At 72.7% G+C, this 53,451-nt stretch carries 57 protein-coding genes and 1 pseudogene (2 of these 58 running past the window's edge); 17 read left to right on the top strand and 41 right to left on the bottom strand.

Going from position 1 to position 53,451, the window contains the following annotated elements:
* Together ACFYX3_RS34760 and ACFYX3_RS34755 are read right to left on the bottom strand one after the other, a co-directional pair.
* Positions 1 to 530 carry the 5' portion of an undecaprenyl-diphosphate phosphatase gene (locus ACFYX3_RS34760; RefSeq protein WP_116158098.1) on the bottom strand. The gene continues 307 nt to the left of window position 1, outside the view, so the window shows 530 of its 837 coding nt (coding positions 1-530); its start codon is at positions 528 to 530; its stop codon lies beyond the left edge, outside the window.
* Between the two features lie 50 nt (positions 531 to 580).
* The gene (locus tag ACFYX3_RS34755) at positions 581 to 1,216 is read right to left on the bottom strand and encodes a DedA family protein (RefSeq protein WP_389022285.1); all 636 of its coding nucleotides are present in this window, start codon (positions 1,214 to 1,216) and stop codon (positions 581 to 583) included.
* A gap of 140 nt (positions 1,217 to 1,356) precedes the next feature.
* On the opposite strand from ACFYX3_RS34755, the gene ACFYX3_RS34750 reads away from it, so the two are divergent.
* A complete protein-coding gene (locus ACFYX3_RS34750) occupies positions 1,357 to 1,773 on the top strand; it encodes a BlaI/MecI/CopY family transcriptional regulator (RefSeq protein WP_389022282.1) in 417 nt (138 codons plus the stop codon).
* Between the two features lie 14 nt (positions 1,774 to 1,787).
* A complete protein-coding gene (locus ACFYX3_RS34745) occupies positions 1,788 to 2,714 on the top strand; it encodes a M56 family metallopeptidase (protein WP_389022279.1) in 927 nt (308 codons plus the stop codon).
* Here ACFYX3_RS34745 and ACFYX3_RS34740 read toward each other — a convergent pair.
* The 7 genes from ACFYX3_RS34740 to ACFYX3_RS34710 form a co-directional block, all read right to left on the bottom strand.
* Positions 2,688 to 3,554 carry a YhjD/YihY/BrkB family envelope integrity protein gene (locus tag ACFYX3_RS34740; RefSeq protein WP_389022276.1) on the bottom strand — a complete coding sequence of 289 codons (867 nt, stop codon included), beginning with the start codon at positions 3,552 to 3,554 and terminating at the stop codon, positions 2,688 to 2,690. The genes ACFYX3_RS34745 and ACFYX3_RS34740 overlap by 27 nt on opposite strands.
* 97 nt (positions 3,555 to 3,651) lie before the next feature.
* Positions 3,652 to 4,236 (bottom strand): hypothetical protein, encoded by a 585-nt coding sequence (locus ACFYX3_RS34735; protein WP_376587771.1) that lies wholly within the window; start codon positions 4,234 to 4,236, stop codon positions 3,652 to 3,654.
* On the bottom strand, positions 4,233 to 5,408 hold the full coding sequence (locus ACFYX3_RS34730) for an ROK family glucokinase (RefSeq protein WP_352027418.1): 1,176 nt from the start codon (positions 5,406 to 5,408) through the stop codon (positions 4,233 to 4,235). The genes ACFYX3_RS34735 and ACFYX3_RS34730 overlap by 4 nt, the downstream gene beginning before the upstream one ends.
* Before the next feature lie 37 nt (positions 5,409 to 5,445).
* A complete protein-coding gene (locus tag ACFYX3_RS34725; protein ID WP_389022271.1) occupies positions 5,446 to 6,240 on the bottom strand; it encodes an ATP-binding cassette domain-containing protein in 795 nt (264 codons plus the stop codon).
* A complete protein-coding gene (locus ACFYX3_RS34720; protein ID WP_389022268.1) occupies positions 6,237 to 7,292 on the bottom strand; it encodes an ABC transporter permease in 1,056 nt (351 codons plus the stop codon). Before ACFYX3_RS34720 ends, ACFYX3_RS34725 begins: the two co-directional genes overlap by 4 nt.
* The gene (locus ACFYX3_RS34715; protein WP_389022263.1) at positions 7,289 to 8,308 is read right to left on the bottom strand and encodes a sugar ABC transporter substrate-binding protein; all 1,020 of its coding nucleotides are present in this window, start codon (positions 8,306 to 8,308) and stop codon (positions 7,289 to 7,291) included. Before ACFYX3_RS34715 ends, ACFYX3_RS34720 begins: the two co-directional genes overlap by 4 nt.
* 88 nt (positions 8,309 to 8,396) lie before the next feature.
* Positions 8,397 to 9,116, bottom strand: coding sequence for a GntR family transcriptional regulator (locus ACFYX3_RS34710; protein WP_389022343.1), 720 nt, complete (start codon positions 9,114 to 9,116; stop codon positions 8,397 to 8,399).
* A 166-nt stretch (positions 9,117 to 9,282) separates the two neighbouring features.
* Between ACFYX3_RS34710 and ACFYX3_RS34705 the strand changes: the two genes are divergently transcribed.
* The gene (locus ACFYX3_RS34705) at positions 9,283 to 10,317 is read left to right on the top strand and encodes a Gfo/Idh/MocA family oxidoreductase (RefSeq protein ID WP_389022260.1); all 1,035 of its coding nucleotides are present in this window, start codon (positions 9,283 to 9,285) and stop codon (positions 10,315 to 10,317) included.
* On the opposite strand, the gene ACFYX3_RS34700 is transcribed toward ACFYX3_RS34705, so the two are convergent.
* From ACFYX3_RS34700 to ACFYX3_RS34685, 4 genes are read right to left on the bottom strand one after another with little or no spacing between them, the layout of a single operon-like run.
* On the bottom strand, positions 10,306 to 10,731 hold the full coding sequence (locus ACFYX3_RS34700; protein ID WP_382651983.1) for a PaaI family thioesterase: 426 nt from the start codon (positions 10,729 to 10,731) through the stop codon (positions 10,306 to 10,308). The genes ACFYX3_RS34705 and ACFYX3_RS34700 overlap by 12 nt on opposite strands.
* A 4-nt stretch (positions 10,732 to 10,735) precedes the next feature.
* A complete protein-coding gene (locus ACFYX3_RS34695) occupies positions 10,736 to 11,914 on the bottom strand; it encodes a cytochrome P450 (RefSeq protein WP_389022256.1) in 1,179 nt (392 codons plus the stop codon).
* Positions 11,915 to 11,931: 17 nt separating this feature from the next.
* Positions 11,932 to 12,606 carry a response regulator gene (locus ACFYX3_RS34690; RefSeq protein ID WP_389022253.1) on the bottom strand — a complete coding sequence of 225 codons (675 nt, stop codon included), beginning with the start codon at positions 12,604 to 12,606 and terminating at the stop codon, positions 11,932 to 11,934.
* Positions 12,603 to 13,814 (bottom strand): sensor histidine kinase, encoded by a 1,212-nt coding sequence (locus ACFYX3_RS34685; protein WP_389022250.1) that lies wholly within the window; start codon positions 13,812 to 13,814, stop codon positions 12,603 to 12,605. The genes ACFYX3_RS34690 and ACFYX3_RS34685 overlap by 4 nt, the downstream gene beginning before the upstream one ends.
* Before the next feature lie 146 nt (positions 13,815 to 13,960).
* Between ACFYX3_RS34685 and ACFYX3_RS34680 the strand changes: the two genes are divergently transcribed.
* Positions 13,961 to 14,182 (top strand): hypothetical protein, encoded by a 222-nt coding sequence (locus ACFYX3_RS34680; protein ID WP_389022247.1) that lies wholly within the window; start codon positions 13,961 to 13,963, stop codon positions 14,180 to 14,182.
* Between the two features lie 19 nt (positions 14,183 to 14,201).
* Here ACFYX3_RS34680 and ACFYX3_RS34675 read toward each other — a convergent pair whose 3' ends face one another.
* From ACFYX3_RS34675 to ACFYX3_RS34665, 3 genes are all read right to left on the bottom strand, one after another.
* Entirely contained in the window at positions 14,202 to 14,561 is a 360-nt protein-coding gene (locus tag ACFYX3_RS34675; protein ID WP_376587795.1) for a hypothetical protein, read from the bottom strand.
* A gap of 11 nt (positions 14,562 to 14,572) precedes the next feature.
* Positions 14,573 to 15,508: a DMT family transporter gene (locus ACFYX3_RS34670; protein WP_389022242.1), complete on the bottom strand. Its 936-nt coding sequence runs from the start codon at positions 15,506 to 15,508 to the stop codon at positions 14,573 to 14,575.
* A gap of 114 nt (positions 15,509 to 15,622) precedes the next feature.
* Positions 15,623 to 16,231: a dihydrofolate reductase family protein gene (locus ACFYX3_RS34665; protein WP_376587800.1), complete on the bottom strand. Its 609-nt coding sequence runs from the start codon at positions 16,229 to 16,231 to the stop codon at positions 15,623 to 15,625.
* Between the two features lie 167 nt (positions 16,232 to 16,398).
* On the opposite strand from ACFYX3_RS34665, the gene ACFYX3_RS34660 reads away from it, so the two are divergent.
* The gene (locus tag ACFYX3_RS34660; protein ID WP_389022237.1) at positions 16,399 to 17,139 is read left to right on the top strand and encodes an SDR family NAD(P)-dependent oxidoreductase; all 741 of its coding nucleotides are present in this window, start codon (positions 16,399 to 16,401) and stop codon (positions 17,137 to 17,139) included.
* Positions 17,140 to 17,382: 243 nt separating this feature from the next.
* On the opposite strand, the gene alc is transcribed toward ACFYX3_RS34660, so the two are convergent.
* Positions 17,383 to 18,498 (bottom strand): allantoicase, encoded by a 1,116-nt coding sequence (alc, locus tag ACFYX3_RS34655; protein ID WP_389022234.1) that lies wholly within the window; start codon positions 18,496 to 18,498, stop codon positions 17,383 to 17,385.
* A gap of 1 nt (position 18,499) precedes the next feature.
* Positions 18,500 to 19,834, bottom strand: a complete 1,335-nt coding sequence (allB, locus tag ACFYX3_RS34650) for an allantoinase AllB (RefSeq protein ID WP_389022231.1) — start codon at positions 19,832 to 19,834, stop codon at positions 18,500 to 18,502.
* Positions 19,835 to 20,170: 336 nt separating this feature from the next.
* On the opposite strand from allB, the gene ACFYX3_RS34645 reads away from it, so the two are divergent.
* A complete protein-coding gene (locus ACFYX3_RS34645; protein ID WP_093873352.1) occupies positions 20,171 to 20,977 on the top strand; it encodes an IclR family transcriptional regulator in 807 nt (268 codons plus the stop codon).
* A gap of 7 nt (positions 20,978 to 20,984) precedes the next feature.
* Positions 20,985 to 21,578 (top strand): hypothetical protein, encoded by a 594-nt coding sequence (locus ACFYX3_RS34640; protein ID WP_382651957.1) that lies wholly within the window; start codon positions 20,985 to 20,987, stop codon positions 21,576 to 21,578.
* 9 nt (positions 21,579 to 21,587) lie between these two features.
* Here the strand turns inward: ACFYX3_RS34640 and ACFYX3_RS34635 are convergent.
* Positions 21,588 to 21,812: pseudogene (locus ACFYX3_RS34635) on the bottom strand (response regulator transcription factor); the annotation flags it as partial.
* Positions 21,813 to 21,917: 105 nt separating this feature from the next.
* On the opposite strand from ACFYX3_RS34635, the gene ACFYX3_RS34630 reads away from it, so the two are divergent.
* Positions 21,918 to 22,346: a DUF6223 family protein gene (locus tag ACFYX3_RS34630; RefSeq protein WP_389022226.1), complete on the top strand. Its 429-nt coding sequence runs from the start codon at positions 21,918 to 21,920 to the stop codon at positions 22,344 to 22,346.
* Positions 22,347 to 22,356: 10 nt separating this feature from the next.
* Here the strand turns inward: ACFYX3_RS34630 and ACFYX3_RS34625 are convergent, their stop codons facing one another.
* Complete coding sequence (locus ACFYX3_RS34625; protein ID WP_376587816.1) at positions 22,357 to 23,037, bottom strand: ABC transporter ATP-binding protein; 681 nt, start codon at positions 23,035 to 23,037, stop codon at positions 22,357 to 22,359.
* Positions 23,034 to 24,110: an ABC transporter permease gene (locus ACFYX3_RS34620; RefSeq protein WP_389022222.1), complete on the bottom strand. Its 1,077-nt coding sequence runs from the start codon at positions 24,108 to 24,110 to the stop codon at positions 23,034 to 23,036. The genes ACFYX3_RS34625 and ACFYX3_RS34620 overlap by 4 nt, the downstream gene beginning before the upstream one ends.
* A 112-nt stretch (positions 24,111 to 24,222) precedes the next feature.
* On the opposite strand from ACFYX3_RS34620, the gene ACFYX3_RS34615 reads away from it, so the two are divergent.
* Together ACFYX3_RS34615 and ACFYX3_RS34610 are read left to right on the top strand one after the other, a co-directional pair.
* On the top strand, positions 24,223 to 25,407 hold the full coding sequence (locus tag ACFYX3_RS34615; protein WP_389022219.1) for a histidine kinase: 1,185 nt from the start codon (positions 24,223 to 24,225) through the stop codon (positions 25,405 to 25,407).
* Entirely contained in the window at positions 25,404 to 26,030 is a 627-nt protein-coding gene (locus ACFYX3_RS34610; protein WP_389022216.1) for a response regulator, read from the top strand. The genes ACFYX3_RS34615 and ACFYX3_RS34610 overlap by 4 nt, the downstream gene beginning before the upstream one ends.
* Here ACFYX3_RS34610 and ACFYX3_RS34605 read toward each other — a convergent pair.
* The 8 genes from ACFYX3_RS34605 to ACFYX3_RS34570 form a co-directional block, all read right to left on the bottom strand.
* Complete coding sequence (locus tag ACFYX3_RS34605; protein WP_116158123.1) at positions 26,020 to 26,244, bottom strand: hypothetical protein; 225 nt, start codon at positions 26,242 to 26,244, stop codon at positions 26,020 to 26,022. The genes ACFYX3_RS34610 and ACFYX3_RS34605 overlap by 11 nt on opposite strands.
* Positions 26,245 to 26,370: 126 nt before the next feature.
* Positions 26,371 to 26,766: an amphi-Trp domain-containing protein gene (locus ACFYX3_RS34600; protein WP_389022212.1), complete on the bottom strand. Its 396-nt coding sequence runs from the start codon at positions 26,764 to 26,766 to the stop codon at positions 26,371 to 26,373.
* A complete protein-coding gene (locus ACFYX3_RS34595; RefSeq protein WP_389022209.1) occupies positions 26,763 to 27,194 on the bottom strand; it encodes a hypothetical protein in 432 nt (143 codons plus the stop codon). The genes ACFYX3_RS34600 and ACFYX3_RS34595 overlap by 4 nt, the downstream gene beginning before the upstream one ends.
* 28 nt (positions 27,195 to 27,222) lie before the next feature.
* Positions 27,223 to 27,684: an SHOCT domain-containing protein gene (locus ACFYX3_RS34590; protein ID WP_389022206.1), complete on the bottom strand. Its 462-nt coding sequence runs from the start codon at positions 27,682 to 27,684 to the stop codon at positions 27,223 to 27,225.
* A gap of 58 nt (positions 27,685 to 27,742) precedes the next feature.
* Complete coding sequence (locus tag ACFYX3_RS34585) at positions 27,743 to 27,949, bottom strand: hypothetical protein (protein ID WP_352027394.1); 207 nt, start codon at positions 27,947 to 27,949, stop codon at positions 27,743 to 27,745.
* 98 nt (positions 27,950 to 28,047) lie between these two features.
* On the bottom strand, positions 28,048 to 29,697 hold the full coding sequence (locus tag ACFYX3_RS34580; protein ID WP_389022202.1) for an MFS transporter: 1,650 nt from the start codon (positions 29,695 to 29,697) through the stop codon (positions 28,048 to 28,050).
* 139 nt (positions 29,698 to 29,836) lie between these two features.
* Positions 29,837 to 32,527, bottom strand: coding sequence for a LuxR C-terminal-related transcriptional regulator (locus ACFYX3_RS34575; protein WP_389022340.1), 2,691 nt, complete (start codon positions 32,525 to 32,527; stop codon positions 29,837 to 29,839).
* Between the two features lie 227 nt (positions 32,528 to 32,754).
* A complete protein-coding gene (locus ACFYX3_RS34570; RefSeq protein ID WP_359517354.1) occupies positions 32,755 to 33,072 on the bottom strand; it encodes a DUF5955 family protein in 318 nt (105 codons plus the stop codon).
* 186 nt (positions 33,073 to 33,258) lie between these two features.
* Between ACFYX3_RS34570 and ACFYX3_RS34565 the strand changes: the two genes are divergently transcribed.
* The 3 genes from ACFYX3_RS34565 (at position 33,259) to ACFYX3_RS34555 (ending at position 37,110) form a co-directional block, all read left to right on the top strand.
* On the top strand, positions 33,259 to 33,873 hold the full coding sequence (locus tag ACFYX3_RS34565; protein ID WP_389022197.1) for an NTP transferase domain-containing protein: 615 nt from the start codon (positions 33,259 to 33,261) through the stop codon (positions 33,871 to 33,873).
* 226 nt (positions 33,874 to 34,099) lie between these two features.
* The gene (gene aceB / locus ACFYX3_RS34560; protein ID WP_389022194.1) at positions 34,100 to 35,722 is read left to right on the top strand and encodes a malate synthase A; all 1,623 of its coding nucleotides are present in this window, start codon (positions 34,100 to 34,102) and stop codon (positions 35,720 to 35,722) included.
* Between the two features lie 242 nt (positions 35,723 to 35,964).
* Positions 35,965 to 37,110, top strand: a complete 1,146-nt coding sequence (locus ACFYX3_RS34555) for a GDSL-type esterase/lipase family protein (protein ID WP_389022191.1) — start codon at positions 35,965 to 35,967, stop codon at positions 37,108 to 37,110.
* A 9-nt stretch (positions 37,111 to 37,119) separates the two neighbouring features.
* Here ACFYX3_RS34555 and ACFYX3_RS34550 read toward each other — a convergent pair whose 3' ends face one another.
* From ACFYX3_RS34550 to ACFYX3_RS34540, 3 genes are all read right to left on the bottom strand, one after another.
* Positions 37,120 to 38,907, bottom strand: a complete 1,788-nt coding sequence (locus ACFYX3_RS34550; RefSeq protein ID WP_389022188.1) for a hypothetical protein — start codon at positions 38,905 to 38,907, stop codon at positions 37,120 to 37,122.
* A gap of 51 nt (positions 38,908 to 38,958) precedes the next feature.
* Entirely contained in the window at positions 38,959 to 40,035 is a 1,077-nt protein-coding gene (locus ACFYX3_RS34545) for a hypothetical protein (RefSeq protein ID WP_389022185.1), read from the bottom strand.
* A 123-nt stretch (positions 40,036 to 40,158) separates the two neighbouring features.
* Complete coding sequence (locus ACFYX3_RS34540) at positions 40,159 to 41,130, bottom strand: fibronectin type III domain-containing protein (RefSeq protein ID WP_389022182.1); 972 nt, start codon at positions 41,128 to 41,130, stop codon at positions 40,159 to 40,161.
* A 142-nt stretch (positions 41,131 to 41,272) separates the two neighbouring features.
* Here ACFYX3_RS34540 and ACFYX3_RS34535 point away from each other — a divergent pair, with 142 nt between their 5' ends.
* Entirely contained in the window at positions 41,273 to 41,863 is a 591-nt protein-coding gene (locus ACFYX3_RS34535; protein WP_389022178.1) for a hypothetical protein, read from the top strand.
* A gap of 130 nt (positions 41,864 to 41,993) precedes the next feature.
* Here the strand turns inward: ACFYX3_RS34535 and ACFYX3_RS34530 are convergent, their stop codons facing one another.
* The 9 genes from ACFYX3_RS34530 to ACFYX3_RS34490 form a co-directional block, all read right to left on the bottom strand.
* The gene (locus ACFYX3_RS34530) at positions 41,994 to 42,680 is read right to left on the bottom strand and encodes an aspartate/glutamate racemase family protein (protein ID WP_389022175.1); all 687 of its coding nucleotides are present in this window, start codon (positions 42,678 to 42,680) and stop codon (positions 41,994 to 41,996) included.
* A 62-nt stretch (positions 42,681 to 42,742) separates the two neighbouring features.
* Positions 42,743 to 44,092: a nucleobase:cation symporter-2 family protein gene (locus ACFYX3_RS34525; RefSeq protein WP_389022172.1), complete on the bottom strand. Its 1,350-nt coding sequence runs from the start codon at positions 44,090 to 44,092 to the stop codon at positions 42,743 to 42,745.
* 373 nt (positions 44,093 to 44,465) lie between these two features.
* Positions 44,466 to 45,854 carry an 8-oxoguanine deaminase gene (locus ACFYX3_RS34520; protein WP_389022169.1) on the bottom strand — a complete coding sequence of 463 codons (1,389 nt, stop codon included), beginning with the start codon at positions 45,852 to 45,854 and terminating at the stop codon, positions 44,466 to 44,468.
* 48 nt (positions 45,855 to 45,902) lie between these two features.
* On the bottom strand, positions 45,903 to 47,318 hold the full coding sequence (locus ACFYX3_RS34515) for a nucleobase:cation symporter-2 family protein (RefSeq protein ID WP_376587858.1): 1,416 nt from the start codon (positions 47,316 to 47,318) through the stop codon (positions 45,903 to 45,905).
* 73 nt (positions 47,319 to 47,391) lie between these two features.
* Complete coding sequence (gene pucL, locus ACFYX3_RS34510; RefSeq protein ID WP_389022165.1) at positions 47,392 to 48,315, bottom strand: factor-independent urate hydroxylase; 924 nt, start codon at positions 48,313 to 48,315, stop codon at positions 47,392 to 47,394.
* A 5-nt stretch (positions 48,316 to 48,320) separates the two neighbouring features.
* Entirely contained in the window at positions 48,321 to 48,710 is a 390-nt protein-coding gene (uraH, locus tag ACFYX3_RS34505; RefSeq protein ID WP_376587863.1) for a hydroxyisourate hydrolase, read from the bottom strand.
* 2 nt (positions 48,711 to 48,712) lie between these two features.
* Positions 48,713 to 49,231 carry a 2-oxo-4-hydroxy-4-carboxy-5-ureidoimidazoline decarboxylase gene (gene uraD / locus ACFYX3_RS34500; protein ID WP_389022161.1) on the bottom strand — a complete coding sequence of 173 codons (519 nt, stop codon included), beginning with the start codon at positions 49,229 to 49,231 and terminating at the stop codon, positions 48,713 to 48,715.
* 155 nt (positions 49,232 to 49,386) lie between these two features.
* Positions 49,387 to 49,725, bottom strand: coding sequence for a helix-turn-helix domain-containing protein (locus tag ACFYX3_RS34495; protein ID WP_389022337.1), 339 nt, complete (start codon positions 49,723 to 49,725; stop codon positions 49,387 to 49,389).
* Positions 49,726 to 49,769: 44 nt separating this feature from the next.
* Positions 49,770 to 50,024, bottom strand: coding sequence for a hypothetical protein (locus ACFYX3_RS34490; protein ID WP_116158143.1), 255 nt, complete (start codon positions 50,022 to 50,024; stop codon positions 49,770 to 49,772).
* A 137-nt stretch (positions 50,025 to 50,161) separates the two neighbouring features.
* Between ACFYX3_RS34490 and ACFYX3_RS34485 the strand changes: the two genes are divergently transcribed.
* From ACFYX3_RS34485 to ACFYX3_RS34475, 3 genes are all read left to right on the top strand, one after another.
* On the top strand, positions 50,162 to 50,995 hold the full coding sequence (locus tag ACFYX3_RS34485) for a TIM barrel protein (RefSeq protein ID WP_389022158.1): 834 nt from the start codon (positions 50,162 to 50,164) through the stop codon (positions 50,993 to 50,995).
* A gap of 44 nt (positions 50,996 to 51,039) precedes the next feature.
* Entirely contained in the window at positions 51,040 to 51,930 is an 891-nt protein-coding gene (locus ACFYX3_RS34480; RefSeq protein ID WP_389022155.1) for a 2-hydroxy-3-oxopropionate reductase, read from the top strand.
* A 187-nt stretch (positions 51,931 to 52,117) separates the two neighbouring features.
* Positions 52,118 to 53,451 carry the 5' portion of a catalase gene (locus ACFYX3_RS34475; RefSeq protein ID WP_382651902.1) on the top strand. 124 nt of this gene lie beyond the right edge of the window, so only the first 1,334 of its 1,458 coding nucleotides appear in the window; the start codon lies at positions 52,118 to 52,120; its stop codon lies beyond the right edge, outside the window.

Raw genomic sequence — 53,451 nt, 5'->3', positions numbered from 1 at the left:
CCGGAGCGGGAGAAGCCGGGGAAGAGCAGCGCGAGGATCTGCGAGCAGCCGACGAGCATGGCGTCCTTGAAGCCGGTGTCGTCCTCGCCGCGCTTGTGGCGGCCCATCTGGTCGGCCGCCCACATGACGCCGCTGCCGGCGATCAGCGAACCGGCGACCACCCACAGGGAGGCGAGCGGTCCGTCGATGAGGGGCTTGGCGGCGAGGCCGACCACCACGATCGGGATCGTGGCGAAGATGACCCACCAGGCGAACTGGTAGTCGTGGTGGTAGCGCTCCTCCTTGTCCACCAGGCCGCGGCCCCACGCGGTGACGATGCGGACGATGTCCTTGAAGAAGTAGACGAGGACGGCGGCGATCGCGCCGACCTGGATGACGGCGGAGAAGCCGACCACGGAGGGGTCGTCGACGGGGATGCCCATCAGGCCCTCGGTGATCTTGAGGTGGCCGGTGGAGGAGATGGGGAGGAATTCGGTGATGCCCTCGACGATGCCGAGGACGGTGGCCTGACCGAGGCTGATGACGCTCATCGGGGTCCTGTCTGGGTGGGAGGGGCAGGGGTACGGGAAGGGGCCGGGTGTCAGTGGCCGGCGCCGCCGGACGACCGGCGGGCCCGCAGGACCTCGAAGGCGAGCGGGAGCAGGGAGACCGCGACGATCGCCGCGATCAGGGGGAGCAGGTAGCGGTCGACGTCGGGGATGCTCGAACCCAGCGCGTAGCCGCCGAGGACGAGGCCCGCGGTCCACAGCAGGCCGCCGGCGACCTGCCAGAGGGCGAAGGTGCGGGCGGGCATGCCGACCATGCCCGCCAGGGGGTTGAGCACGGTGCGGACCACGGGGAGGAAGCGGGCCAGGACGACGGCCTTGCCGTGGCCGTACCGCGCGAGGAGCTTCTCGGCCCGGGCGGCGCCCTCGCGCAGGTGGCGGCTGCGGGTGCGCTCCAGGAGGGCGCGGCCGGCGCGGGCTCCGATGAGGTAGCCGGTCTGGGCGCCGAGGAGGGCTCCGGCCGCGGCGGCGATCAGCACGCCGGGCAGGGAGAGGTGGACGCCGCCGGTGCCGGTGGTGCACAGCAGGCCGGCGGTGAACAGCAGGGAGTCGCCGGGCAGGAAGAAGCCGATCAGGAGGCCCGTCTCGGCGTACAGGACGAGGAACACGCCGAGCGCGCCGAACGCGGTCAGCAGGGAGGTGGCGTCCAGCGGGTTCAGGGCCTGGGGCACCTGGGTTCCTTTCCGCCGTGCGCGACCGGGGGTCCGGCTGTCCCGGGGCAGGGGCGCATGGCACACTCGTGGAACAGCATTTACGCGTGCGTAGAACTTCTACGCGACTGTAGAAGAAAGCCGGGAGAACGACAAACCCCATGGACGGCAACACGCGCGGCCAGACCCCCAGACAGCCCAACGGCGCCCGCGAGACCCAGATCCTCACTCTGCTCCAGCACGCCGGGGGCGCACTCACGCCCGGCGAGGTGGTCGAGCGCCTCCAGGCCGAGCTCACGTACAGCACCGTCGTGACGATCCTGACCCGGATGCACGGCAAGGGAATGCTCCACCGGTCCCCCCGCGGCCGGGCCTACGCCTACGCTCCCGTCACCGACGACGCCGGCTTCGCCGCCCGCCGCATGCGCTCCGTACTCGACGACCGGCCCGACCGCGAGGCCGTCCTCGCCCGCTTCGCCGACGAACTCTCCGACGCGGACGCCGACCTGCTGCGCCAGATGCTCGGGGACACCGACGGCGGCGGCACGGACGGCGCCGACCACGGCACCGACCGGTAAGGGAACCCGCCGCCATGCGCCTCGCCGTCTACCTGCCGCTCCTGCTGCCGCTGCTCACCCCGCTCGGCGTCCGTCTCCTCGCCGAGCGGTGCGAACCGCGCCTGGGCACCTGGCTGCTCAGCCTCTGCGCGCTGGTGCTCGGTGCCGCGAGCACGCTCAGCCTCGGCCTGCTCGCCCTCGCCGGCCTGGTCCGCGTCCCCCGGCTGGCCGCCCTCGGCCACTGGGCGCCGCTGACGGCCCGCGACGACCCCGCCGCCGTGCCCGTCTCCCTCGCGGCGGGGCTGCTGCTCGGCGGCGCCACCCTGATGGCCGTACGGTTCCTCCTCCGGCGCGCGCGTACGCTCGCCGCCGCCGCGCTCGACGCGGCCTGCATGCCCACCCACGACGGCCTGGTCGTCGTCGACGACGAGGCCCCCGACGCCTTCGCCCTGCCCGGGCTGCCCGGCCGCGTCGTCGTCTCCACCGGCATGCTGCACACCCTGGAACCCGCCGAGCACCGCATCCTCCTGGCCCACGAGCGGGCCCACCTGACCTCCCACCACTACGCCTTCGTGGCCGCCGCCCAGCTCGGCGCCGCCGCCAACCCGCTCCTGCGCCCGCTGGCCCGCGCCGTCACGTACACCATCGAGCGCTGGGCCGACGAGAGCGCCGCGGCCGCCACCGGCGACCGGCGCCAGGTGGCCAGGGCCGTCGGCAAGGCCGCACTCGCCGCCCGCCACGCCGACCGGACCCCGCGCGGCGCGCTCGGTTTCCTCGGCCGGGGAGGCAAGGGCACCCCGGGCCCCGTGCCGCGCCGCGTCGCCGCGCTCCTCGCACCGCCCCGGGGCCCCCGCCCCCTGCTCACCGCGGTCACCCTCGCCGTGCCCGCAGCCGCGCTGCTCGCGGCGGGCGAGGCCGCCCTCGACCTCCACCGGCTACTGGAGAGCCTCGGCATCCGCTGACTCCCCCTCGCCCCGGTCCGTCCCCAGGTACCGGTCGAGCGGCGGCTCCTGGGCCAGGACGGCGCCGATGGTGAGGGAGAAGGTGATCGCTGCGCACACCACGATCAGCCAGGACAGCATCGTCAGGACCAGGCCCAGCGAGCCGTACTCGCCGAGGGCGCGGTTGAGGGCGGCCGGCATGTAGAGCCGTGCCGTGATGCCGAGGACGGTCGTGGCGACGCCGCCCAGGACGGCGCCGGGCAGGAGCGGCAGCCAGGGGACCCGCTTCGCTAGCAGGAGGTGCTGGGTCCACAGCCACACCCCCGTGCTGACCAGGAAGTACAGCGGCAGGCCGAGCCAGGTGCCGGCCCCGAAGCCGTCGCGGAGGGGGGCCTGGAGGAGCACCACGACGACCAGCGCGAGCAGCCACACCAGCCACCGCCAGGCCGCGATCCGGGTCCCGGCCTTGGGGAGCCCCCAGGCCCGCTCGCACACCCTGGCCATGGCGCGGCTGAAGCTCGTGGCCGACACCAGCGCCACGATCGCGCCCACGATGCCGGTGGTCTCCCGCACTCCGTCGGTGGTGGCCTGGTCGAGGACCTGCTGGAGATCCTGGTCGGCCGGGCCGGTCAGCCCGAACATGACGCGGAGCGACTCGCGCAGCTGGTCGCGCACGGCGAGCGGGGCGAAGGCCGCGAGGGCGAAGAGCAGGGGCACGGCGGCCAGGAAGGCCTGGGCGGCGAGCCGGGTGCCGGCGTCCAGGAGGTTCCCGCTGACCAGCCGGCCGGTGAGTTCCGTGAGCACGGGAAAGCGGCTCTCCGCCCCCGTCCGGATGCTGCGCAACCGGGTCGCCCACGACATCCCGCCTCCCGACCCCTGCCCGGCCCGTGCCGCCATTGGACGCGAGCCCGCGCGCCCGTGCGAGCCGGGGCCGACCGTCCGGGGGAATCCCGGGGCGTCAGGGGCTCGTGGTCGACACCGCGTACACGCGGGGGAAGGCCGGCTCGGTGAGATCGACCGTGACGTCCAGGCGCGGGCGGGGTTCCTCGCGGGTGACGACGCCGCCCGCCCAGGTCATGCCGTCGGCGAAGGTCCAGCCGGCGATGTCCGCGTCGCGCTCGCCGACGGTGATCCGGCCCTGGGTCAGTGCCGAGCGGGAGGTCCCGGCCTCGGCGAGGAAGGCGTCGAGGCCGCCGGCGGTCGTCGAGAACTGCACGTACAGCCGGCTGGTCTTCCAGTTGCTGGTCTCGTAGTAGGCGACGTCCCAGGCCCCGGGAGGGATCGGGACCTCGAAGACCCGGCGCTTCATCAGCGAGGGCCAGTTGTCCTGGAGACCGGCCGCCGAGGACTCGCGCTCCTTGTCGCGGCCGCTGTCACGGCTCTGGTTCGCGGAGACGACGAGGTAGCCGGCCGGGATGCCGACGAGCAGCACGATGATGACGGCCGTCAGCCAGCGGCGGCGGATCATGTGCCCCCGGTCCTCGGGCAGCTTCTCCCGAGGGGGGCGGGGCGGGGCGGACTGGTGGGGCAGGGTGGTCGTCATGAAGAGGGGTCCTCGGGGGTACGTGCGGCCCGGCCCGAGGTCCCGTTGCGCAGGGCCTGGGCGTAGCGCTCGTACCGTTCGTACCGCTCGACGCGGCGCCGGTTGGCGCGGCGGAAGCGGCGGGCGACGAGCCGGGCGAGGTCGGCGGCGCCGACCATGCCGGCCTCGGGGCCGAGCTGGGCGCGGGTGATGCGGGCCTCGGGACGGTAGCCGCGGCCGGTGAGGTGGCGGCGGAAGGCGTCCCTCGCGGGGCCGATGAGCAGGTCGTCGGCGGCGGAGACGCCTCCGCCGATGACGAAGCAGGAGGGGTCGAGGGCGGCGGCGAGGTTGGCGATGCCGACGCCGAGCCACTGCCCGATGTCCTGGAGCAGCTCGACGCACATGGCGTCGCCCTCGCGGGCGAGCTCGGTGATGAGGGGGCCGGTGATGTCGGGGACGTTCCCCTTGACCCGTTCGATGATCTCGTACGCGACCGGGGAGTCGGCGGCGGCCAGCTCGCGGGCCTCGCGGACCAGCGCGTTCCCGGAGCTGTACTGCTCCCAGCAGCCGCGGTTGCCGCAGGGGCAGCGGTGCCCGCCGGGGACGACCTGCATGTGGCCGAACTCTCCGGCGACCCCGTACTTGCCCCGCTTGACCTGGCCGTCCTCCAGGATGGCGCCGCCGATGCCGGTGCCGAGGGTGATCATGACGAGGTGGTCCTCGCCGCGTCCGGCACCGAAGCGCCACTCGGCCCAGGCGGCGGTGTTGGCGTCGTTGTCGACCATGACGGGGACGGCGAGGCGGCCCTGGAGGGCGTCGCGGAGGGGTTCGTTGCGCCAGGCGAGGTGCGGGGCGAAGAGGACCCGGGCACGGTCGGCGTCGACCCATCCGGCCGCGCCGATGCCGACGGCGTGCACGTCGTGCCGGTCGGAGAGGTCCAGGACCAGTTCGACGATGGTGTCCTCGACGACCTTGGGGCTCTTGGACTTGTCCGGCGTCTCCGTGCGGAGCTTCTCCAGGATGTTGCCGTCGGCGTCGACGACGCCGGCCATCACCTTCGTACCGCCGATGTCGATGCCGACGGTCGGCACCCGGGGCGCCGTCAGGTGGGAGCGCCGCTCCCGGGTCCCGACGGTGCGCAGCACGGTCCCGCGGGCGGCTCCCCGGTGGGCGAGGTCACGGTAGGTACTCATCGGCTCCGATTCTGCCAGGTGCGGTGTGAAGGGGCCGTTACGTGGCGGTCGGCCGCTCCAGCTCGTGGCGCAGGTCCTCCAGCTCGCTGCCGCCCGCCATCTGCCGGGTCAACTCGTCGAGCGTGACGGAGCCCTTGGTGTGGCTCGCCGCCATCGCGCCCCGCTTGAGAAGGACGAAACGGTCGCCGACGAGGTAGGCGTGGTGCGGGTTGTGCGTGATGAGGACCACGCCGAGGCCCTGGTCACGGGCGGCCGCCACGTACTTCAGGACGACCCCGGACTGCTTGACGCCGAGCGCGGCGGTCGGCTCGTCGAGGACGAGGACCTTGGCGCCGAAGTGGACGGCGCGGGCGATGGCCACGCACTGGCGCTCGCCGCCGGAGAGGGTGCCGATCGGCTGGTCGACGTCCCGGAGGTCGATGCCCATGCGGAGCAGCGCCTCGCGGGTGGTCGTCCGCATCTGCTCGACGTCGAGGCGCTTGAAGGGGCCCTTGCCCTTCGTGGGCTCGGAGCCGAGGAAGAAGTTCCGCCAGACCGGCATGAGCGGGACGACGGCGAGGTCCTGGTAGACGGTGGCGATGCCCCGGTCGAGGGCGTCGCGCGGGTTGGCGAGGGTGACCTCCTCGCCCTCGATGCGGAAGGTGCCGGCGTCGTGCCGGTGGAGGCCGGCGACGATCTTGATGAGGGTGGACTTGCCGGCGCCGTTGTCGCCGAGGACGCAGGAGATCTCGCCCGCGCGGACCTCCAGGGAGACCCCTTCGAGGGCGCGGATGTTGCCGTAGTACTTGCTGACGTCGGTCAGCTCGACGAGCGGGGTCGGCTCCGTGGTCATTTGGTCGCCTCCACGCGCTTGCGGATCCAGGCGTTCAGCAGGGTCGCCAGGAGGAGCATCGCCCCCAGGAAGAACTTGAACCAGTCGGGGTTCCACTCGGCGTACACGATGCCCTTGCTGGTCATGCCGAAGATCAGGGCGCCGACCGCCGAGCCGATGGCCGAGCCGTATCCGCCGGTGATCAGGCAGCCGCCGATGACGGCCGCGATGATGTAGATCAGCTCGTTGCCGACGCCTTCGCCCGACTGGACGACGTCGAAGGAGAAGAGCAGGTGCTGGCCGGAGATCCAGGCGCAGAAGGCCACGCCCATGTAGAGGCCGATCTTCGTGCGGTAGACGGGGACGCCGACCGCGCGGGCGGCGTCGGCGCCGCCGCCGACGGCGAAGATCCAGTTGCCGAAGCGGGTCCGGAGCAGGATCCAGGTGGCGAGCGCGACGAGGCCGAGCCACCACAGGATGGTGACCTTGAACTCGACGCCGCCGATCGTCACCTCGGAGGCGAAGAGCTTCCGCGCGGAGGGGAAGCCCTCCATGTCGGCGATGCTCTTGGTGGAGACGGTGCCGCTGATCAGCTTGGTGAGGCCCAGGTTCAGGCCGGTCAGCATGAGGAAGGTGCCGAGCGTGATGATGAAGCTGGGCAGCTTGGTGCGGGTCAGCATGAAGCCGTTGAAGACGCCGATCGCCAGGGTGACGAGCAGCGAGACGCCGACGCCGACCCAGACGTTCGCCGTCATCTGGTAGCTGAACATCGACGAGACGAGCGCGGAGCTGGTGACCAGGACACCGGCGGACAGGTCGAACTCGCCGCCGATCATCAGGAGGGCGACCGGGACGGCCATGATGCCGATGGTGGAGGCCGCGTAGAGGACGGTGCCGAGGCTGGAGGGCTTGAGGAAGCTGTCGGCGACCACCGCGAAGAAGACGAAGACGGCGATCGCGCCGACGACCGAGCCGAGCTCGGGGCGGGCGAGCAGCTTCTTCAGGGGGGTGGTGCGGATCAGCCGTTCGTCGACGTGGTCGACACCGTCCGACGGCGGGGCGGTGGAGCTCATCGGGTGCCCCGATCCGCGTACTGCTTCAGCGCGGCGGCCTGGTCCTTGGTGATGATCTGCGGGCCGGTCAGGACGGGCTTGCCGCCGCCGAGGACGTCGGCGTTGTAGCGGTACAGCCAGAGCAGGTCGACGGCCTCGTAGCCCTGGAGGTAGGGCTGCTGGTCGACGGCGAAGCCGAGGGTGCCGGCCTCCAGGGCGGTCGCGACCTTGGCGTTGAGGTCGAAGGTGTCGACCTCGGCCTTGCTGCCGGCGCTCTTCGCGGCCTGGACGGCGGTGTCGGCGAAGGGGGCGCCGAGGGTGACGACGGCGTCGACGTCCTTGTCGGACTGGAGCTTGGCCTCGATGGAGGCCTTCACGTCGGGCATGTTGGTGCCGTCGACGTACAGGTTCACGAGCTCGCCGTCGAAGGTCTTCCTCACGCCCGCGCAGCGCTGCTCGTGGCCGACGTTGCCCTGCTCGTGCAGGACGCAGAGGGCCTTCTTCTTGCCGCGCTTGTCGAGCTCCTCGCCGACGGCCTCGCCGGCGACGGTCTCGTCCTGGCCGATGTGGGTGAGCGCCCCGTAGGCCTTGGACTGCTCGGCGCCCGAGTTCACGGTGATCACCGGGATGCCGGCCTTGACGGCCTTCTCGACGGCGGCCTTCATGGCGTCCGGCTTGGCGAGGGTGACGATCAGCCCGTCGACGCCCTTGGCGACGTACGAGTCGATCAGCTGCGCCTGCTGCTGCGCCTCGTCGTTGTGCGCGTAGAGGAAGTTGATGTTGTCCTTGACGGCGGCCTGCTTGGCGCCCTTCTGGACGATGTCCCAGAAGGTGTCGCCGTCGCCCGAGTGGGTCACCATGGCGAAGGTCCACCGGGGGGTGTCGACGGCCGCCCTGCCCTGGGCCTCGGCTGCCTTGCGGGCGTCCTCCGCCCGCTTTCCGCCGGTGCTGCTGCACCCGGCGAGCGCCGCGGTGAGTGCGAGGGCGAGCACGGCGCCGACTGCGGCGCGTACCCCTCCTGTCCGAAGCCTGGTCACGAGGCCGTGCCCTCCTTTGTGTCCTTCTGCGTGCATTGCAGTATCGGTCATGCGGGTCCTGGCACTGGTCAGGGGCCCCCTCGAGTGGCTACGGACGGGCCATCAGCCGGAACTCGAAGGAGTAGCGGGTGGCCCGGTAGAGGTGGGAGCCGTACTCGACGGCCCGTCCCGTGTCGTCGAAGGTGACGCGCTCCATGGTCAGCAGCGGGGCGCCCTCCGGCTCGTCGAGGAGCGCGGCCTCGTCGGGGGTCGCGGCGCGGGCGCCGACGGCCTGGCGGGCGCTGTGCAGGGTGAGGGCGGCGGAGCGGAGCATGCGGTAGAGGCCGGTGGTCTCCAGGCGTCCGGTGTCGGGGTCGAGGAGCCCGGCGGGCAGGTGGTTGCAGAGGTACGCCATGGGCTCGCCGTGCGCGGTGCGGAGCCGCTCCAGGTAGTGGACCTCCGTGCCCTCGGGTACGCCGAGGGCGGCCGCGACCGGTCCCGCGGCGGGTTCGAGACGGTTGACCAGGACGCGGGTGGCGGGGCGCTGGCCGGCGGCGGCGAGGTCGTCGTAGAGGCTGCTGAGCTCCATCGGGCGGCGGACCCTGCTGGGCAGGACCTGGGTGCCGACGCCCCTGCGGCGGACCAGGAGGCCCTTGTCGACGAGGGTCTGGATGGCCTGGCGGACGGTGGGCCGGGAGAGGCCCAGGCGGGTGGCGAGGTCGATCTCGTTGCCGAGGAGGGTGCCCGGGGACAGCGTCCCGTTCTCCACGGCGCTCTCCAGCTGCTGGGCGAGCTGGAAGTAGAGCGGAACCGGACTCGTGCGGTCCACGGAGAGCGGGGGCAGGGGGGAGCCGGACTGCTTGGACACGCAGGGAGCGTAGCCCGGGGCGCCGAGGACAGGAAGGCGGTGCGGGACGCCGATGACGGGAGGTCGTGACGTCCGGATGTCCTGACAAATCCTTGACACCCGGGCGGCCCGGCTCCACGGTGGGGCCATGCGCATCGGACTGATCGGTACGGGACGGATCGGGAGTTTCCACGCGGGTGTGCTGGCCCGGCATCCGGAGGTCGAGTCGCTGGTCGTGGCGGACGCGGACCCGGTCCGGGCGGCCGGGGTGGCGGGGGCGCTCGGCGCGGAGGCGGCGCCGGACGTGGACGCGCTCCTCGGGCACGCCCTGGACGCCGTGGTGATCGCCTCGGCGACGGCCGCGCACGCGGAGCTGATCGCCCGCGCCGCCGGGGCGGGCCTGCCGGCCTTCTGCGAGAAGCCGATCGCCCTGGACGTGCCGGGGACCCTGCGCGCGCTCGACGCGGTGGCGGAGGCGGGCACGGTGCTCCAGCTGGGGTTCATGCGCCGCTTCGACGCGGGGTACCGGGCCGCGCGGGAGGCGGTGCGGTCGGGGCGGCTCGGCCGGCTGCACACCGTACGGGCGGTGACCTCCGACCCGGAGCCGCCGCCCGCCGCGTATCTGCCGCTCTCCGGCGGTCTCTTCCGGGACTGTCTCGTGCACGACTTCGACATCGTCCGCTGGGTGACCGGGCGGGAGGTCGTCGAGGTGTACGCGACGGGCTCGGACGCCGGCCCCGCGATGTTCCGGGAGGCGGGCGACGTGGACACCGCCGCGGCCGTGCTCACCCTGGACGACGGCACGCTGGCGACGGCGACCGCGACCCGGTGCAACGGCGCCGGGTACGACGTCCGCATGGAACTGGCGGGCGAGCGGGACCAGATCGTCGTGGGCCTCGACGACCGGACCCCGCTCGCCTCGGTGGAGCCGCAGGGCCCTCCCGCCCCGGGCAAGCCCTGGCCCGGCTTCCTGGAGCGCTTCGCCCCCGCGTACGAGGCGGAACTGGACGCCTTCGTACGGCTGGTGCGCGGCGAGGCGCCCAACCCCTGCGACGGCCGGGAGGCGCTGGCGGCCCTGCGGATCGCCGACGCGTGCGAGCGCTCGCGGCGGGAGCGGGCACCGGTCCGGGTCGCCGGGGTGGACGAGCCGGCCGGGGGCGGCGGGGCCGGTTCAGCCGGCTGACAGCACCGTGCCCTGGGCCACCGCGCACAGCGTCTCGGCGCCCTGCTCGTCGACGGTCGACAGGTCGCAGCGCACCACCGCCTGCCGCCGCCCGGCGTGGACCACCTCCGCCCGGGCCCGCAGCACGCCGCCCGTCGCGGGCCGGACGTACTGGATGGAGAACCCGGCCGTCAGCACGGCCGCGCCGAGCTCGGCGCCCGCGGCGAAGGTGATCGCGTTGTCGGCCGCGTACGAGACGACCCCGCCGTGCAGGAAGCCGTTCTGCTGTCTCAGGTCGTCGCGGTGGTCCAGCTCCAGGACCGCTCGGCCCGCGCCGAACTCGGTGAGGCGGGCGCCGACGAGCCGGCTGAAGGGCTGCGCGTCGAGGACCTTCCGGGCGAGGTCGAGGTCGAGGGCGGGGGTCTGATCGCTCAAGGGTTCACCACCGGACGGGGAGTCGACGGGTCCCGCGCATGAGCATGCCGGGCAGCCAGTCCAACGAAGCGGGTTCCTGGTCGAGTTCCAGCAGGGGGAAGCGGTCCAGGAGGGTCCGGAGGGCGATCCGGCCCTCCAGGCGGGCGAGCGGGGCGCCCAGGCAGTAGTGGATGCCGTGCCCGAAGGCGAGGTGGCCCCGGGTGTCGCGCCGGATGTCGAAGCGGTCGGGCTCGGGGAAGCGCGCCGGGTCCCGGTCGGACGCGCCGATCCCCACGATGACGCTCTGCCCCGCCGGGATCACGGTGTCGCCGATGGTGACGGGCTCCCGGGTGACGCGGAAGGTGGCGGTCTCCACCGGACCGTCGTACCGCAGGGACTCCTCGATCGTCCCGTCGAGGAGGTCCGGGTCCGCGCGCAGGGCGGCGAGCTGCTCGGGGTGGGTGAGCAGGTTGCGGACGGTGTTGGAGATCAGGTTGACGGTCGTCTCGTGGCCGGCGATGAGCAGCAGATAGGCCATGGCGCGGAGTTCGGGCCCGGAGAGCCGGTCGCCGTCCTCCGCGCGGGCGGCGATCAGGCCGGAGAGCAGGTCGTCTGCGGGGCCGGCGGCCCGCTTGTCCTCGATGAGTCCGTCGAGGTAGCCGCCGAAGCCCTCCAGGGCGTCGAGGATGCCCCGCTCTCCGGTGGGGGTGACGAGCTCGTTCGACCAGCCGCGGAAGGTGTCGCGGTCCTCGGCGGGGACGCCGAGGAGCTCGCAGATGACGGTGATCGGCAGCGGGAACGCGTAGGCGTCGACGAGGTCGGCGCGGCCGGCCGGTTCCATGGCGTCGGCGAGCTCGTGGGTGAGCCGCTCGATGCGGGGGCGCAGGCTCTCGACCCGGCGACCGGTGAACTCGGCCGTGACCAGGCGGCGCAGCCGGGTGTGGTCGGGGGCGTCCGCCGAGAGGAGGTGGACGCCGATGACGTCCTCCTCCGGCGGCCGTACGCCGATGACGGACGGGGACTTGGCGAGTCGCTGATCGGCGAGCGCCGCTCGCGCCTCGTCGTGGCCGACGATCAGCCAGAACTGGAAGCCGTCGGGCATCCGCACCTCGTGGACGGGACCTGCTTCACGGAGCTTCGCGTAGTAGGGGTACGGGTTCGCGGTGAAGTCCGCGCCGTACTCCCCCAGTTCGATGACGGACATCGGATCAGACTATCCGACTAGCCGCTCTCGCCCTCGTCGCCGAGGCCCGCGTCGTGGACGAGGAGCGCGATCTGGACACGGTTGTTGAGGCCGAGCTTGGCGAGGATCCGGGAGACGTGGGCCTTGACCGTGGGGACGCCCATGTACAGCTCGGCGGCGATCTCGGCGTTGGACCGGCCGCGCCCGACGGCGAGGGCCACCTCCCGTTCGCGGTCGGCGAGTTCGGCGAGCCGCCCGGCGGCCGTGGCGCGCCTCGGCTGCTGTTCGGGCCGCTCCACGACGTGGGCCATCAGCTGGCGGGTGACGGCCGGCGAGAGGGCGGGGTCGCCCGCGGCGACCCGGCGGACGGCGGCGACGATCTCGGCGGGCTTGGTGTCCTTGAGGACGAATCCGGCGGCGCCGGCCCGCAGGGCGCGCAGCACCTGCTCGTCGGCGTGGAAGGTGGTGAGGACGACGACCTCGGGGGCGCCGGGGAGGGCGCGGAGGCGCTCGGTGGCGGTGAGGCCGTCCACGTGGGGCATGCGGATGTCCATGAGGACGACGTCCGGGGCGTGCAGGGCGACGAGTTCGGGGACCTCACGGCCGTCGGCGCCCTCGCCGACGATCTCGAGGTCGTCGGCGCCGCCGAGCATGAGGGTGAGGCCCGCACGGACCAGGGGGTCGTCGTCGACGATGAGCAGCCGGATGGTCATGAGGGCCACGGTAGCCAGGCGTGCAGGGCGAATCCGCCGTCGGGGGCCGGGCCGTGCTCCATCCGGCCGCCGGCGAGGGCGGCGCGTTCGGTGAGGCCGATGAGGCCCTGGCCCGAGCCGGGGACGTGCGGGACCGGGCCCGTGGGGGCCGGGTTGCGGATGTCGACGGTGAGGCCCTCGCCGGGCCGGCCGCGGACGGTGACGGTGACCGTGGTGCCGGGGGCGTGCTTGCGGGCGTTGGTGAGGGCCTCCTGCGCGATGCGGTAGACGGTGCGGCCGGTGGCGGCGGGCACCGCGGCCGGGTCGTCGACGGTGGTGTCGAGGACGACGTCCGCGCCGGCCTCGCGGGACTCGTCGACCAGCGCGTCGAGGGTGGCGAGGGTGGGCTGGGGCCTGGCGCCGTCGCCGTTCTCGCCGGGGGCGCGCAGGACTCCGATGATCTCGCGGAGGTCCTGGAGGGCTTCGTGGGCGCTGTCGCGGATGACTCCGGCGGCGCGGGCGATCTGCTCGGGCGGGGCGTCCGGCCGGAACTCCAGGGCCCCGGCGTGGACGCTGAGCAGGGTGAGCCGGTGGGCGAGCACGTCGTGCATCTCGCGGGCGATGGCCTCCCGGGCGAGCCGCTGGGCCTGGGCGGCGCGCAGCTCGGCCTCGGACTCGGCGCGGCGGGCCCGTTCCCTGAGGGCTTCGAAGAGCTGGCGGCGGGCGCGGACGAGCATGCCCCAGGCGGTGACGAGGAGGACGAGGATGAAGCCGAGGGCGACGGAGAGGCCCGCGTTGGTGGTGGGGTCGGGGCGGACGAAGACCTGGACGACGGAGGTGGCGACGGCGAGCGCGCCGATCCAGGCGATCTCGCGGAACGGGCGGCGTACGGCGACGCTGAACAGGCTCGCGAGGAGGGCTCCGGCGGCGACCGGCGCCACGGCGTTGACCAGGGCGAGGGCGACGGCGAGCCCGACGGGCCACCGTCGGCGCAGCCAGAGGGCGCAGCAGGCGGCGGCGCCGGCGAGCTGGTCGAGGAGGGTGACGGTCGCGCTGGTGTACTCCGCGCTCGCGTCGGCGGCGAGGAGGCCGACGAACGCGGCGAGGAGGAAGAGCGTGGTGTCCACGACCCAGTCACGGGCGGTACGGCGGGGCCGGGGCGCTCCGCTCCCGCCCGGTTCGACCAGGTGGGAGGGGAGCAGCCGGTGCTGCCGGTCCGTACGCGTCATGTCCGTAAATGTACGCAGGTCAGGCGCGGTCCACCGGTCGTGCGGGCCGTCCTGCTACGGGAGTCGCGCAGGTCGATACTTTGGTATCGGCCGCCGTGGACGAACGGCGGACGCGGCCGCTCGGCCGTCCTCGCCATGATCGACTCATGAAGAGGTTTCTTGAGGGTCTCGGCGGACTGCTGCTCGTGGCCGGGGTCGCCGGAGTGATCCGCGAGCTGACGGACGGCTGGTTCCATTTCATGGGTCTGACCCGGTTCCTCACGGAGAACGTGTGGTTCCTGGAGGGCCGGGAGCTGTTCGCGAACATCGTCGTCGCGGTCCTCGGCCTCGTCCTCGCGATCGCGGGCGGCCGTACGGCCAAGGCCTGAACGGGCGACTTCCGGACGGTCAGGCGCTCGCCTCGTTGAGGCGGGTGACCTCGGCGAGGTGCTCGGCCATGCGGTGGGACACGGAGCCGCTGGTGTAGAGGACGCCGCCGATGACGGCCACGGGCACGGACGCGCCGAGCACGGCGAGGAGTTCGGGCCAGTCGCGCTCGTTGACGCAGCGGCTGTCGCTGTTGTGGAGGTTCTCGCTGGTGAACCGGGAGGTGCACTCTCTGCCGTACGTATCGGTCTCGTAGGGCGTGAAGAGGAGCACCGCGAGCCAGATCCACAGGAGCACGGCCACGGCGAGGAGACCGAGTCCCCATGCCCGGGTGCGGCGGGCCCGGGCGCGGAAGTCCATGTCGTACGGCAGTGAACGCATGGCGCAAGAACCTACCGGGCGTCCTCGTCCGCGGTGCGGCGGCCCCAGCTCGTGCCCGCGAGGACGAGTACGGCGCCGGCGAGGCCGAGGACGCCGGGGCGGTCGCCCGCGAGGGCGATGCCCGCGGCGGCGGCCCAGAGGGGCTCCGTGCCGAGGAGGAGGCTGACCCGGGAGGGCGAGGTGCGGCGGACGGCCCACATCTGCACGAAGAAGGCGAAGAGCGTGCAGAAGACGGAGAGGAAGAGGAGCCCGGCCCATTCGCGCGGGCCGAAGTCGAGGGCGACGGCCCGGGGTGAGGCGCCGGTGCCGGGGAAGGCGGCGATGACGGCGAACACGGCGACGGCGGAGCCGAGCTGGACGGTGGTGAGGGAGAGCGAGTCGGCCGACCGGACCGCCTTGATCCGGGACATGGCCAGGACGTGGACGGTACGGGCGAGGGCGGCGAGCAGCATGAGCAGATCGCCGGGGGAGGGGGCGGTGAAGCCTCCGCCCTGGGTCAGCAGGACGACACCGGCGACGGAGAGCGCGGCGGCGGCGAGGAAGGAGCGGGACGGCAGGGCCCGGGTGACGGCCGACTCGGCGAGCGGGGTGAAGATCATGGTGAGGCTGATGATCAGGCCCGCGTTGGTGGCGGAGGTGTGGACGACTCCGTACGTCTCCAGGAGGAAGATCCCGCTGAGGATCAGACCGAGGATCGCGGCGCCGCGCCACTGGGCCGCGCTGAGGGCCCGGAGCCTGCTCCACCCGGCGGCGACGAGGACGGGCAGCACCACCGCGAACCGCAGCACGAGGACCGCGATGACGGTGTGGCCGGTGGTGATGCCCTTGGCCGCGAGATAGCTGGCGCCCCAGACGACGGCGACGAGCAGGACGGGGAGGTCGGTGAGCCAGGCGCGGCGCGGCGCGCCGAGGGGTACGGGTGCGGCGATCGACGACGAAGCTGACATCGCGGGCCGGTTCTCCAACTCTTCGGGCGGGGTGGAGACTTCGACGGCTCGCACTCGGAGCGATCACCGTACCCGGACGGGCCCGTGGCGGCTACACCTTTCCTTCGGCCCTGATCAGAAGCTGCCGTACGTGGGGCGGCCGGCCAGTTCGTACGTGTGGAGAGTGACGCCCGTGCTGGTGGTGCGCGCGTCGGTGAGACGGAAGGCGGTGGGGCGGACCCCGTCGCTGAAGAGGCGGCGGCCGGTGCCGAGGACCACGGGGAAGACCTGCAGGTGAAGGGTGTCGATGAGGTCGTGGTCGAGGAGGGTCCGGGCGAGGCCGGCGCTGCCGTGCATCTGGATCTCGCCGTCGGTGCGCTCCTTGAGGGCGGTGACCTCCTTGACGATGTCGCCGCGGAGCAGGGTGGTGTTCTCCCAGTCGGCGGAGGTGAGGGTGGTCGTGGCGACGTACTTGGGGAGGGCGTTGAGCTTGGAGGCGACGGGGTCGGCGGGGTCGGTGTGCTTGGGCCAGTAGCCGGCGAAGATCTCGTACGTGCGTCGCCCGAGCAGGAAGGCGGTCGGCCGGGCGAAGATCTCGGTGACGCGCCGCCCGAAGTCCTCGTCGTCGTACGGCGCGGACCAGCCGCCGTGCTCGAAGCCGCCGCTGGGGTCCTCCTCCGGGCCTCCGGGGGCCTGGATGACGCCGTCGAGGGTGAGGAACTGGGTGAGGCTGAGGGTGGCCATGGTGGGTGCCCTTTCTGTTCTCCGGACCATCGTGTCCCACCCCTTCCGACTCCACCGCCCGGCGGAAGTCATCGGTGGGTCGGGGTCCGATTCCCGCCAGCGTCCGGGCGCCCCGCCGACTTTCATTGAACCCGCAACCAGTTGGCGTTACTCACGGAGGTTTCGGGATGTCCACGATGAACGGCACGGCGGTCCTGGTGACGGGTGGCAGCCGGGGGATCGGCGCGGCGACGGCGGTGCGGCTGGCCCAGGAGGGCGCCGACGTGGCCTTCACCTACGTCCAGGACGAGGCGCGGGCCGAGGAGGTCGCCGCGCGGATCGAGGCGGCCGGCCGCAAGGCGCTGCCGCTGCGGGCGGACGCGGCCGACGCCGGGGACGCGGCGGGCGCGGTGGAGTGGGCGGCGGACGCCCTCGGCCGCCTCGACGTCCTGGTGAACAACGTCGGCGCGGGCGTCCTCGGGCCGCTGGAGTCGCTCTCCCTCGCGGACGTGGACCGGGTCCTGGCGGTGAACGTCCGGGCGGCCTTCCTCGCCTCGCAGGCGGCGGCCGCGCGGCTGCCCGAGGGCGGCAGGATCGTCACGATCGGCACCTGCATGACCCAGCGGGTGCCGGGCCCCGGCGGGAGCCTCTACACGATGAGCAAGGCCGCGCTGATCGGCCTGACGAAGGCGCTCGCGCGGGAGCTGGGCGGGCGCGGCATCACGGCGAACATCGTCCACCCCGGTCCCGTCGACACCGACATGAACCCGGCGGACGGGCCGTACGCGGAGGGGCAGGCGGCCATGACGGCGCTCGGCCGCTTCGGCACCCCGGACGAGGTGGCGGCGATGGTCGCCTTCCTGGCGGGCCCGGGCGGTCGGTACGTGACGGGCGCCGAGTTCTCGGTGGACGGCGGGCACGCCGCGTAACGCCTCGTCCGAGGGACCTGGCGAGCGAGCCGAAGGGCGCCGCCGGGGAACGGTCCCGAGCGCGCGGAGCCTCCCGAGGAACGAGGGAGGCGAGCACGGTCGGGGCCGTGAGCCCGGCTCCAGGCGCCCGGAGGCGAGCCGAGCCCGGAAAAGGGGGCGCGAGGGCGCACCGGTGCTGTCGGGCCGGTGCGCCCTCGCGGGCCGGGCGGGGTGTCGTGCCCGCCCAGTCGGTGGAGGAGCCGGTCAGCCGCCGAGCTCCTGGTGGCGGGCGGTCAGCCGCGCCGTACCGGCGTCCGTGAGGGAGCCGAAGAGACGGAGGCGGGAGATGCCGCCGTCCGGGTAGATGTCGATGCGGACGCGGGCGCCGACGGCCGGGGTGTCGAGCACGAACCGGTGGTTGGTGTCGGGCTGGAGGCGGGTCCGGGGCAGGATCTCGGTCCATTCCTCCGAGCCCTCGGCGGCGACGGAGAGGGCGGCCCAGCCCGCGCTGTTGCCCTTGAGGTAGGCGGTGTCGATCTCGACGGCGCGGATCTCGGACTCGGCGACCAGGCCGTAGCGGATCCAGTCGTTGCCCTTGTCGCGGCGGCGGCGGGTCTCCCAGCCGTCGTCCATCTTGCGGGAGCGGCCCGGCTGGATGGTGTTGGTGGCCGGGGAGTAGAAGCGGTCCGAGGCGTCCTCGACCCGGCCGCCGTTCTCCAGGGCGGCGAGGTCGAAGGTGCCGAGGACGCCGAGCCACGCCGGGTCGGGGGCGACCTCGCCGTGGACGCGGAGGCGGGCGATGCCGCCGTCCGGGTGCTGGTTGACGCGCAGGTGCGTGAAGCGCTGCTCGACGTCGACGGCGAAGCCGTTGGCGGCGTGGCCGCCGACCGCGGTGCGCGGGACCAGTGTCGTCCACTTCACGTCGTCGGCGAGGAGCTCCTCGGGCGAGGGCGAGCCGGCCACGGAGGTGGCCTCGACGGAGACGGCCTGCGGGTAGTTGCCGCGGAAGTGGGCGGTGTCGACGACGATGCCGCGGACGACGCCGGGGGCGCCGAGGCGTACGAGGGCCCAGTCGTGGTCGTCCTCGGTGGGGTGCGGCTGCCGGGCCGAGACACCGCGGCGGCGACGGGTCTCCCAGCCGTCCATGATCTTGCCCTTGTGGCCGAAGTGCTCGGGGTCGAACTCGGCGGCCTCGGGCTTGAGGAGGTTCTCGCGCTCGGCGAAGAACTCGTCGTTGGCGGCGATGACCCCCGCGCCCAGACGCCGGTCCGCGAGGTCCGCGTACCGGGTGAAGGGGAAGTCGGCCGTCCGGTAGTCGGCGTACGGGTCGCCGCCGCCGTAGGGGCTGGCGTCACCGGTGAAGCTGGGTATGGACGACACGTCAGTTGTTCCTTTCGAGGAGGCGGCCGGAGGGCTCGGCGAGGGTGCCCCGGTCGGCGATCCGCTCTCCGCGCAGCCAGGTGGAGGTGACGACGCCGCTGAGGGTCCTGCCCGCGTAGGCGGTGATCCGGTTGCGGTGCTGGAGGTCGGCCGGGTCGACGGTGAAGGTGGCGTCGGGGGCGAGGACGGCGAAGTCGGCGTCGCGGCCGGCCTCGATGGCGCCCTTGCGGGTGAGTCCGGCGAGCCGCGCCGGGCCCTCGGACATCCAGCGGACGACGTCCTCCAGGGAGTGGCCGCGGCGGCGGGCCTCGGTCCAGATGGCGGGCAGGCCGAGCTGGAGGGAGGAGATGCCGCCCCAGGCGGAGGCGAAGTCCGGGGTCTTCAGGTCGGCGGTGGACGGCGAGTGGTCGGAGACGATGCAGTCGATCGTGCCGTCGGCGAGCCCCTGCCACAGGGCGTCCTGGTTCGAGGCCTCGCGGATGGGCGGGCAGCACTTGAACTCGGTGGCGCCGTCCGGGATCTCCTCGGCGGTGAGCGTGAGGAAGTGCGGGCAGGACTCGACGGTGATCTTCACGCCCTCGGCCTTGGCGGCGGCGATGGCCGGCAGCGCGTCCGAGGAGGAGAGGTGCAGGACGTGGACGCGGGCGTTGAGCCGGCGGGCCTGGTCGATCAGGTTCTCGATGGCCGTGTTCTCGGCGTCCCGGGGGCGGGAGGCGAGGAAGTCGGCGTACGCGCCGCCCGACCGCTGGGGCGCGGCGGCGAGGTGGTGCGGGTCCTCGGCGTGCACGATCATCAGGCCGTCGAAGCCGGAGATCTCGGCGAGCGAGTTCGCCAGCTGGTCCTGGTCGAGCTCGGGGAACTCCTCGACGCCGGAGGGCGAGAGGAAGCACTTGAAGCCGAAGACGCCGGCGTCGTGGAGGGGGCGCAGGTCCTTGACGTTGTCGGGCAGGGCGCCGCCCCAGAAGCCGACGTCGATGTGGGCCTTGCTGCGGGCGACCTCCTGCTTGACCCGGAGGTGCTCCACGGTGGTGGTCGGGGGCAGCGAGTTCAGCGGCATGTCGAGCAGGGTGGTGATGCCGCCGGCGGCGGCCGCGCGGGTGGCGGTCCAGAAGCCCTCCCACTCGGTGCGGCCGGGGTCGTTCACGTGCACGTGGGTGTCGACGAGTCCGGGCAGGACGACGTCGTCGCCGACGTCCTCGAGCCGGGCGCCGGCGGGCACCTCGGCGTCGTACGGCAGCACGGCCGCGATCGTCCCTCCGGAGACGGCGATCGACGCCGGGCGCGTCCCCTCGGGGGTGATGACGCGTGTCGAGCGCAGGACCAGGTTGACGTCCACCCGTACCCCTCTCTTCAAGTGACTCGCAGAAAACCGAGAAATTCAACGAACTGTTGAAAAGGAGTCTTCACTTCCGGGCGAGGGGCCGTCAAGGGCACACTTCCAGCATCGGCCGTCGGCGAACCCGACTTGGATGTTTCCACAAAGTGGAATCAGAATTCCGTACAGTAGAACGTAGCTCCGCACATGCGAGCCGGACCCGGATCACCCCGGGCCGTCACCGACACCGGACAAACACCCCCTGACCGGCGCTGACGCCGGTACCGGGACCGTGTGCCCCGGCCGGCGGCCCGGTAGGCTGCTGCCTTGCCCGCCTGCCCCGAAAGGACCGTTGACGTGCCGACGTCCAGCGCCAGCACCACCGACGCCGCCAAGCCCGCCGCGAGCGGGGGCGTCCAGTCCCTCGAGCGCGCCTTCGACCTCCTGGAGCGGATGGCCGACGCCGGGGGCGAGGTCGGGCTGAGCGAGCTCTCCGCCAGCAGCGGACTCCCGCTCCCCACCATCCACCGCCTCATGCGCACCCTCGTCGCCTGCGGCTACGTGCGCCAGCAGCCCAACCGCCGGTACGCCCTCGGCCCCCGGCTCATCCGGCTCGGCGAGTCCGCCTCCCGCCTTCTCGGCACCTGGGCCCGCCCCTACCTGGCGCGGCTCGTCGAGGAGACCGGCGAGACCGCGAACATGGCGCTGCTCGACGGCGACGAGATCGTGTACGTCGCGCAGGTGCCGTCCAAGCACTCGATGCGCATGTTCACCGAGGTCGGCCGCCGGGTCCTGCCGCACTCGACCGGCGTCGGCAAGGCGCTCCTCGCGCACACGCCGGCCGAGGAGGTCCGGGCGCTGCTCGCCCGCACCGGCATGCCCGCCGCGACCGAGAAGACCATCACCACGCCGGACGGCTTCCTCGACGCGCTCGTGGCGGTCCGTGAGACGGGCTACGCGGTCGACGACAACGAGCAGGAGATAGGGGTCCGCTGCCTCGCGGTCTCCGTCCCCGACTCCCCCACCGCCGCGGCCATCTCCATCTCGGGACCGGCGGGCCGGGTCACCGAGGCCGCCACCGAGAAGATCGTCCCGATCCTCCAGGAGGTCGCCCGCGAACTCTCGGCTGCCCTGGCGAACACCTCGGGCAACGGCCAGGGCTGACGCCGCCGTGGGGGCGGACATCGACGGGGTGATCGAGGTCCGCGGACCCGGTGGCCGCTGGGCGCTCGCGCACGATCTCCTGGCCTTCGGGCTCGGGCGCGAGCGGGACACCTGGGAGTGTCTCTTCGGCTTCGGCGGCGGCCTGGGTGTCGATCGGGCCCTGTTCGACCGTCGAGGCCGCCCCGACGACGCCTCGGAACCGGTCCCGGACGCGTACGACGAACTGCACCACAGCCACTCGTACGCCACCTGGGCCGAGGTCGCGGCCGTGGACTGGGACGGCCCCCTCTGCGACGGCGTCGACGGGAACCGCGTCGGCGTCTGGCGACCGGGCCCCGACGGCGCACTCGTCCTGGACGAGGTGCCCTGGACGCCGGTCGAGGTCCTCGACCGGGCGGAGGAGGTCTTCGGCGAGGACCTGATGCCCCCGGAGTGGCCCGCCGAGGTCCACTGGAGGGGCGCCGTCTACCGCCCGGTGACCTTCACCGCCCGCATGTTCGCCCCGCCGGACGGCAGCTGGGCCCCGGTGTGGGCGGCCATGCGCGGCCTCGCGGCCACCCACGGGGACGAGAACGTCCGCCTGGTCGTCCGGTTCGGCTGACGCCGTACGTCAGGACCCGGCCGTACGCGGTGACACCAGGCCCGACTCGTGGGCGAGGACGACCAGTTGGGCCCGGTCCCGGGCGCCGAGCTTGGTCATGGCCCGGTTGACGTGGGTCTTCGCGGTCAGCGGCGTGATCACCATGCTGCCGGCGATCTCGTCGTTGGGAAGGCCCCGGGCCACCGGCGTCACGGCCTCGCGTTCACGGTTGGTCAGGTCCTCCAGAGCGGCGGCAGCGCGAAGTGACCACGCCCGCCGGACGACGCGCGGCCGGCCCGGTGGCCATCCTCGGGTGGTCCCGTTCCCCGTACGGGGAACGCCGAGGAGAAGGAGCACCCCATGTCCGTCCGTACCGTGCTCGCCCTGACCGGAGCCGTCGTGATCGGCGGTCTCGCGTTCGCCGTGCCGGCGGCCGCGGACCCCGCCGTCCAGCCGGTCGCCACGGGCGTCCACACCCTGAGCTTCGGCCGCGTCGCGGCCGCGTCGGCCGCGCTGGTCGGCCTCCTCGGAGTGGTCGACGGCGGTCTGGCGCTCGCCCGTACGACCGGCCGGGGCCACGTCCGCACCTGGGCCCGCCGGCACGGGGCCGTCACGGCCCTCGTCGCCGGTCCGGTCGCCGTGGCCGTCGGCGCGGCGGTCGCCGCCACCGCGGACGGCGGCCTCGGCACCGGCAACGGCCTCGGCGGCGCGTACGTCGCCGTCCTCGTGGGCCTGGCCGCGGTCGCCCTCGGATGGCGGGCCCGCGCCCGGGCCCACCGGACGGGATGAGAAGCCGGCCTCAGGCCCGTACGGACTCCGTCAGGCGGCCGTCCTGGACCGTCACCGTGTGGTCCGTGCGGGCCAGGTGCGTGCGGTCGTGGGTGACCAGGACCGTCGCCGTCCCCCGCTCGGCCGTCAGCGTGGCCAGCAGGTCCATGACGGCCGCGCCCCGCTCGTGGTCGAGGGCGCTCGTCGGCTCGTCGACCAGGAGCACGGACGGCTCGTTCATCAGCGCCCGCGCGATGTTCACGCGCTGCCGCTGACCGCCCGACAGCTGGTGGGGCCGCCGGTGGGCCTGGTCCGCGAGGCCCACCGCGTCGAGGAGGTCCATCGCCCGGCCCCGTACCGCCTTGGGCGAACGCTTCGACAGATGGGCCATCACCTGGAGCTGCTCCACCGCGCTCAGCGAGGGCAGCAGGTTCGGCTGCTGGAAGACGATGCCGATGTGCTCCCGGCGCAGCTCCGCCTTGGCGGCGGCGGTCAGCGGCCCCGTGTCCGTACCGGCGACGACGACCCGCCCCGTGTCCGGGGTCACCAGGGTGGCGGCCACCGCGAGGAGGCTGGACTTGCCGGAGCCGGACGGTCCGACGACGGCCGTGAGCGTGCCGGCGGGGACGGTCAGGGAGACGGCGTCGAGGGCGGTGAGCCGGCCGTCGCCGTCGGGGTAGGTGAGGGTGACGGCGTCGAGGACGAGGCTCATCGGGCGCTCCCGAGGGCGGTGAGGGGGTCGACGGCGGTGATCCGCCGGATGGACAGGGCTGCGCCGAGGACACCGAGGACGACGATCACGGCGGCCGGGCCGAGGACGGTGAGCGGTTCGAGGACGAAGGGCACGTTCCCGCCGCTGACCAGGGCGCCGATGCCGACCGCGAGCGCGGTGCCGAGCAGGGTTCCGGCGGTGAGCATGAGCACGGCCTGCCCGAGGGCGTCCTTGAGGAGGTACGGGGTGGAGGCGCCGAGCGCCTTGAGGACGGCGACGTCACCGCTGCGCTGGATGGTCCAGACCGTGAAGAACGCTCCTATGACCAGCGCGGAGATGGCGAAGAGGAACCCGCGCATCAGCTGCAGCGAGCCGTTCTCGGACTGGTAGGACCCTATGGCGGTCAGGGCCCCGTCGAGGGTGCGGGCCTCGGTGCCGGCGGCCTTGTCGCCGGCCGCCCAGTCGACGTCGTCGCCGCTCAGCGCGATGACGGTGGCCTCGTCCTGCGAGGTGGTGCCGTTGTGGCCGACCTTCTGCCAGTCGTCGAGCGAGGTCCACACCACGGGGGTGTGGCTGTACGAGGCGTCGCCGGAGACCGCCGTGACCGTGACCTCCAGCGAGCCGAGGCGGACGGTGTCGCCGGCGCTCACGGCCAGCTCCTCCGCGGCCGACTCGGACAGGACGGCCTTCCCCGCGCCGACCTTCCCGGGAGCGAGACCCGCGTCCGGCTCCGTGCCGAAGGCGGAGACCGCGGCGGTGTGCTCCCCGGCGACGGCGTTGAGGGTACGGATGCCGAGCGGGTCGGCCTCCGTCACACCGGGCTGCTTCGCCCACCCGCTCCACTGCTTCTCCGTCACCGTCGAATTGGTGAAGGAGGCCGACTGCCCCGACGGCGGAGCCGCGAAGGCCAGCCGGTCGGCGGGCAGACCGGTGATCGCGGAGATGTTCTCTCGCGCGAGTCCGGCGGTCAGCCCGGACAGCAACCCCACGAGCAGCGTGATCAGCACGATCACGGTGCCCATGAGGGTGAAACGCCCCTTGGCGAATCTCAGGTCTCTCCATGCCACGAACATGCTGACCAGAGTGGTCCGCGGGGTGCCCCACCGGCATCGCGCCACGGATGGCTCCGTAATCAAACTTTCGGTTGAGTCCGGATTGTCTCCCGTTCCCTACGCTGGAGGAATCATGGATCCGCGCTCTCTGACCCCTGCCCTCCGCGCCCTGCGTCTCTGCCTGCACCTCCTCATGGCGGGCCTGCTCGTCCTGGCGGCGGTACGGGCGGACTCGGCCTCCGGGACGGTCGCGGCGGTGGTCATGGGCGCGGTGTACGCGGCCGGCTCGTACCTGCCGTCCGTCCGGAGCTCGCAGCGCGCCGCCGCCGTATGGCTGGGGGTCCTCGGAGCGTCCTGGCTCGGGCTGCTCTGGCTCACCCCGGAAGCGCTCTGGCTGGCCTTCCCCCTGTACTTCCTCCAGCTGCACCTGCTGCCCACCCGCTGGTCGCTGCCGGTCGTGGCCCTCACGGCGGGCGCGGCGATCCTCTCGTACGTGGGACACGGCGCCCCGATCAATCCGGGGGTCTTCATCGGGCCGCTGCTCGGCGCGGCGGTCGCGGTGGCGACGGTCCTCGGCTACCAGGCGCTGTACCGGGAGAGCGAGCGGCGCCGCCGGCTCATCGAGGAGCTCATCGAGACGCGGGCGGAGCTGGCGGCGGCCGAACGGCACGCGGGGACGCTCGCCGAGCGGGAGCGGCTCGCGCGGGAGATCCACGACACGCTCGCGCAGGGACTGTCCTCGATCCAGCTGCTGCTGCGGGCGGCCGAGCGGCTCCTCCCGCCGGACTCCCCCGCCGCGGGCCACATCGGCCGGGCCCGCGAGGCCGCGCAGGACAACCTGGCGGAGGCGCGGCGCTTCGTCCGGGCGCTGTCGCCGCCGGACCTGGAGCACGGCTCGCTGGCCGCGGCCCTCGAGCGGCTGTGCGAGCCGGTCGAGGCCGGTCCGTACGGGCCGGGGAACGGGCCCCGGGTCCGCTTCTCGGTGAGCGGCACGCCGGCGGAGCTGCCGACGCCATACGAGGTGGCGCTGCTGCGGATCGCGCAGTCGGCGCTCGCGAACACCGTGCGGCACGCCTCGGCGTCCCGTGCCGAGATCACCTTGTCGTTCATGGACGCGTCGGTGACCCTGGACGTGGTCGACGACGGCCGGGGCTTCGACCCCGCGTCCGTACGCCCCTCGTCGGACGGCGGTTTCGGCCTTCCGGCGATGCGCTCGCGGGCCGAGTCGCTCGGCGGCTCGTTCGCCGTCGAGTCGGCGCCCGGCCAGGGCACCGCCGTCGCCGTCTCCCTCCCCCTCCCCGCTGGAGCCTCCGCATGACCATCCGACTCCTCCTCGCCGACGACCACCCGGTGGTACGGGCGGGCCTGCGCGCGGTCCTCGACACCGAGCCGGACTTCGCGGTGGTCGCCGAGGCGGCCACCGCCGAGCGCGCGGTGGAGCTGGCCGCCGCCGGGGGCGTGGACGTGGTCCTGATGGACCTGCAGTTCGGCCCCGGGATGCACGGCTCGGAGGCGACGGCGGCGATCACGGCGGCGCCGGGCGGGCCGAAGGTGCTGGTCCTGACGACGTACGACACGGACGCGGACATCCTGGCGGCGGTGGAGGCGGGAGCCTCCGGCTACCTCCTGAAGGACGCGCCGCCGGAGGAGCTGGCGGCGGCGGTCCGGACGGCGGCCGCCGGGCAGTCGGCGCTCGCGCCGGCGGTCGCGCACCGGCTGATGGACCGGATGCGGACGCCGGCGGAGGCGCTGACGAAACGCGAGCTGGAGGTGCTCCAGCTGGTGGGCGAGGGCCTGTCGAACCAGCAGATCAGCAAGGCGCTGTTCCTGAGCCAGGCGACGGTCAAGTCCCACCTCGTCCACATCTTCGCGAAGCTGGGCGTGGACTCGCGCACGGCGGCGGTGGCGACGGCGACGGCCCGCCGGCTGATCAGGCGGTGAGGCCGTCCGGTCGGCCCTGGGCCGACGAGGAGGCCTTGGCGCTCATCAGGTCCTGGAAGGACCGCATGCAGGACAGGCAGTGCCGGTCCGTCTGCACGCCGTCCGTGCCGCGGTCGACTGGCTGACCGCAGAGGCTGCTGCCCGCCTCCTTGGCGATCACGTGCCAGACCAGAAGTCCGCTGGAGTCGTCGGGCGCGATGTGCATCTCGTACATGGCAGTTTCCGTTTCTCCGGGGTCCGGGTGTCCCGGTTCCACCCAACTCCCGCCGGGCCGCACCGGCACGGCGGCCAGGTCATGCGGGTGAAACAGGAGCACTCGGACCCCCGAGAGCCCCCCGGCTCATGTGCGCTTCGCGGCGGTGCGCACGGTCTTGGCGGCCTTCTTCGGCTCAGGCTTGGCCGTCGCCTTGACCACGGGCTTCTTCGGCTCCGGCTTGGCCTCGGGCTTCTTCGCCTCCGGCTCGGCCTCGGCCTCCGGCTTCTTCGGCTCCTTCGGCTTCGCCTTGCCCCCGCCCACCGGCCACTTCAGCTCGATCTCCAGCTCGATCTCGCCGTCGCCGACCTCGAACTCCACCTCGGTGCGGAGTTCGTCGGGGATCTTCAGGCTCAGCACCCCGAGCCCCATGGGGAGGTCGGCCTCGCCGCCCTCCCTGAGTGCTGCGGCCAGCGCCTCCAGCTGCGCCGCGGCCTCGGTACGGGACATCGCGCTCTTCTGCTCGAACTTCAGATCGCTCACGACTGCCTCCCTACGCCCGTGTCCTCGCCCCGGTCGACGCACAGGGCCCAGATGATGAAGCCGGACATCGCGATCATGATGACGGACCACCACGGGTAGTACGGCAGCGACAGGAAGTTCGCGATGATCACGAGCGCGGCGATGGCGATGCCGGAGTACCGCGCCCAGGACGCCGCCGTGAAGAGCCCGAAGCTGACGAGCGCGGCGACGATGCCCAGACCGAGATGGACCCAGCCCCACCCGGTGAGGTCGAACTGGAAGACGTAGTTCGGCGTGGTGACGAAGACGTCGTCCTCGGCGATGGCCATGATGCCGCGGAAGACGGCGAGCAGTCCCGCGATGCCGAGCATGACGGCGGCGAAGACCCTCAGACCCCCGGCCCAGGCGTATTTCGCCGATGACGCGTGAGGGGTGTGCGTGGCGCTCATCCCGGTCTCTCCTCTCCTCGCGCCCGTCTCACTGAGGGGCGGTGGTGGTGTCGGCGGGCGCGGACGGTCGGTCGTCGTTCAGGACGAGGTTCTTGGCCCGGAGGAACTCCTCCTCGCTGATGTCGCCCTTGGCGCGGAGCTCGGCGAGCCGGCTGAGTTCCTCGGCCCGGCTGGGACGGCTGTCACCGGCGGCGGTCTCGCGGACGTAGGCGTCGAAGGCCTGCTGCTTCTCGCGGGCGTGCGCGATCTCCCTGCCGCCCATGCTCTTGCCGCGGGCGATCACGTACACGAGGACGCCGAGGAACGGCAGCAGGATGACGAAGGCGAGCCAGCCGCCCTTGCCCCAGCCGCTCATGGAGTCGTCGCGGAAGATGTCGGCGATGATCCGGAACAGCAGGATGAACCAGAGGATCCACAGGAAGATCCAGAGCATGGTCCAGAACATGCTCAGCAGCGGGTAGTCGTAGGCGAGGTACGTCGGTGTGTCCATGTCCGTGCTCCGTTTCCGGGTCCTTCTCCCGTCGGGCTCCCGCCGGGACCCGCCTCGGTCATTCCGGCAGCCGCCGCAGTTCCACCACGTGCAGTCCGAGCGACTGGAGGCGGGCGAGCAGGCCGTAGAGGTGGGCCTCGTCCAGGAGGGGGCCGTACAGCAGCGTCTGGCCGGAGACCATCACGTGCTCCAGCTCGGGGAACGATCCGATCAGCGTCTCCGACATGAGCCCGTCGACGCGGATCTCGCACTGCTCGTGCTGCATGACGTGCCCCTCCCGGAAGCGGCTGTCACCGGGCCGGTCGGCCCTTGCTTCCAGAGTCCGCCTCCGCGTCCCCGCCGGCCTCACCCTGCACGGGTGATTCACGGGCGGGGCTCCGTCGGCTCCGGCGTCTCCGGCGGGGTGGGGCCGGCCGCGGCCCGGTCCCGGCCCGCGCCCCCGGTCTCGCCGGCGCCGGGCAGCCCTCGTGTCACCAGCAGGCTCAGCAGGGTGATGCCCCCGGTCGCGAGGATGGCCGCCTTGAGGCCGTCGAGCTGGGCCGAGGCGTAGGACTCGGTGACGGCGTCCACCTCGTGCGGCGGAAGCCCGGCGCTCTCCGCCGCCGAGCGGACCTGGTCGGTCGGGACGAAGTTGATCCCGGCCTCCAGGGCGACGCTGGTCTGCGCGCGCGCCTCCTCCGAGAGCCTCGGGTCGTTCTCCACTTCGGTGGTGAAGGCCTGGGCCAGGGCTCCGATCAGCAGGGATCCGATGAGGGCGGTTCCCAGCGCGGACCCGAGGTTCTGCGCGGTGAACTGCAGACCGCCGACCTCGCTGCGCTCCCGCTCCCCCACGCTGGACTGGACGACGTTGCCGAGCTGCGAGGCGAGCAGGCCCATGCCGAGGCCGAGGAGCGCCATGGCCGAGAAGAACTGGGCGTCGTCGATGACGGGGTCGATGGTGCCGAGGAGCCAGACGATGGCGGCGAGGAGCAGCCCGAGGCCGATCCGTACGATCCACCTCGGGCCCAGCCTGCGCCCGAGTTTCGCCGCGCCCAGGGAGGCCGCGAGCATGGTGACGGAGACCGGCAGCAGCCGCAGTCCCGTCTCGAAGGCGTCGAGCCCCTGCACCACCTGCAGGTAGAGCGGGATGGTGAAGAACAGCCCCAGCAGGATGAGGTTCTGGCTCAGCAGGGTCATCAGCCCCGAGCGCAGGGCGGGTCTGTTGAAGAGGGCCAGATGGACCAGGGGGTCGGCGCCCTGGGCCTCCCGCCGCTCCTCCCAGACCCGGAAGAGGAACAGGATCACCACGCCGGCCCCGATCACGAACAGGGTGGGGGCGAAGCCGAAGACGGTGAAGGGCGGGTTGCGCGGCTCCACCCATCCCCAGGTGCCGCTCTGCAGCACGCCGAGCACGCCGAGCCCCAGACCGGCCGCCGACAGCACGGCGCCGACGACGTCCAGGCCGGGACGACGGCTGGGCAGGGGCGTTTCGGGAATCGCCCGCCGCAGGAGCAGTACGGCAAGCACCACGACGACCTCGCCCGCGAAGACCAGGCGCCAGGTGAGGTACGTCGTCACCCAGCCGCCGAGCAGCGGACCGACCGCGATGCCGGCGCCGGCCAGGCCGCCGACGACGCCGTACGCGACGGAACGGTCGCGGCCCCGGTAGGACTCGGCGACGAGGGCCGCCATGGACGGGAGCACCAGGGCGGCGCCGAGCCCCTCGATGATCGACCAGCCCAGGGCCAGCACCCAGAGGGTGGGCGCGACGGCGGTCAGGCCCGAGCCGACTCCGTAGACCGTCATGCCGATCAGGAAGACGCGGCGTCGGCCCAGGATGTCCCCGAACCTGCCGCCGATGATCATGAAGGCGGCCATGACGAGGGCGTACAGGGTGATGACGGCCTGGATGGCGGTCACCTCGGTGTCGAAGTCCTCGACCAGCTGGCTGATGGAGACGTTCATGACGGACGTGTCCAGGACCATCAGGAACTGGGCCGTCCCGAGCACGATCAGAGCGCGCCATTTCTTCACGTTCGCCACCTCGCCGGGCCTGGCCGCCGATGTCCGGCGGCAGCGGAGGGAGTGAGCCCACACTCGTCGCCATCACATCCCGGACGGCCGCCGGCCGCCTCACCCGCCGCGGGTGAGAGGGGGCGGTGGGCGCGGGACGTCACAGCAGCCGCAGTTCGCGGGCGCGGCGGACGGCGTCGTTGCGGCGGTGCACCGCCAGCTTCCGGTAGACGGCCTTGAGGTGGGTCTTCACCGTGTTCACGGACACGTACAGGTCGGCGGCGATGTCCTCGGTCGACATCGCTCCGGCGAGCCGCTCCAGGACCTCGCGTTCCCGTTCGGTGAGCTCCTCCGTCGGCATCACGGCCCCGGGTCCGTCTCTGGCCGGTCCGCCCGGCGGCTCCGGTTCCGGTACGAGCCACCCGGCGGCCAGCGCGCGCAGCGGGGGCTCCGCCAGGAAGGGCCCGATCCAGGGCCCGGCGTCCCGGAAGGCGCGCCTGAGGTCCTCGCGGCGGCCCTCGGCGAGAGCCCGCGCGAGCAGCCTGCGGGCGGTGGCGGTGTCGCCCTTCAGCGCCGCCGCCCGGGCCCGCACCAGCGCGGCCGGCACGGCCACCGCCGGTCCTGACCGCCCCTCGACCGTGAGGCCTTCGAGCAGGTCGAGGGCCGTGCCGGGGTCCCCGGCGGCGAGATGGGCCCGCGCCGTGCCGACGGTGCACAGCGGCTGGTCCCCGGCGACCTGCCGGAGGACGTCGACGGCCGCGTCCGGACGGCCCTCGGCCAGGTGCGCGTGCGCGACGGCCAGGGCGGCACGGCCCCGCGCCCAGGGCGAGACGTCGGCGGCGGGCACGGGTCGGGTCGCGACGGTCAGGGCCGCGCTCGTACGCCCCCGGGCCAGCAGAACGTCGGCCGTGACGGCGCGTCTGGTCGCGGCCGCCACCGGATCCACCGGCGGCTGCTCGGGCAGCCCGGCGAGGAGGGCCTCGGCGCGGTCGACGTCGTCCCGGCCGAGGGCGACCGCGGCCAGGACCAGCTGTCCGAGTCCGGAGCCCTGCGGCCGGCCGAGGCCGTACCGCTCGGCCTCGACCGTCATCGCGAGCACCTGGCGTTCCGCCGCGCTCGGCCATCCGTTGAGGTGGTCGACGAGCGCCAGGTGTTCCAGTGCCTCCATCCGCGGGAGCACGACGGAGGCCGTACGGGGGGCGGCGACCACCTGGGCGAGGGCGGCCCTGGCCTCGTCGAGGCGTCCGGCCCACAGCCGGGACGCGCCCCCGTGGGTCAGCAGCAGGGCGCGGAGTTCCGGGTGCGCGTCGAGGAGCCGGGAGGGCATCTGCTCCATCAGGCGGCGGGCCGACCGGGTTGCTTGTTCGGCCAGATGCACCGAGCCGGAGAGGCGCCCGGCCAGTGCCCCGAGGAGGGCGTGGCTCAGCAGGGCCGCGGGGGTGCCGCGGTCCTCGGCCGACAGCTGTTCCGCCGCCAGGCGGAGGTGCGCCATGCCGCGTTCGAGGGCCGCCCGGTCCGACCGGACGGACCGGTGCGTCCGGGACAGCTCGCACGCGGCGCGGACGAGGTTCGTGGCCGCGTCGGGTGTCTCCCCCTCCATCGCGGCGAACCAGTCCACGGGCTCTCCGGAGCCCAGGCCGGTGAGGAGCTGCCCGATCGCCAGATCCTCGACCAGGGCGCCGGCGAGGTACGTCCAGTCCCGCGCGGCGGCGCCGTGGACCAGCATCTCGCGCAGCGTGCCGGAGCGCCGGAGCCAGTGCGCGGCCCGCCGGTGCAGCTGGGGTTCGAGGCCGGGGGCGCGGCTGCGGAGATGGGCCCGGAGTATCTCCCGGAACAGCGGATGGAGCCGGTACCAGCCGTGGCCGTAGTGCTCGACGAAGGCGTTCGCGCGGTGCAGTCCGGCGAGGATCGTCGCGGCGTCGCGCCGCCCGGTCAGCTCGTCCGCCAGGTCGGGACAGAAGCGGTCGAGGACGCTGATCCGCAGGAGCAGGTCCTGGGTCTCGGGAGGCTGCCGGTCGAGGACCTCGGCCAGGAGGAAGTCGGCGATCGTGCTCCGTCCCGCCTCGAACTCCTTCAGGTAGAGCTCGGGATCCGGGCTGGACCGCGCCGCCAGGGCGCTCAGCCGGAGGCCCGCCGCCCATCCCCGGGTGCGCTCCACCAGCGCCTCGGCCACCGGGACGGACAGCGAGAGGCCGTGCAGATCGAGGAGCTCGACCGCCTCCTCGGTGGTGAAGGCCAGCTCGGCGTCCCGGATCTCGGTCATCTCCCCGGCCGTCCGGTAGCGGTGGAGCGGGAGGAGGGGTTCGCTGCGGCTGACGAGGACGAGGCGCAGTCCCGGCCTGGCGTGCCGCAGGACGAACTCCAGCTGCCGTGCGACCTCGGGGTCGGCCACCTCGTCGAACTCGTCGATCACCACGGTGACGGGCTGGTCGCGCCCGGCGAGTTCCGAGGCGATCCGGCTGAGGAGGGTGTGATGGGCCCTGGTCGCGTCGGCGGGGAAGCCGATGGCGGCGGGTACGGGCACACCGGCGGCGTTCAGGGACTGCAGCAGCTGGGCCCAGAACATCCCGGGGCCGTCCACGGCGGCGTCGAGCGTCAGCCAGGCGACCGGCTGCCCGAGGTTCGCGGCCCAGTCGGCGACCAGGAGGGTCTTCCCTGCCCCCGCGCTGCCGTTGACCACGGTCAGCGGGGTCGACAGCGCCTGCCCGAGCTGCCCGACCAGCCGCTCACGACGCAGAAACGTCCCGGGGCGACCTGGCAGGGCGAACCGCGTCTGCAGGAACGGGTCGCCCAGCGGGTCGACGGCAGCGGAGAGCGGGGCGCCCCGCCCACCGGCGCCTCCTGGGAGCAGGGCCGGGCCGTCGCCGGTTCTGCCGGGTCGCGGCTCGTCCCACCCGTCGTCGTCACCACCCGTGGCCGCCACGACCACCACCACCTTCCGGCCGGAACCGCCGAGGCGGAACCCTCCCTCAGGATGGAAGCCTTCTCCCCGGGTCGGCCACCGCACAGAGCCCCGCAGGCCCCTGTGGGGTACCCGAAGGTCCCCTTCCGGGTACCCGGAAGGGCCCGGTGGCGGGCCTACTGCCCGGGCTGCGGGGGCCCGAAGAGCTCGACGGCTCGCCGGACGCCGGCGAGCGCCTCGGCGAGAGCGCTGACGGAGCCGACGCAGCCCGCGACGAGCAGCAGCGAGCGGCGCAGCCGCCGTACCTCGGGGTCGCCGCTGAGCGCCATGGCGTCAAGCGCGGCGAGCTCGTCCTCGGCGATGCCGCGGTCGGCGAAATCGATCCGGAGCGCGGCCAGTTCGCGCCGGAGCCGGGACACGGCGGACCGCAGTTCGGCCACCCTGGGGTCCATGCCCTCGCCGGTCACTCGCCTCTGCCCCACGCTTCGCAACATGGATCTCCCCCTCGCACGACGATGTGCGCAGAACTCCGCTCCGGACACCCCGAGCCGACCCCCCGGACGACGGCCGGGCGCCGTGAGCCGCGGGCCAGTTAACTCCTTCGCCACCCCGGCGCGCCACCCTTGGTGGTCGGAATTCAGGCGACCGTGTGATTCGGCCGGATGAGGTATGCAGGTGGCATGACAGCTGCAGAAGATCGAACCCCCGTCGTCGCCGGACTGCTGCTCGCCGCCGGGGGCGGGAGGCGGCTCGGGGGGCGTCCGAAGGCACTCCTCTCCCATCGGGGGCGGCCGCTGGTCGAGCATGCCGTGGGGGTGCTGCGCGGGGCCGGTTGCGAGGTGGTGCACGTGGTGCTCGGGGCGTCGGCGGACGTCGTACGGGAGCGGGCGGAGCTGCCCGGTTGCGTCCTGGTGGACAACCCGGAGTGGGCGGAGGGGATGGGTTCCTCGCTGCGGGCGGGGCTCGCCTCGCTGGCGGCCGACCCGCGCGGGGTGGACGCGGCGCTCGTCCTCCTGGTCGACCAGCCGGGGATCGGGGCGGAGGCGGTGGCCCGGGTCAGGGCTGCGTACGGATCGCGGGATTCGCTGGCGGCAGCCTCGTACGACGGGCAGCGGGGCCATCCGGTGCTTTTCGGAGCGGGGCGCTGGGCGGGGATCGTGGAGACGGCGGTGGGCGACCGGGGGGCGCGGGACTATCTGGCGGCACACCGGGATGCGATCACCCCGGTGGACTGTTCGGATGTGGCCGAGCCGTACGACATCGACACGGAGGCGGACCTGTCCCACCTGGAGTGAACGGACTGGCACCGAGCGCCGCGTTCTGTCGATCCGGAGAATCTCGACATCAACAAACCATTGAACTTCCACCATGAGGAAACTAGTATCCACTGTTCAGAAGCCCTTGGTCGTTGAGAGGGCGCTCGCGGCCGTATCTCGGCGCCTACGGCACTCCGTGCCGTCCCGTGACGCCCGGCGGCCGCCTGGCACCGCCCGTGAAGTCCGCTGAAGGAAGTGACAGTTCATGTCCGCACCAGCGCCGTCCCCCCTGGCCGTCGTCGATGCCGAGCCCCTGCCCCGCCAGGAGGAGGTGCTCACCGAGGCCGCCCTGGCCTTCGTCGCCGAACTGCACCGGCGGTTCACCCCGCGCCGGGACGAGCTCCTCGTCCGCCGGGCGGAGCGTCGCGCCGAGATCGCCCGCACCTCCACCCTGGACTTCCTTCCGGAGACCGCCGCGATCCGCGCCGACGACTCCTGGAAGGTCGCGCCGGCCCCGGCCGCCCTGAACGACCGCCGCGTCGAGATCACCGGCCCGACCGACCGCAAGATGACGATCAACGCGCTCAACTCCGGCGCCAGGGTCTGGCTCGCCGACTTCGAGGACGCCTCCGCGCCGACCTGGGAGAACGTCGTCCTCGGCCAGGTCAACCTGATCGACGCGTACACCCGCAACATCGACTTCACGGACCCGCGTTCGGGCAAGTCGTACGCCCTGAAGCCCGCCGACGAGCTCGCCACCGTCGTGATGCGGCCGCGCGGCTGGCACCTGGAGGAGCGTCACCTCACCTTCGACGGACGCCCGGTGCCCGGCGCGCTCGTCGACTTCGGCCTGTACTTCTTCCACAACGCCCAGCGTCTGATCGACCTCGGCAAGGGCCCGTACTTCTACCTCCCGAAGACGGAGTCGCACCTGGAGGCCCGCCTCTGGAACGACATCTTCGTCTTCGCCCAGGACTACGTCGGCATCCCGCAGGGCACCGTCCGCGCCACGGTCCTCATCGAGACCATCACGGCCGCGTACGAGATGGAGGAGATCCTCTACGAGCTCCGCGACCACGCCGCCGGCCTCAACGCGGGCCGCTGGGACTACCTCTTCTCCATCGTCAAGAACTTCCGTGACGGCGGAGCCAAGTTCGTCCTTCCGGACCGCAACGCGGTCACGATGACCGCCCCGTTCATGCGCGCGTACACCGAACTCCTCGTGCGCACCTGCCACAAGCGCGGCGCGCACGCGATCGGCGGCATGGCGGCGTTCATCCCGTCCCGCAAGGACGCCGAGGTCAACAAGGTCGCCTTCGAGAAGGTCAAGGCCGACAAGGACCGCGAGGCCGGCGACGGCTTCGACGGCTCCTGGGTCGCCCACCCCGACCTGGTCCCGATCGCGATGGCCTCCTTCGACGCCGTCCTCGGCGACAAGCCCAACCAGAAGGACCGCCTCCGCGAGGACGTCTCCGTCGCGCCGGGCGACCTCATCGCGATCGACTCGCTCGACGCGAAGCCCACGTACGAGGGTCTGCGCAACGCCGTGCAGGTCGGCATCCGCTACATCGAGGCGTGGCTGCGCGGCCTCGGCGCCGTCGCCATCTTCAACCTGATGGAGGACGCGGCCACCGCCGAGATCTCCCGCTCCCAGATCTGGCAGTGGATCAACGCGGGCGTCGTCTTCGAGAACGGCGAGACCGCCACCCCCGAGCTGGCCCGCAAGGTCGCCGCCGAGGAGCTGGCCGCGATCCGCGCCGAGATCGGCGAGGAGGCCTTCGCGTCCGGCAAGTGGCAGCAGGCCCACGACCTGCTCCTCCACGTCTCCCTGGACGCGGACTACGCGGACTTCCTGACCCTTCCCGCGTACGAGCAGCTGGTCGGCTGACGCACGCACGTCGGCCGACCGCACAGCGGCCGCACGCCTTCTGAACAGGGCCCCGCCCTCGGTGTCGCACAGCACCGGGGCGGGGCCCCGTCGCGTTCCCGGGCGGGGCACAGGGGACGTGACGGAACCGAGATATGCAGCTACCTAGCGGTAATAAGCCGCGCCGTGCGAGATTCCGCCATGCCACCGGCCGGCGGCTGTCCCCCACGTCACTGCGTACCGCATACCGCAGGAGCACAGCCATGCCTTCTACCCCCCACCGTGCGCTGCGCGCACTCCTGGCACTGTGTACCGCCGCCGGGCTCGCCTCCGTCGCCGTCCCGGCCGCCCATGCCGCCCCCGGCGCCGGCCCCACCGCCGTCGTCACCATGGGCGACAGCTACATCTCCGGCGAGGCCGGACGGTGGCTGGGCAACAGCCTCACGAACTCCGGCAGCCGCAACGGCACCGACCGCGCCTGGACGGGCAGCACCTACGACCCGTCCCGGGTGTACGGCGGCACCGCCGGCGGCTGCGACCGCTCGGACACCGCCGAGGTGAAGAGCGCCGGACCGATCGCGAGCTCGCTGATCAACCTCGCCTGCTCCGGGGCGACGACGGAGAACGTCTTCCGCGCCTCCCAGGGCGGCCGGGCCTACAAGGGCGAGGCGCCCCAGGCCGACCAGCTGGCGGCCGTGGCCGCCGCCAACGACGTCAAGCTGATCGCGCTGTCCATCGGCGGCAACGACCTCGGCTTCGCCGACATCATCAGCACCTGTGCGAGCGACTACATCGTCTGGTACTCGTACTGCCACGACGACCAGCAGGCCGTCGTCGACGCGAAGATCGACGGCGTGATGGCCGACGTCGGCCGGTCCGTCGACGAGATCCGGGCGGTCATGACCGCCGCCGGGTACACCGCCGGCGACTACCGGATCGTCCTCCAGTCGTACCCCTCTCCCATTCCGCGCGCCGCCGACAACCGGTACGGGGAGAGCGGCTGGAGCCGTACCAACACCGGCGGCTGCCCGTTCTGGAACGCCGACTCCGACTGGGCCCGCGACTCCCTGGTGCCCCGGATCGCCGACCGCCTCAAGGGCGTCGCCGCGGCGAAGGGCGTGCAGTTCCTGGACCTGCGGGACGCGCTCCAGGGCCGTGAGGTCTGCGCGAAGGCGAGCCGGCAGGTCACGTCGACCGTGCCCCCGTCGGCGACGACGAGCGAGTGGGCGCGCTGGATCGACAGCCAGAGCACGCAGGGCCTCGTCCAGGAGTCGATGCACCCCAACGCCTACGGCCAGCAGGCCCTCGGCAAGTGCCTGGCCCTGATCAACGCCGTCCCGACGGGGAACCGGAGCTGCCGGAACACGGCGGGGACCGGGACGTCCGGGATGTACCTCACGGCGAACTAGCGATCGCCGTCACGGGAGCGTGATGCCGAGCGGGCGCAGGACCCGCTCGGTCTCGTGGCGGTCCGCCGCGGCCATCGCGCGGACCAGGGCGGCGGAACCGCCGGGCCAGCCGGCCGCCGCCGTGTCGAAGGCGGCGCGGCGGGACTCCAGCGGGCCCTTCTTGGCGGGCAGCGCGTCGAGGACGTGCAGGGCCCGGGCCGAGAGCCGCACCTGGATCGGGTCCGCCGGCTCGCCCCGCTCGCTCAGGGCTTCCAGGGCGTACGCGCCGATGACCGGGTCGCGGAGGGCTCCGCGCAGCGCATCGGGCGGCGCGCCGGCGGTGTCCAGGACGGCGAAGAGGCCACGGGTGGCGGCCGCCTCGGAGGCGCCGGCATGGACGGTGCCGAGGGCGGCGAGCAGCTGGGACCAGGCCTCGGCGGAGTCCACGCGCGCGTGGAGCCAGTCGGCCAGTACGCGCGCGGCGACGGAGGCCGACCAGCCCCCGGCGGCGGCGACCACGTCCGGCGCGGTCCAGGCGGCGGCCTCGGCGGCGTCGGGCGCGGTGACCCCTCGCACGGCGAGCAGGTAGCGCACGGCTCCCGCGCCACGCGGGGTGAGCCCGAAGGCGTCGCCACTGCGGAAGACGAGGCCGGTGGCGGCGAGGCGGTCGATGACCATGGCGAGGTCGCGGCCCGGTCCTTCGAGCCGGTCCCGGTCGGCCTCGTTCAGGTCGGCCGTGCCGAGGAGCCGTACGAGCTCCGGAACGGGCGGGACGGTGTACGCGTCGGGCGCCGTGTCCGGCACCGCCACGGGCAGGTCCTCCAGGGCCGGGTCGACGGACCAGTCCTCGTACTCGGCGGCCTTGCGGGCGACGGACTCGGCCGCGCAGCCCCGCTGGTAGACCGCGTACAGCAGGTGCGGCGCCTCTCCCCCGTACGGCTCGAACTCCTCCTCCGCGAGCTCCTCGACGGCGCCGATCAGGCTGTCGGCGTCCTCCTCGACGGGCCCGGCCTCGATCGCGGGCGGCGGGGGTACGGGGGCGGCGGGGTCCCCGTAGTAGTCGAGGTGCTCGTCGAGGAGGGCGTCGGCGAGGACGAGGTGGGGGAAGGCGTCGGGTCCCGGCGCGAACCGTGCGTACGGTCCTGCGAGCTGCTCGGCGAGCCCGGCGGCGGTCCACCGGTCCTGGAGCGCTGCGGCGAGCTGCCCGATGCCGGTCGCGACGGCGTGGTCGGTGAGCAGCGGCCCGGCGGCCGGGGGCGCTTCGGCGTCCCGCACGTACGCGCGCGTGAGGGCCTCCGAGAGCAGGACGTCGGCGAGGGCGGTCCGCCCCATGAGGTGGGCGCGGCGCACCCCGTCGGGGAGCGGCGCCCCGTCGAGGGCGGCGAGCCTGCGGCGCACGTCCTCGGGGTCGGCGAGGTCGGCGCCGACCGTCCGCAGGAGCGAGGCGTACCAGCGGTGCCAGGTGAGGTTGCCTGGGTCGTTCATGGCGCGCTCGAAGTCGGGCGCGGACTCGGCGACGACCGACGCGATCCGCTCGCGCCGCCCTCCGTCGAACCGTGCGGCGAGGGCCCCGAGGACGGCCGGATAGGCGGCGAGCTGTCCGGGCGGCGCGTACACGAAGATCGGCAGGTCCTCCACCAGGAGCTGCCGCACGAGCCCGGGCGTCGGTTCGGGCACGCCCGTCGTCCGGTCGGCGCCGCGCAGGGCGAGCAGCCCGAGGACCGCTTCGGCGGCCCGCGCGAACGCGGGGTCACGATGCTCGGGCGCTCCGTCGAGGAAGCTGTCGAGCCCGGTGTTGGTGAGAACGGTCCCGGCCACGCTTCCCAGGGTAATTCCGGGGAACCGGTTACGGCGGGCAAGGACCACCGCTCAGGAGTGTCGCCGCAGTTCGCGGGCCACATGGGTCAGGTGCTGGTTGTGGCCGGACCGGATCCAGAGGTCGGGGTGCCCGGTGTCGGGCAGGCCGCCGCCGTCGGCGCAGACGCGGAGCCAGCGGTCCCCCTCGCTGTACTCCGCTCCCCTGTAGTGCGGGGAGGCGACGATCTCGCGGGCGAGCGCGCGGACCCGGAGGTGGTGGCCGGACTCGGCCGGGACCTCGCCGATGAGGAAGGCCTGATCGGCGGTGTAGCGCAGGGCCCCGCGGAACGGGTCGTCCCCCGTGTCGGAGACCCGGTCGGCGCTCGCCGCGTCGTGCGCCCCGTAGTCGCCGTGGACGGGCCGCGAGCCGGGCCCGCCGCCCGAGTGGCGGAGCAGCCCGGGGAGGAGACGGTCGGCCCGGCACGTCTCGGCCAGGGGCGATCCGTACGCCTCGGGGCGGGTACGCGGGAAGGCGCCGGCCAGGAGCACGACGGTGCGCCAGGGGTGGAGGGGGGCGAGGACGTTCAGGGCCCGGAGCGCCGTGAGGTCGGCGCCCTGGTCCTCGTCGACCGCGCCCAGGTCGAGGAGGAGGTCCAGGGGGCACCGGGCGAACTCGATCCGTTCGAGGAGCCGGCCCAGCGCTTCCGCGGTCCGCCCGCCGGTGTCCGGGCGTACACGGATGCCGAGGCCGGTGCCGCCCGCGCGGGCGGCCTCGGCGCAGGCCACCTGTGCGCCGGCGGCGCGCTCGATGCCGGTGACGGGTCGCAGCGGGGGCCGGACCGCGCCGAGGCCGGGGAAGCCCGGCTCGCGCTCGACGTGCCTGGTGTCGACCCAGGCGGGCCGGTCGCGCTGCACGCGCGCGATGCGCGCCAGGGCCAGGCGCACGTGGTCGCCGAGTGCGGCGGGGTCGGGGTCGAGGGGGCGGGACGGGCACCCGGGGGTCCGTTCGTGGCCGACGCGGGGCGGGACGGTCCAGAGCGGCGCGACGACGGCCCGGAGCTCCGGTGCCAGCAGGCCGTACGCGACGAGCGCGCTCGGGCGGGCGGGCAGGGCGGGTACGTAGAGCGGGTCGGAGGTCGGTTCGGACATCGGCGCCCCCCAACGGCCTGTCGCTTCCCCTGTTCGCAGGGTGAGGTGCCGTCAGCTTGAGCGAAAGGGTGCGATTTCGGCCAAAGGAAGGGAAGTTCAGCGCAATCGGTGCGCTCAGCCCGCTCAGCGCACGACCACGGTCCTCGGTGCGGAGAAGTCGCCCCAGGTGCCGTCCGGGAGCTGGGCGCGGAGGGTGATGGTGTAGCGGGTGCCCGGGGGGTCCTGGACCGGGAAGGCGTAGGTGGCGCGGCCGGGGGGTGGGGTGGTGCCCCAGACGATGGTGGTGGCGAAGCGGCCGTTGAGGTGGAGTTCGTGGCGGGTGACGGGGGCGCCCGTCTTCGGCGGGGTCCAGGTGAGGGTGATCTCGCCCTTGCCGGCCGTGGCGGTGAGGTCCTTGGGGGCGGTGTTCGGCGGGGCGCCCGGGGACGGGGCGGTGGTGAGGTCGGCGGGGGTGCTGTCCGGGGAGGAGTTCTCGGCGGCGTCGCGGGCCCGGACGGTGAACGCGTAGGCGGTGCCGGGGCGCAGGCCGGCGAGGCGGGCGGTGGTGGCGGTGCCGGGGACGGTGTGGATGCGGGTGTCGGCCTGGTAGACGTCGTACGCGGTGACCCGGGTGTCGTCGCGGGCCGGAGACCAGCGGAGGGTGGCGGCGCGGCTGCCCTCGGCCGTGACGCGGAGGGCGGTCGGGGCGGTCGGGGGCGTGCGGTCCTCGGCGGCGGCGGGGAGGGTGGTGGCCGTGACGGCGGCGCTCGGGGGCGAGACGTTGCCGGCGGCGTCGCGGGCGCGGACGGTGAAGCGGTGGCGGGTCGCGGGGGCGAGGCCGACCACGTCGGTCATCAGGGTGGTGGCGGGGAGGTCCCTGACCTTGCGGCCCTCTCGGTAGACGGCGTATCCGGCGACGGCGCGGTCGTCGGTGGCCGCGCTCCACATGACGTGCACGGTGCTCGCGCTGCCGGCGACGGCGGTGACTCCGGTGGGGACGGTGGGCGCCCGGGTGTCCTTCGGCGCGGGGACGGCGGCGCTGGAGCAGGCGGCGAGGGTGAGGGTCATCGCGAGCGCGAGGGCAGTCAACAGGCTTGTGGCGAGCGGGCGTTGCACGGGCCGGCCTCCGTCCGTCGAAAAGGTCCAGACCTATATCGCACAGCCGGAGCCGGGACGGCAAGAGGCCGGCAAGGGGGTGTTGTCAGTGGGGTGCGCTTCACTGGAAGCGTCACGCTCCGTAGTCGACTCAGGGGGAATCATGACGGACCGTACGACCTATGTCTCGCTCGCCGGGGTGCGCGGGCGCGGCTGGACCGACGCGATGGTGCGGGACCTGCTCGGCACGCCCGACGTGCAGGGCCGCGATCCGCGTCGCTGGTCCCTCGCGCCCGTACGGCTCTATCTCCTCGCCCGGGTGGAGACCGTGGAGCGGACGCCCGAGTTCACCGAGACGGCGTCGCTCTGCCGGGCCCGGGCCTCGGCCGCCGGGGTCCACGCCGAGCGGCGGCGGGCCGCCGTCCTGACCGCGATCCGCGCGGAACCGATCGAGGTGCCCCTGCTGCCGGGTCCCGAACTGGAACGGCGGGCCGCGCGGCACCGGCACCTCCTGGAGGCCCGAAGTCCCGGCCCGGACCGGGGCGGCCCGCCCGTCGGGGCGCTCGTGCGGTGGCAGGTGAGCTATCTGCGGCACGCCCTGTCGCGGTACGAGTCGCTGCTCGACGGGCTGTACGGGGCGACCGGCCGGGGCGAGGCCGAGCGGCTGCTGAGGCGGCGGCTGTACGAGGCGATCGCCGCCGCCTACCCCTCGCTGGGCGCGGAGTGCCGACGGCGGATCGCGGTGGAGCGGTGAACTCCGGGTGTCCGCGGATGGCGGCCCGTCGGCACGGTAGCCGGCGCTCTTCCGGTGTCAGCCGGTCGCCCGGCGGCCGACAGCCGGCGGTCCGGCGCCCGCCGGCCCGTCTCTCACCGGCCCGGCGGCGTCAGCCCGTCAGCAGGCGGGTGATCGCGCGGCAGGCCGCCGGGATCGGGGCGACGACCCGGACCGCGCAGCGGGCGTGGAGTTCCTCGGCCGCCTCGCCGAGCGGGCCGCCGCCGATGACGACGGCGCGGGCGCCGTCGCGTTCGGCGCTGGCGCGGACGGCACGCTCGAGGCGGTCGAGGAGGAGCGCCGGGTCGGCGGAGAGCCGCTCGGGGGCGCCGGCGGTGAGCCGGAGGCCGGTGTACCGGTCGCCGAGGCCGAGGGCGGTCACGCGCGCGTGGATGGCGTCGGCGAGGAGCGGGGTGGCGGTGGCGATGCCGAAGGGCGTTCCGTCGGCGGCCGCTTCGAGGAGCGCCGCCTCGCCGAGGCCGACCGCCGGGACCCCGGTCGGGGCGAGCGCCGCGCGCAGTGCCGCGAGGCCCGGGTCGCCGAAGGCGGCGACGAGGAGGGCGGCGCAGTCGCCCCCGGCCGTGGCGCGCAGGCCGGCGGCGAGGACCTCGGGGGCGGCGGCCCGCAGGGCGTCCGGGTCGGTGAGCATGCGCGGGCCCCGGGCGACGGTCACGCCCCGGACGGGGCGGGCCGGCCCCAGGGTGCGCCGGGCGATCGCGGTCATCATCGCGGTGGTGGCGCTGCAGGTGTTGGGGTTGACCAGCACCACGGCCCCGGGCGCCGTACGGTCGGCACGCACCGCGGCCCCGGGCCCCGCGGTGTGCGCGGGGGCCGGGGCGGGCGGTGGGACGAGGAGCGGGTTCAGTGGGCGTGCGCCGCCTTCGCCGTGGCGCTGCCGGAGATCTCCTCGCCGGGCTCCATGGGCGCGGTGACCTCGTCGGCGTCGCGGCCTCGGCCCAGGTGGTTGAAGACCACGTTGAGCAGGACGGCGGCCACGCAGCCGGTCGAGATGCCGGAGTCCAGGATGATCTGGGCGGTCTCCGGGAAGGCGTGGTAGAACTCCGGCTTCGTGATCGGGATGATGCCGACGGCGAGCGAGACGGCCACGATCAGCACGTTGTTGTCCTTCTCCAGGCCGGCCTTGACCAGGGTCTGGATGCCGCTGGCGGCGACCGAGCCGAAGAGGACGACGCCCGCGCCGCCGAGGACCGGCCTGGGGACGACCGAGATGAGCGAGGCGGCGACCGGCGAGAGGCCCATGAGGACCAGGAAGCCGCCGCCGCAGGCGACGACGAAGCGGCTGCGGATCCGGGTCATGGCGACCAGGCCGATGTTCTGCGCGAAGGCGCTGCACATGAAGCCGTTGAAGAGCGGGCTGAGCGCCGAGCCGAGCGTGTCGGCGCGCAGGCCGGCCGCGATGGTCTTCTCGTCGGCGGGCCGCTCGACGATCTCGCCGAGCGCCAGCATGTCGGCGGTCGACTCGGTCATGGAGACGAGCATGACCACGCACATGGAGATGATCGCGGCGAGGGCGAACTGCGGGGCGCCGAAGTGGAACGGGGACGGGAAGCCGACGATGTCCGCCTGGGTCACCGGGGAGAAGTCGGTGACCCCGAAGGGTATGGCGATCAGCGTGCCGATGACGAGGCCGACCAGGACCGCGACCTGCTTGAGGAAGCCGCGGGTGAACCGGCGGAGCAGCAGGACCACGAGGAGCGTGATGCCGGCGAGCGAGAGGTACGTGGTCGAACCGTAGTCCTCGGCCTTGGGGTTGGGCCCCTGGGCCCAGCCGAACGCGACCGGGAGGAGGGAGACACCGATGAGGGTGATCACGGTGCCGGTGACGACCGGCGGGAAGAACCGCACGAGCCGGGAGAAGAAGGGGGCGGCGGCGAAGCCGAGGAGTCCGGCGACGATGATCGCGCCGAAGATCACGGGGAGCGCGTCGGCCTTGTTCTCGGTGGTGTCGACGATCGCCAGCATGGGCGCGACGCCGGCGAAGGTGACGCCGTTGACGAACGGCAGCTTGGCGCCGATCTTCCAGACGCCGAGCGTCTGCAGGAAGGTGGCGAGGCCTGCGGTGAAGAGGCTCGCGCCGGTGAGGAAGGTGAGTTCGGTGCCGGAGAGGCCGACGGCCGCTCCGACGATCAGGGGCGGGGCGACGACGCCCGCGTACATCGCGGCGACGTGCTGGAGGCCGCTGGTGGCCATCTTGAGTGGGGGCAGCGTCTCGTCGACCGGATGCTTCTCACGGTCTTCGGGGGCGGAGCCTTCGTCTGGTGCATTGCGAACCTGGGGCGTGGCGGCCACGGCGGTTCCTCCGGTCGGTTACACGTCGGCGGCGACGAGGGGGTCAAGGAGGTTGGTGCGATGCGATGCGGGTGCCGGACGGGGCGGGATGCGGGGCAGTGCGGGGTGCCGGACGGGGCGGGTGCCCGGTGGGGTGCGGGCACGCTTCACCGTCCCGGGTGGTGCCGTACGACTTCTGCGTACGGCACCACCCGGTCGGGCTGCCGCGGACCCCGCTCGGGTCCGCGGCGACCGACCGAGGGCCGTCCCCCTCGGTCGGACTCCATGGGGAGGGTCAGCTCTGGGCCGTGATCCGGGCCAGGCGCTGCGCCTCCGCGCGCGCGTCACGCGCGATCTGCTCCTCGTCGGCGAACAGCAGTCGGTTGTTCTCGACGATCTGCTTGCCGTTGACGAAGGAGGCGGTGACCGGTGCCGCCGCGCCGAAGACGATGGCGGTGACCGGGTCGGCGATCGAGGAGTGGCCGAGGCCGTCGATCTTCCAGAGGACGAAGTCGGCGAGCTTGCCGGCCTCCAGCGAGCCGATGTTGTCGGCGCGGCCGAGGACCTGGGCGCCGCCGTAGGTGCCGAGGCGCAGGGCCTGGCGGGCGTTGAGCGCGGCCTCTCGGTGCGCGCCGAGGCGGTTGATGAGGAGCGCGTTGCGCAGCTCGGTGTGCAGCTCACCGGACTCGTTGGAGGCGGTGCCGTCGACGCCGAGGCCGACGGGAACGCCCGCCTTGAGCATGTCCGGTACGCGGGCGATGCCGGCGGCGAGGCGCGCGTTGGAGGACGGGCAGTGCGCCACACCGGTCTTGGTGCGGGCGAAGGCCTCGATGTCGGAGTCGTTCATGTGGACGCAGTGGGCCATCCACACGTCCTCGCCGAGGAAGCCGGTGGACTCGAAGTAGTCCGTCGGGCCCATGCCGAAGAGCTCGTGGCAGAACTTCTCCTCCTCCACGGTCTCCGAGCCGTGGGTGTGCATGCGCACGCCGAGGCGGCGGCCGAGCGCGGCGCCCTCGCGGAGCAGCTCGGTGGAGATGGAGAAGGGGGAACAGGGGGCGACGGCGACCTGGGTCATGGCGTCGAAGGAGGCGTCGTGGTACTTCCGCACCGTCTCCTCGGTCGCGGCGAGCGCGCCCTCGGTGGTCTCGACGGCGAAGTCCGGCGGCAGGCCGCCGTCCTTCTCGCTGCGGTCCATGGAGCCGCGGGCCAGGGTGAAGCGGACGCCCATGTCGGAGGCGGCGCCGATGATGGCGCCGGAGAGGTCGCCGGAGCCCTGCGGGTACACGTAGTGGTGGTCCATGGCCGTGGTGACACCGCCGCGGGCCATCATCGCCAGGGAGCCCCGGGCGGCGACGCGGACCATCGACTCGTCGATCCGGGACCACGTCGGGTAGAGCGCGACCAGCCAGTTGAAGAGGTTGTGGTCGGTGGCCAGGCCGCGGGTGATCCACTGGTAGAAGTGGTGGTGGGTGTTGACCAGACCGGGCGTCACCAGATGACCGGTGGCGTCGATCCGGCGGACCACGTTCTCCAGGCCCTCGGGCGCCTTGCCGGCGCCGATGGACTCGATCTTGTTGTCGGCGACGACGAGGTACCCGGAGGCGTACTCGGTGTCGTTCGCGTCGACGGTCGCGATCGCCGCGTTCTCGATGACGATGCGCTGGGCTGCCGAAGGTGCTGCCATGGCGGTGCTTCCTTCATTCCTCGGGGATGGTTCGGGCACGGCAGGACCCTAGGAGGATTTGAGTGCCGGAGCGGTGTGACGGCTCCGGGTGCCGAGATGGTGGAAGAACAGGTTCAGCAGGACGGCGACGAGCGCGCCCGCGCTGATGCCGGAGCCGAGCACTGTCTGCGCCCAGGCGGGGAAGCCGGCGTAGAAGGTGGGCGCGGCGAGCGGGATGATGCCCGCTCCGAGCGCGACGGCCACCAGGATGATGTTGGAGCTGTCGTCGAGTCCGGCCTCGGACAGGGTACGGATGCCGCTGACCGCGATCGAGCCGAACAGGACGATGCCGGCGCCGCCGAGGACGGGCATCGGGACCATGGAGACGACCGCGCCGAGGACCGGGAAGGCGCCGAGGACCAGGAGGGCGCCGCCGGCGACGGCGACCACGTACCGGGAGCGGACCCGGGTCAGCGAGACGACGCCGACGTTCTGCGCGAAGGCGGAGGTCGGGAAGCCGCCGAAGACGGGGCCGAGCAGGGTGGCGATGCCGTCGGTCCGCAGGCCGCGGGTGATGGTCTTCCCGTCGCTGCGGCGCTCGCAGATCTCGCCGAGGGCGAGCATGCCGGCGCTGGACTCGGTCATGAGGACCAGCATCACGATGCAGAGGGAGAGGATCGCGGCGGGCTGGAACTCGGGGGCGCCGAAGGCGAAGGGCGCGGGCAGGGCCGCGACGGGCGCCTCGCGCAGGGCGCTGAAGTCGGCCATCCCGAAGGGGATCGCGGCGAGGGTGCCGATGAGCAGGCCGAGCAGCAGGGCGATCTGCTTGACGAAGCCCTTGCCGAAGCGCTGGAAGAGCAGGATGACGACGAGGGTGAAGCCGGCGAGCGCCAGGTACTTCATGGAACCGAAGTCGTCGGCGGTCTTGTCGCCGCCCTGGGCCCAGCCGACGGGCACGGGCATCAGGGTGACGCCGATGAGGGTGATCACGACGCCGGTGACGAGCGGCGGGAAGAAGCGGAGGAGCCTGCCGAAGAAGGGTCCGACGGCGAGGCAGAAGACTCCGGCGACCATCACCGCGCCGTAGATGGCGGGGAGTTGGTGTCCGGGGGCGCTGGTCTCGGCGATGGCGAGCATCGGGGCGATGCCTGCGGAGGAGGCGGCGTTCACGAACGGGAGCCGGTTTCCGGCGAAGCGTCCGAGGCCGAGGGTCTGCAGGATGGTCGCGCAGCCGGCGATGAGCAGGCTGGCCGCGATGAGCCGGGTCATTCCTGCGGCGTCCAGGCCGACGGCCTGGCCGATGATGAGCGGAGGGGTGACGACGCCGGCGTACATGGCGGCGATGTGCTGGAGTGCCGCGGGGACGAGCCGCGAGGCGGGGAGTCTCTCGTCCACCGGGTGGCACTCGGCGGGGGCCGAGGTGGTGGTGGACGGGGTGGAACACGGGCCTTCGGCGGGTGCCGGCCCCTTTGCAGGCTGAGCCATTGTTGTTCCCTCCGGTCCGGTGCACCGGCCCCGCCCGACTGCGGGCGGGCGGGGCCGGTCACGCGGATGCCGCTTAGAGGTTGGTCATGTCGACCGGGATCTGCGCCGTGGCTCCGTCGCGGAGGACGGTGGCCTCGATGAGGCCGTACATGCGGTCGGCGGCGTAGTAGACCTCGTTGTCGTTCTTCAGGCCGAAGGGTTCGAGGTCCACCAGGAAGTGGTGCTTGTTCGGGAGCGAGAAGCGGACTTCGTCGATCTCCGAGCGGTGGTTGATGATGCGCGTGGCCATCTGGTACAGCGTCTGCTGGAGGGAGTACGAGTACGTCTCCGAGAAGGCCTCGAGCATGTGCTTCCTGGTCTGCTCGTAGGACCGCTCCCAGTTGGGCATGCGCTGGTCGTCGTCGGTCCAGTTGAACCGCCAGCGGGCGGACACCTGGGTGGCCAGGATGCGGTCGTACGCCTCCTGGAGGGTGGTGTACTGGTCCTTGATGTAGCCCCAGAACTCCGAGTTGGTGGAGTTCATGACGACGAGGTCCTTGAGGCCGGAGATGACCTCCCACTTCTCGCCGTCGTAGGTGATCTGGGTGACGCGGGTCTCCTGGCCCTTGCGGGCGAAGGAGTGGTTGACCTCGTCGGCGCCGATGAACTTGGAGTTGGCGTCGGAGGAGGCGATGCGCTCCCAGGCGTACTCCTCGATCCGGATGCGCGCCCGCTTGATCGGCTCCTGGCTCGTCACGAAGTGACGGGCGAGGTGGATGCCGAACTGCTCGGCGGACTCGATGCCGTACTCCTTGGCGAACGCGAAGATGGTGTTCTTCGTCGTGTCGGTGGGGAGGCAGTGGGCGTTCGAGCCGGTGAGGTGGACGTCGTCGAGGTCGCCGGAGAGGGCGACGGAGACGTTCAGGTCCTTGATGTGGTGGGTGGCGCCGTCCCGCGTGATCTTGACGACGCGGTTCTCTGCTTTGCCGTACTGGTTCTGGCCGAGAATCGTGGGCATGTCTGCTAGCTCCCTCGGTAAACGGAGTAGCCGAACGGGTTGAGCAGCAGCGGTACGTGGTAGTGCTCGCCCGGCTTGACGGCGAACGTGATCGCCACCTCCGGGAAGAACGCACCGCTGTCCCTTACGCGGGGGGCGTCCTGCTGCGCCTCGGCTTGCTTCTTGGAGAAGTACGTCTCGGTCTCGAAGTCGAGACGCACGTGGGTGGTTTCTTCCGGCAGCGCCGGCAGGTCCTTGCAGCGCCCGTCCGCGTCGGTGGCGGAGCCGCCGAGCGTGACCCACTCCGCGTCGGAGCCGCTGCGGGCCGCGAGCGTGATGGCCACGCCCTCGGCCGGGCGGCCGATGCTGGTGTCCAGGATGTGTGTGGACACCGAGGCGGTGGTGTCGGTGCTCATGCTCAGCTCTCTTCCTCGGGAGTCTCTACGAGACGGGTCAGCCGGATGCGGTTGATCTTGCCCAGTTCGGTGCGGACGATCTCCCGCTCCGTCTCGGGCGAGTTGCCGATCCGCTCCCGGACCGCGTCGCGCATCTGCTCGCCGGTCCTGCCGGTGGCGCAGATGAGGAAGACATGACCGAACTTGTCCTGGTAGGCCAGGTTGAGTTCGAGCATCTCGGCCTTGAGCTCCGCGGAGGCGCCGGCCATCCCGCTCTGCTCGCGGGAGGAGGTCGGGTCCCCGGCCTTCGGACGACCGATCGGCGGGTGCCCCGCCATCGCCTCGGCCAGGTCCTCCGCGGTCAGCTCGGCCATGGCGGCGTCGCTGGCGAGGAAGAGGGCTTCGGCGGTGGAGTACGGGCGCTGGGCGAGCAGCTCGCTCCCCCACGCCGAACTGGAACACACCTCGTGGAGCGCGGCCGCGGCCTCGCTGTCCGAGGAGGTGTTGAACCGGGTGAGGCCCGGTGTCGTACCTGAAGTCACGGGAAGCCTCCGTGGCTGTTTTTCGCTGTGCGTCGGACGGGCTGCGGATAGCTAACGCCCTCCGCAACACAACGTCAACACTTTGTTGAAAACTCGGCCATACAAAAGCCGTCGTCCCGACATCTGGACGACGGCTCCCTGCCACGCGTGATCAACTACTCGCCCCTGGCGGCCTTTTCCCTGCTCAGAGCGGTCTCGCGGTTCAGGTAGTTGTACACCGTGAAACGGCTGACACCGAGCGCCCCGGCCACCGTCTCCACTCCGTGGCGCACCGAGAAGGCACCCCGCGCCTCCAGGATCCGGACGACTTCCTGCTTCGCCTTGCGGTCCAGTTCGGCCAGCGGCATCCCGTGCCGTCTTTCCATCGCGACGAGGATGTGGTCCAGGGACTCCGAGAGCTGGGGCAGACGCACGGCGAGCACGTCCTCGCCCTCCCAGGACAGGACGACGTCGTCGACCTCCGCCTGCGCGGGGCCGAGCAGCTCGGCGCCCATGGCGTCCACCAGGGGCTTCACCGCCGCCACCAAGGGGTGCTCGCTCACTTCTCACCCTCCCCGATCACGTTGACCTGGAGCGAGACGCGGGTGGCGCCGGCCGCGAGCGACCTGCGCAGCAGTGCGTCGACGGCGGTGAGCACCGCGTCGGCGCCGCCTTCCGCCGTGTTGCCGAAGGGGCCGACGTCGACCGCGTCCAGCTGGGCCGACTGGATGACCTCACGAGCCACGACCGCGTGCGCCGGCGCCTCGTCGAGGTCGAACGGCTCGGTCGTGAACTCCACTCTCAAACGCTCCATGCCCCCACGCTACGGCCCCACCCGGCCCCGCGGGAGCCCCGGACCTGCGGGGACCTCTTGACAAGTGCGAGGGCCGCCTTGCAACATTCCGTCAGACAGAAACTTACTTCCGCAATACGGAAGGAGCGCCGCCCCTCATGGGATACACGGACCAGCGCTTCGATGTGAACCTGTCGATCCTCTTCACGGAACTCCCGCTCCTGGAGCGCCCCGCGGCCGCCGCCGCGGCGGGCTTCACCGCGGTCGAGCTGTGGTGGCCCTGGATCGACACCGCCACCCCCGAGCAGAGCGAGCTCGACGGCCTCAAGAAGGCTCTTGAGGACGCCGGCACCCAGCTGGTGGGCCTGAACTTCTACGCCGGGCAGCTCCCCGGCCCGGACCGCGGAGCCCTCTCCGTACCCGGGGAAGAGTCGGACCGCTTCCGCGCCAACATCGAGGTGGCCGCCGACTTCGCCGCCTCGGTCGGCTGCAAGGCGCTCAACGCCCTCTACGGCAACCGCGTCGAAGGCGTGGACCCGCAGATCCAGGACACCCTCGCCCTGGAGAACCTGGTCCTGGCCGCCCGCGCGGCGGACCGCATCGGCGCGATCCTCCTCGTCGAGACCCTGAACAAGCCGGAGTCGCCGCTCTATCCGCTGGTGAGCGCCCCCTCCGCGATCGAGGTCGTCGACAAGGTCAACGCGGCCACCGGCCTCGGCAACGCCAAGTTCCTCCTCGACATCTACCACCTGTCGATGAACGGCGAGGACGTCAGCCAGGTCATCGCGGAGCACGCGGCCAAGACCGGCCACGTCCAGATCGCGGACAACCCGGGCCGCGGCGCGCCGGGCACCGGCGACCTGCCGCTCGAGCAGCTCCTCGACGAGCTGAAGAAGGCCGGCTACGACGGCTGGGTCGGCCTGGAGTACAAGGCCGCCGACGCCGCCGCTTCCTTCGAGTGGCTGCCCGCCGAGGCCCGCCCGGCTCGCTGACGCAGGCCCCCTCCCCGTATCACCTTGTTTTGAGAGGCACCCTCATGAGCAACCTCCCCAAGATCGCTTGGATCGGCCTCGGCATCATGGGCTCCCCCATGTCCGAGAACCTCCTCAAGGCCGGCTACTCGGTCACCGGCTTCACCCTGGAGCAGGACAAGCTGGACCGCCTGGCCAAGGCCGGCGGCTCCGCGGCCGGCTCGATCGCCGAGGCCGTCAAGGACGCCGACGTCATCATCACGATGGTGCCCGCGTCGCCGCAGGTCGAGGCCATCTCCTACGGCCCCGAGGGCATCCTGGAGAACGCCAGGCAGGGCGCGCTGATCGTGGACATGTCCTCGATCACCCCGCAGACCTCGGTCGACCTGGCGAAGAACGCCAAGGAGAAGGGCATCCGCGTCATCGACGCCCCGGTGTCCGGCGGCGAGGCCGGCGCCATCGAGGCCGTGCTCTCGATCATGGTCGGCGGCGAGCGGGCCGACTTCGACGAGGCCCTCCCGATCCTGGAGGCCCTCGGCAAGACCATCGTGCTCTGCGGCCCGCACGGCTCCGGCCAGACGGTGAAGGCCGCCAACCAGCTGATCGTCGCGGTCAACATCCAGGCCTGCGCCGAGGCCGTGGTCTTCCTGGAGAAGTCGGGCGTGGACCTGAACGCCGCCCTCGACGTCCTCAACGGCGGTCTGGCCGGCTCGACCGTGCTGACCCGCAAGAAGGACAACTTCCTGAACCGCGACTTCAAGCCCGGTTTCCGGATCGACCTGCACCACAAGGACATGGGCATCGTCACCGACGCCGCCCGCAACGTCGGTGCCGCCCTCCCGGTCGGCGCGGTCGTCGCCCAGCTCGTCGCCTCGCTGCGCGCACAGGGTGACGGCGGCCTGGACCACTCGGCCCTGCTGCGCGCCGTCGAGCGCCTCTCCGGCCAGCAGGTCTGACCCCACGCCCCTCCATCGGGGCCCCTGATTTCCGGTCGGCGGCGGCGCTGACAACCTGTCCTGTCGCGCCCAGGCGTCGCCGCCGACCGGAACACCACACTTCATTTTCAACAAACTGTTGACGTTACGTTCAAGCCGAATTTACGCTCCTCGGACCGTCAGCAGAGCTCCCGTACGGAAGGTCACGATGTCGAAGCGCGTGCTTACGACCGAGTCCGGCGCCCCCGTCGCCGACAACCAGAACTCCGCCACCGCCGGCGTCGGTGGCCCTCTCCTCCTCCAGGACCAGCACCTGCTGGAGAAGCTCGCGCGCTTCAACCGTGAGCGGATCCCGGAGCGCGTGGTGCACGCCCGCGGTTCCGGCGCGTACGGCTACTTCGAGGTGACCGACGACGTCACCGCGTACACCAAGGCGAACTTCCTCGGTGAGGTCGGCAAGAAGACCGAGACCTTCATCCGCTTCTCCACCGTGGCCGACTCGCTCGGCGGCGCGGACGCGGTCCGCGACCCCCGCGGCTTCGCCCTGAAGTTCTACACCGAAGAGGGCAACTACGACCTCGTCGGCAACAACACCCCGGTGTTCTTCATCAAGGACCCGATCAAGTTCCCCGACTTCATCCACTCGCAGAAGCGCGACCCCTTCACGGGCAAGCAGGAGGCGGACAACGTCTGGGACTTCTGGGCGCACGCCCCCGAGGCCACCCACCAGATCACCTGGCTCATGGGCGACCGCGGCATCCCGGCCTCGTACCGTCACATGAACGGCTACGGCTCCCACACCTACCAGTGGACCAACGAGGCGGGCGAGGCCTTCTTCGTCAAGTACCACTTCAAGACGAACCAGGGCATCCGCTCCCTCTCCGCCGACCAGGCCGCCGAGCTCGTCGGCAAGGACGCCAACTCGCACCAGACGGACCTGCTCCAGGCCATCGAGCGCGGTGTGAACCCCTCGTGGACCCTGTACGTCCAGGTCATGCCGGCCGCCGAGGCCGCGGACTACCGCTTCAACCCGTTCGACCTCACCAAGGTGTGGCCGCACAGCGACTACCCGCTGCAGCGCGTGGGCCGCCTGGTCCTCGACCGCAACCCGGACAACGTCTTCGCCGAGGTCGAGCAGGCCGCGTTCTCCCCGAACAACTTCGTGCCGGGCATCGGCCCCTCGCCGGACAAGATGCTCCAGGGCCGTCTCTTCGCCTACGCGGACGCCCACCGCTACCGCCTCGGCGTCAACCACACCCAGCTCCCGGTGAACGCCCCCAAGGCGACCACGGCCCAGAACTACGGCCGCGACGGCGCCATGGCGACCCGCAACGGCTCGCGCCACGACAAGAACTACGAGCCCAACTCGTACCAGGGCCCGGCCCAGACCGACGCCGCGCTCTCCGCGCCGCTCGCCATCCACGGCTGGACCGGCACCCACGCGGCGCCCGCCCACACCAAGGACGACGACTTCTTCCAGGCCGGCGAGCTCTACCGCCTGATGTCCGAGGACGAGAAGAAGCGCCTCGTCGCCAACATCGC

The sequence above is a fragment of the Streptomyces sp. NPDC002463 genome (assembly GCF_042889835.1).
GTDB lineage: Bacteria > Actinomycetota > Actinomycetes > Streptomycetales > Streptomycetaceae > Streptomyces > Streptomyces nymphaeiformis.
Note: the sequence above shows the minus strand (reverse complement) of the source record. Positions and strands in the feature narration are given on the sequence as shown.

Bases quoted from the DNA above. Each gene is read 5' to 3' on its own strand.
- ACFYX3_RS34750 (WP_389022282.1), top strand. From the start codon at position 1,357: ATGGACGGCAACACGCGCGGCCAGACCCCCAGACAGCCCAACGGCGCC.
- ACFYX3_RS34745 (WP_389022279.1), top strand. From the start codon at position 1,788: ATGCGCCTCGCCGTCTACCTGCCGCTCCTGCTGCCGCTGCTCACCCCG.
- ACFYX3_RS34740 (WP_389022276.1), bottom strand. From the start codon at position 3,554: ATGTCGTGGGCGACCCGGTTGCGCAGCATCCGGACGGGGGCGGAGAGC.
- ACFYX3_RS34735 (WP_376587771.1), bottom strand. From the start codon at position 4,236: ATGACGACCACCCTGCCCCACCAGTCCGCCCCGCCCCGCCCCCCTCGG.
- ACFYX3_RS34730 (WP_352027418.1), bottom strand. From the start codon at position 5,408: ATGAGTACCTACCGTGACCTCGCCCACCGGGGAGCCGCCCGCGGGACC.
- ACFYX3_RS34725 (WP_389022271.1), bottom strand. From the start codon at position 6,240: ATGACCACGGAGCCGACCCCGCTCGTCGAGCTGACCGACGTCAGCAAG.
- ACFYX3_RS34720 (WP_389022268.1), bottom strand. From the start codon at position 7,292: ATGAGCTCCACCGCCCCGCCGTCGGACGGTGTCGACCACGTCGACGAA.
- ACFYX3_RS34705 (WP_389022260.1), top strand. From the start codon at position 9,283: ATGCGCATCGGACTGATCGGTACGGGACGGATCGGGAGTTTCCACGCG.
- ACFYX3_RS34695 (WP_389022256.1), bottom strand. From the start codon at position 11,914: ATGTCCGTCATCGAACTGGGGGAGTACGGCGCGGACTTCACCGCGAAC.
- ACFYX3_RS34690 (WP_389022253.1), bottom strand. From the start codon at position 12,606: ATGACCATCCGGCTGCTCATCGTCGACGACGACCCCCTGGTCCGTGCG.
- ACFYX3_RS34685 (WP_389022250.1), bottom strand. From the start codon at position 13,814: ATGACGCGTACGGACCGGCAGCACCGGCTGCTCCCCTCCCACCTGGTC.
- ACFYX3_RS34680 (WP_389022247.1), top strand. From the start codon at position 13,961: ATGAAGAGGTTTCTTGAGGGTCTCGGCGGACTGCTGCTCGTGGCCGGG.
- ACFYX3_RS34675 (WP_376587795.1), bottom strand. From the start codon at position 14,561: ATGCGTTCACTGCCGTACGACATGGACTTCCGCGCCCGGGCCCGCCGC.
- ACFYX3_RS34670 (WP_389022242.1), bottom strand. From the start codon at position 15,508: ATGTCAGCTTCGTCGTCGATCGCCGCACCCGTACCCCTCGGCGCGCCG.
- ACFYX3_RS34665 (WP_376587800.1), bottom strand. From the start codon at position 16,231: ATGGCCACCCTCAGCCTCACCCAGTTCCTCACCCTCGACGGCGTCATC.
- ACFYX3_RS34660 (WP_389022237.1), top strand. From the start codon at position 16,399: ATGTCCACGATGAACGGCACGGCGGTCCTGGTGACGGGTGGCAGCCGG.
- ACFYX3_RS34630 (WP_389022226.1), top strand. From the start codon at position 21,918: ATGTCCGTCCGTACCGTGCTCGCCCTGACCGGAGCCGTCGTGATCGGC.
- ACFYX3_RS34625 (WP_376587816.1), bottom strand. From the start codon at position 23,037: ATGAGCCTCGTCCTCGACGCCGTCACCCTCACCTACCCCGACGGCGAC.
- ACFYX3_RS34620 (WP_389022222.1), bottom strand. From the start codon at position 24,110: ATGTTCGTGGCATGGAGAGACCTGAGATTCGCCAAGGGGCGTTTCACC.
- ACFYX3_RS34615 (WP_389022219.1), top strand. From the start codon at position 24,223: ATGGATCCGCGCTCTCTGACCCCTGCCCTCCGCGCCCTGCGTCTCTGC.
- ACFYX3_RS34610 (WP_389022216.1), top strand. From the start codon at position 25,404: ATGACCATCCGACTCCTCCTCGCCGACGACCACCCGGTGGTACGGGCG.
- ACFYX3_RS34605 (WP_116158123.1), bottom strand. From the start codon at position 26,244: ATGTACGAGATGCACATCGCGCCCGACGACTCCAGCGGACTTCTGGTC.
- ACFYX3_RS34595 (WP_389022209.1), bottom strand. From the start codon at position 27,194: ATGAGCGCCACGCACACCCCTCACGCGTCATCGGCGAAATACGCCTGG.
- ACFYX3_RS34590 (WP_389022206.1), bottom strand. From the start codon at position 27,684: ATGGACACACCGACGTACCTCGCCTACGACTACCCGCTGCTGAGCATG.
- ACFYX3_RS34585 (WP_352027394.1), bottom strand. From the start codon at position 27,949: ATGCAGCACGAGCAGTGCGAGATCCGCGTCGACGGGCTCATGTCGGAG.
- ACFYX3_RS34570 (WP_359517354.1), bottom strand. From the start codon at position 33,072: ATGTTGCGAAGCGTGGGGCAGAGGCGAGTGACCGGCGAGGGCATGGAC.
- ACFYX3_RS34565 (WP_389022197.1), top strand. From the start codon at position 33,259: ATGACAGCTGCAGAAGATCGAACCCCCGTCGTCGCCGGACTGCTGCTC.
- aceB (WP_389022194.1), top strand. From the start codon at position 34,100: ATGTCCGCACCAGCGCCGTCCCCCCTGGCCGTCGTCGATGCCGAGCCC.
- ACFYX3_RS34555 (WP_389022191.1), top strand. From the start codon at position 35,965: ATGCCTTCTACCCCCCACCGTGCGCTGCGCGCACTCCTGGCACTGTGT.
- ACFYX3_RS34545 (WP_389022185.1), bottom strand. From the start codon at position 40,035: ATGTCCGAACCGACCTCCGACCCGCTCTACGTACCCGCCCTGCCCGCC.
- ACFYX3_RS34535 (WP_389022178.1), top strand. From the start codon at position 41,273: ATGACGGACCGTACGACCTATGTCTCGCTCGCCGGGGTGCGCGGGCGC.
- ACFYX3_RS34525 (WP_389022172.1), bottom strand. From the start codon at position 44,092: ATGGCCACCAGCGGCCTCCAGCACGTCGCCGCGATGTACGCGGGCGTC.
- ACFYX3_RS34520 (WP_389022169.1), bottom strand. From the start codon at position 45,854: ATGGCAGCACCTTCGGCAGCCCAGCGCATCGTCATCGAGAACGCGGCG.
- ACFYX3_RS34515 (WP_376587858.1), bottom strand. From the start codon at position 47,318: ATGGCTCAGCCTGCAAAGGGGCCGGCACCCGCCGAAGGCCCGTGTTCC.
- pucL (WP_389022165.1), bottom strand. From the start codon at position 48,315: ATGCCCACGATTCTCGGCCAGAACCAGTACGGCAAAGCAGAGAACCGC.
- uraH (WP_376587863.1), bottom strand. From the start codon at position 48,710: ATGAGCACCGACACCACCGCCTCGGTGTCCACACACATCCTGGACACC.
- ACFYX3_RS34495 (WP_389022337.1), bottom strand. From the start codon at position 49,725: ATGGGCGCCGAGCTGCTCGGCCCCGCGCAGGCGGAGGTCGACGACGTC.
- ACFYX3_RS34490 (WP_116158143.1), bottom strand. From the start codon at position 50,024: ATGGAGCGTTTGAGAGTGGAGTTCACGACCGAGCCGTTCGACCTCGAC.
- ACFYX3_RS34485 (WP_389022158.1), top strand. From the start codon at position 50,162: ATGGGATACACGGACCAGCGCTTCGATGTGAACCTGTCGATCCTCTTC.
- ACFYX3_RS34480 (WP_389022155.1), top strand. From the start codon at position 51,040: ATGAGCAACCTCCCCAAGATCGCTTGGATCGGCCTCGGCATCATGGGC.